The following is a 47,177-nucleotide window of genomic DNA, read 5'->3' on the forward strand; positions in this document are numbered from 1 at the left end:
TTGCTCGTTCAATCATTGATATGAGATCAGATCGCAACTACCTAGAAAGGTTCAATTCGATTTGAGCAACAACGCCATTGGAAAGGCTACATGGTTAGAGTATGAAAGCGGCTAAAGGCCGTATAAAAAGTGTTATAACACAGAATCAACTTCTTGCTAAAAATGGTTAGTCGAACTATTACTTTTACGTTGTTTTGTACCAACTGTAGTTCAATATGAGTCGTCTTCATTTCGATCAAGATATTCAGCCATTATATGAATTTCGTGAAGGTGTGGCTTCCTTACATCAAAAAAATAAATAAGACTCGATGTCCATTGGGCATCACACAACGTGGTAAAGGTGTAGCTGGAGTTCTCGATGTTGCAGAGTATGAAGCGATGCAAGAGAAAATCGAATTACTAGAAGAAATGCGCACAGCTGAAGCTCAATTAGCTCCAGGGTGTGGTGTTTCCAATGATGATGCTCGTGCTCAAGTTCTGGGGCGCATTAAGAAATGAAAGTAGTTTGGTCTCCATTACTGCTTTAGAAGCTAGGCGATGCAGAGGAATTTATTTCTTTGGGTAATCTATCTGCCGCAGAAAAGTGGGTAAACGAAGTTTTTGATAAAACTGAACTACTTGGAAGTATACCTGAAATGGGGGCGCTTTGTTCCCGAAATGCCCCATATGGATTATCGCGAAACCATTTTTTGATCACTATCGTATTATCTATAGCTTAAGTCATGAGACTCGCGTACTGACAGTTTGTAATTGTCGTCAAATGTTGTCGCAAGATGATGTATAAAACTGTGTTATAACAAAGTCTTCAAGATGGATTCACAACGCTTGGCATTTTTAGTTTGAATCAATTTTAGTGTTAACGGCACAATGGGTTAGGTTGGTGGTCGCGTTGTTCACCAAGTAACGCGGCGTTAGTTTACCAACCAAGATCTTAACCATAAATTCAACTATAGGGCGAAGAATTAATCATAAGTGGTTTTGTGGTAGCTGTGACTGACCGAGTACAGCTACAACGAAAATGAAGCCGTCTTCTTTTGTAAAGTAAGCAGTGTGCTTACCTAGGGGTCTGAAGCCCAAAACGTACGCTAAGCAAAATCATTCTGATCTGACGGCCGTTTAAGCGGCCTTAACTCACCATTTGACACTTGTTCAGCCAATGTAAATGAGCAATGCCCCAACATATTCACATGCTTATGCCTGAGTGGTGATAGCCTTGCAATATCTTCACCTTTTAGCGTTTCACCTTGTCGTTCTACGTGCTCTAGTGCAGCCTGCATATAGATGGTATTCCACAGTACAACGGCATTAGTGACTAAGCTAAGCGAACCCAATTGATCTTCTTGCCCGTCTCGGTAACGTTTGCGGATTTCACCGCGTTGACCGTGACAAATAGCTCTAGCGACCGCTTGACGACTTTCGCCTCAGTTTAATTGGGTTAGTATTCTGCGTCGATAGTCTTCATCATCGATGTAGTTCAGTAAATATAATGTCTTATTGATACGACCAGCTTCGATAATGGCCTGAGCAAGACTCGATGATCGGTCACTTTTGATCAACGACCTAATCAGCTCTGAAGCCTGCACTTTTCCCAGTTTGAGAGAGCCTGCTATACGTATCATATCATCCCAGTGAAGCTCAATTTTTTGTGGATTTACGCAGTTTCGTGCAAGCTCATCGAGTACGCCGTAATCTGCTTCTTTATCTATGCGCCAAAATACCGATTCGCCTGCATCTGCTAACCTTGGCGAGAGCTGATACCCCAATAACCAGAATAAGCCGAAGACCATGTCACTGGCTCCTGCTGTATCTGTCATGATTTCAGTGGGGTTGCTGTTCCAATAACCCTTCGAGTACGAATATGGAATCTCGTAGTGTTCCTAGTATTTAGCGACTATCGCCGAAGAGACCGATGGCATAGCCATTCCTGCGCCGCCCGTATTAATGTTGACTCCATTACCCATATTTACTCTACCGCCCATGCAATAGCTTTCCCATTAATCTTGACACTGCCACGTCCTGAAATCACTTTACCCCAGTAGTCGTCGGACTATCTAGAGCTATGGTGATTTCTGGTGTATGGAAGAGAAAGGAAGTTGCGGTGTAATCTGTTGATACAGTTCTCCCCAGAACGATTAACAGATAGGTACACCGCATGACTGATAATACTGTTGTTTCACTGAATACACCACAAGACCCGCTTACAGAGCTGATACGTCTAAGGGGCTAGGGATTTGATTGCAAAAGCTGTTGAAGCCGAGCTTCAACAGTTACTTGCTCAACATCAGAATGTGATGGTTGACGGCAAACAAGCTATTGGCCGAAACGGTTTCTTTCCTGAGCGAACATTGCAAACTGGTGTAGGCGATGTCGAAGTTCAGCTCCCCAAGGTTCGTCATCGCTCAGGTAATGGCGTCAAATTTAATAGCAACTTGATACCACTGTATCTCAAACGCACGAAGAGCGTTGCAACACTGCTCCCACTGCTCTATCTCTAGGGAATATCTACGGGCGATGTGCTGCCCGTTCTTGAGTCGCTGCTCGATAAGGATGTAAAAGGACTTTCAGCCAACAGCATCTGTCACTTCAAAGAGCGCTGGTATGCTTAGTACGAGCAGTAGCGTAGGCGTGACCTTAGTAAGTTTATGTTTGGGCTGATGGTGTTTACTGTCACGTTAGGATGGACGATGAGCTCTGCTTACTCGTCATCATTGGTGTGGATGACACTGGACGCAAAGAAGTCCTTGGCGCGCTTGGTTTCTAGAAAGCGGTTGCTAAGTGCTGGCCTCAAACGGCCCAGCAATGGTGCTGGGTACATAAGACAAGGTGCCCAAAAGCGTACAACCACGAATGAAGGAAGCACTGCAAGGTATCTGGATGGCAGAAACTAGAGATGATGCTTATCACGCCTTCTTGACCTTCCAAAAACGCTTTGAAGCCAAGTATCCAAAGGTAACCGACTGCTTAGTGAAAGATAAAGCTGAAATGTTGGCGTTCTACGATTACCCAGCAGAGCACTGGGTTCATATCAGGACAACCAACCCAATAGAATCGATGTTCGCCACAGTACGTTTACGCATGAACAAGACAAAGAACTGTGGAAACAGAAAGACTACGTTGATGATGGCCTACAAGTTAATGCACAGTGCAGAGACGAAGTGGCGTCGTCTACGAGGTTTTGCACTCCTAGCAGATGTTGTGAAAGATGTCCGCTTCATCAATGGAGTGAAAGAAATGGAGGCTCATCAACAGGCTACTGCATGATCTCCATACACCACATTTGACAATAGCTCGACTATCTATGGTTATAACCTCATTCATCATGTTAAGAGCCTGCCTAGTTTATCGACGTTGTTCTCACTTTATCTAATGATTTGTAGTTTTAATAAATATATGGATGGAAATGCCGTAATGGTTCCATTTGCTGATGAAGAATACGGATTATATAAACACCATGAGGATGTGGGCGATAAAAAATAGCATGTTTATGGTGATCGTGGCGGCGAAGCCCTTCGGCAATTTCCGGGTACTCGTAACCCATCAAAGGTTGTTCTGCAAGCGTTAGAAAAACGTCATGCATATTATCTGTATAAGCATCTGCTTGCTCTATGCCAAAGTTCAATAGGGTGTATTCAAAGATATGCTCAAAGTCTTCTGCGGCGAGGTTGGAAAGTTTATACATTGTGTTTCTGTTTTACTTTAGCCGCAATGTCATGAAGTGATAATGAGCATTGACCACTCTGCTCTCCGGCTTCAATCGCCATTTTTAGAGCCGTGGTTTGTTTCTCTTGCCTTTCGAGTAGCCGCAATGCAGAACGAACAACTTCGCTTGTTGAGCCATAGCGACCAGTCGCTATAAGTTCACCGACAAACTCATCTAGCTGAGACCCAATAGTAACACTAGTTGTGCGTGACATATTTCCACCTACGTGTGTGAATAGTTAACACACCAATAATAGGTTAACTAAGATTCAAAATCAAATCACGATCTTAGAATGACAATGAAGTATAGTTGGATGGTACATCGAAAATGAGTCAGGGGCTTCACTGCAAAGACCTGAACTTCTTCGTTTGCTTGATGATGCCGCGAAAGGCGATGCAATTTGAACAGATAGACAGGCTTTCTCGACTGGATGAGAAAAGCTGGTTCACATAAAAAGAAACGCTGCACGAAAAAGAACTCAAAGTGATTAGCTTAGATTTGACAACCAGTCATATCGCATTCTCTCCCCAAATCACCGAAGAATTTACCGGTTCGATGAGCAAAGCTATGAATAGCATGATGATGGATATGCTAGCTGCTATCGCGAGAAAAGATTACCAAGATCGCCGCCGCCGTCAGGCTGAAGGAATAAAGAAAGCCAAAGAGGAAGGAAAATACAGAGAGCGGCAAGCTGACTCAGATCTACACGAAAAAATCTATCAGCGACGAGTTATCAACAAGCTGAGTATTAGTGATACCGCCAAACTTACCAACGTTTCGGATCGTACAGTAATTCGCGTTGCTAAGAAGTTGGCAGGTGAGCTTCAGCGGAGTAAGAAGCTTAGCGTACTATAGCACGATGGTTTAGGTTCAGTGGTGGTATTGCTCACTCCTTAACAAGGCATTATGTGCTAGTAATTAGAAAGTCGATAGCGGAGATGATCTCGTCTATAAAATCGCTTAGATCATTGTAGATGCTCTCGTCTATAAAATCGCTTAGATCATTGTAGATGCTCTCCCAGAATTTTGGTTGGTACACTTGCCATTTGATGAGTCAGAATTACGAAGTCACCTTCATCGGTATGGATTACGGTGCATAGATGACTGAGCACCTTTTTCTCTAACAACTCAGTAGGCGTTAGCTGAATAACTAATCGAGTGTTCAATGTATCGAGCAATTCACTTTGAACGTCAACAAAGTATGGGCATGCGGTTGAAGTGCTTGTACCGTTGTTTTTGTATAGCGAAAATTGTGACATTAGAATACTCGGTAAGAATCAGAAAATAGTCCGTGGTTTTCTGTTAGCGCGTTGCATGCATTAATGACATCAGAAGTTTGCTCTAACCATTCAGCTTTCAGGCGTTGACTCACTTCTCTCTCAAGTGCCTTTTACATTGTTGCCGAAAGGTTTATATTTAAGCGTTAGCCTTAGCAAGTAACTCACTGTTTAAACTCAAGTTTGTAGCTTTCTTTGGTGCTCGCGTATTATATGCGTTTCTCATGATAGCAATCTATGCGTATTGTATGTGCGCATAAATTTTACTTGCAATACAAGGCCTTTAAGAAGGAGTTTAAGAGAGATTCATGCTACGTGGCACTTTTGGTCTGCAGTCAGTTTTGGTGGTGAAAGTGATCTGCGGAAAGCGGGTGTAGGCGACATTCATCCCTTAACACGGAGTTATAAGCTATCCCTAGTTGTAGGTTTGGAGAATTAGATGTACAAAACCCGTAAAGCTGAACATAGTGATTATGAGTTCCTGTTCGAACTTAAGAAATCAGCAGAATTTGAACCGATCCAAGCCGTCTTTGGTTGGGACGAAAATGTTCAAAGAGAAATTCATCGCAATGAGTGGGATGAGGAAAAACCAACCATAATAGAAGTTGACGGAGTCGCTGTGGGTAGCTATTTAGTACAGCTCCATTCTGGATATTTGTACTTTGGTCGCTTTTTCTTGCTACCAAATTATCAGGCTAAAGGCATTGGTAGCCTAGTATTGAAAGCTGTTATTGAACTTGCAAACCAAAAGTCATTACCTATTAAGCTTTGCTACTTGCAAGCAAACCGAGTGGGGCAACTGTATAAAAGGTTAGGCTTTGAGATCACAGGACAAGACGAACAGTTTGTGCACATGATCAAACCATGCTCTTAGTATCAAGTGTGAAGTGCGACACTTGCTACAATTCGCATGGATACACTCCGTTGGTGTTCTATACTCAAGCCTTTTGCATGGACGCGTATTTAATTTATGTGCAATTTCATTGCAGAACTTCTGTGTCACGAGTTACATTTGTCCAATAAAAGTGTAGCCAGTCATTCTGTCGACTAAAGTCACGATACAGTGCTTTTTCCGTGGCCAGCGACGATTTCAATTTCTCAGTGACCTGGCTCTTTTCGATGCTCAGCTTTTGCAGGTCTTTCGGTAATAGATTTGCTGCCATAGTGTTCCACCGAGAGTTTTGTTGTTCTAAATGTAGTGATAAATGACTTCATGGCTCAATGTTGGATAGCCTCTTACCTTTTAGATCTCCGACAAATTGAACAGGGCTCTGCACTAGTCTTAGGAAGGCATCAGACAACCTAAAGTCGATTTCGCTATAACGCTTATTTCTGCGCAACTGGCTCAGCCAGTTGCGAGCCATTTGTTGTGCTCTCCACGCCGGATAGGAGTACCTTTTAAATCCAGGGTTGCGTTCAATTTCTCGATAGATGGTGGCTTTTTGACGACCCAGTTGTTTGGCTATGTTGGCGGAACTAATTCCTAGCTTTCTGAATGCAGAAGTCATATAACTTTAAACCTCAGTGAGGTGTGTGTATTTCATGTTATCTACTTCTTTGTGTGATTAAAACTTATGAATGCACATCTCACTGTTTTAATTTTCAGGGGTGTCGCACTTCCTACTTGAACCCAAGGATTATAACAATCTGTTCAACTGTGATGCGCAACGCATGGCATTTTTACTACGCGTTGTTTTAAGTCATTAAGTCATTAGGTCATTAAAGAGGTATGCGGTGGCTTCGGTATTGCGTTACTAACCTTTTAATAGGTACTTTGGTCAATCTTTAATAAGTTAGGTATATAAATGAAAGCACTAAGTAATAGAGAAAAGAGTCATATTAGCGGTGAGTTGTATAATCCAGATTCAGAGGGGTTGCCTGAAGATAGGCTCAAAGCTGCCAAACTGTGCCATCAAATTAGCTCGTGCTTTGATGCCAATGAGAAAAACGCTTTAATCAAAGGCCTCTTTGGCCGCTCCGATCAAACGACTCAATTAAATGGAAACTTCTTTTGTGACTATGGCTACAACATCGAAGTTGGTAAAAATTTCTATATGAACACTAACGGTGTCATTTTAGACTGTGGCAAGGTTATTATCGGTGACTACGTAATGATAGGTCCGAACGTAACATTGTGTACAGCTGGTCACCCACTTGATGCTGCAACACGGTATACCTACGAAGAGTTTGCAAAACCAATTTATATAGCAGACAGGGTTTGGATTGGAGCTAATGTGGTTGTTTTACCTGGTGTGAACATTGGTTTGGGTGCTGTTGTAGGTGCGGGAAGCGTTGTAACTAAAGACGTTCCTGAAAATGCAGTCGTAGCAGGTAATCCGGCAAGAGTCGTGAAAGAAAACATCAATGCGCTACCGTCTGAAACACGCTCCTAACAAGAGGCTATGAATTGTTCATAAGTCGCCTTAAAAGCACGCGTAGATTTTCGTGAACATCCGACCAGTCAACGAGCACCAGAGGAAAGGGAGTAGCGCGAGTAATCAATGACGCAGTCATTTGTATATGGACTCTTTTTCTCGGTGTAGGCTACGGTTGCCAAGCAATCAGTTCATTTCTCTAAGTTAGATAGTACGGAAGGTACTCACATCTAATTCTTTAGCAATTCTTCGATGAGAACAATTATACGGTGGTAACAACCAAGTTTGACCTTTCGTTTTTACATCAATTGGAACTGGATTAGCAGGCACAGTTATCTCCTTAAAAATTAGGCGACAACTATGCTGACACAGAGAGATAACATCGATGGAGATCAGTTTTCTCCGGCGTCATAGAGCCCTCTTTTAACTTAGATTTACTGATCTCCTTCCGTCAACTGACTACAGACTTTTCTCATTGATTCTCCCGCTAAGTTCACTTTGATGCTTCCGTGAACGAGACGGTCTAAGATCGCATCTGCCTGAGTTGCATCTCCGATCATCCTATGCCATTCCTCTATTGGGAGTTGGCTGACGAGTGGAAAGATAACGAACGAGATATCTACTTACAAAGTTATGACATGACAATGTATAAAATACTGGCTTTTATCAAGCATAATGAAGCCAACAATGAGTCTTATCTTAAACCATAGCAGGAAAACAATGAAAAAACGTTGGATAGGAGTACTAATCTTCTTCACCTTTCTCACAGGCTGTCAAAGCCTGGAGCAAAGGCAGAAGTTAAACCATAGCGAGATTGGGTCAAAGGCATCGCTTAGCTGGCCTGGAATTTATAAGGGCATGATCCCTTGTGAGGATTGTGAAGGCACAGTCTTGTTGGTCGAGCTAAACGAAAATGGTCACTACAGTTTAAGTCGTAACCACATTGGCAAAATCAGTTTAACCGTGATGGAAGAAGGGACACTTTCTTGGGAGCAGAGCGGCAACATTGTCACGATCAAGGATATGCAGTTTTTGGTCAAAGAGCAGCAACTCTTATTGCTGGGGGCTAATGGGCAACCCGTTCTATTCCCTTCAGGTAAAGTTGCTTTGTTGACCAAGAACTGACATCACCTAACGAAACGCCTCCACTGAGAGGCGTTGTTGATGATAAAAACGTAGGGCAGCTTAGCTTGTCTGCTCTAGCTTTTCCTTATCGATGTGCGCTTCATCAATGTCCGCGTATTTCTCAATAAACTTGATCTTTGACTCGGTTTTCAAAAGCTTGAAGTTGCGATTTTTTCTGCAATAGTTAAACGGCTCTCGATATCTTCTGCTTTGAGTTTGTCGCTGACTTTGTTGAAAAGTGACATAGTGTTTCCGTTATTATCATTAACGTGATAGGGAATATGAGGGATTCAACCCGACGTGTATCAGCCAGCCGCTTGAATACGGCTTACTTCAACTTTGACTTCTGACCAATCCTTTTCGACTTCACCCATAATCGTAACTTTATCTTTAGGGGCCACATTGAGGCTCATCCATTGATCGTCATCAATTTCGACCACAATTTGGTGTTTGCCATCACTGAACTGATACTCTTCTTCCCCCACTATATGGGTAATATGTCCCGTCAATTGCACCATAGATTCATCGCGCGCTTCCAACGCTTGAGCGACAGTGGTGCTGGCTTGAGCCAGTGGACCGTTGAAGCCACCTGAAACGTTTTGAGGGTTAGCCATAGCTAGGCTAGAAATAAGAAGTAGTACTGAAGTCATCCAACTTTGTGTTACGGCCTCATAAACTCAAAGGGTTACCTAGCCTCGTTTGGCTAATGCCTTATGGTATTGTTACCAGTTGTTGATTTTGTACTTAGTGATCAAATAAATGATGATATTCGTTCTCAATAAGTCTAGCTATCGTCTCACTACTGTTACATCTATATTTATCTTCTATTTTCAATAACTTTTCAGATGTTTCCTTATTTAGAGAGATTTGCTTTTTGATAATGTTTTTCTCCTTCATTTTTTCTCTATGTTTTTTATCTGACCATTTTCTACTTAATCTGTAAATTAAATTTTCTCTTAAAAAGTTATCGTGTATTAGATCAAATATAGCTATGCATACATAATAGCTATTATTTATTTCGTTTGAGAATACTTGTAATATGCCGGATATTTGTCCTAATTCCATTTTGAATAGTTCATTTAGAACAAAGTCACTCTTTAACTCTAATAATTCATTATTTTTTCTTTCTTTGTTTAAAAATTTTATTGCCTCAGTTTTTTCATTTAAATTATTTTTATACATTAAATAGATTTCATCTACTTTCTTTATTGCAAAACCTGGAGAGTGATCTATTACTGATAAGTAACCTATTATGTCATTATATTTGTCTAATAATGTTGGGGAAGTATGAATGAATTCTTGTTTTTCTTTTTTAATGTAACCCCAAAGCCAATAGATAAGCCTAGATTCATCTTCTAAATGAGATTTATTTATTGAAAACTTATGGATAAACTTTGAAGATAATTTTTGATTTTCATAGAATGCGTTAAAATCATCAATGATTTTACGAAAGTTTGAACTTTCAAACAATGCATCGAAAATTTTTGATTTGTAATGATTTATATTTCCCTCATCATATAAGTTGTCAAGCTTGCTTCCATCTGTGTCTAGTAGAAGAGATTGCTCCTCTCCTAATATCTCCCTTATAGTATTATAGACTCCTCCATTTATATTCAGACAATTATTTTCTTTTGAATGAAAAATAAAATATCGTATTTTACTAATATTTAAGGTTTCGATGAATGAACGTATGTGTTCGGCTTTTATTTTTTCTGTACCTCGTAGCATAACTTATCCTCTATTTTTAATTGTTAAAAATATCGCATGCGACATTTTGGTGAGTTTTTGCTGTGTTATGGCAATGTTTGCCTATGTTTTTACCACATTTTTTATCAATATACTACCGATCTAAATAGCTTACTTTCTTTGATTTACAGGTTTTCTGTTATGTTTAGAGCTCAATTTTTCCAGAATGGATGATCTCTAACTTCGGAGTAAACTTCTACGGGAGAATCATTCGGCATTGCTACGCATAGGGACGTTGTCGAATGGAAATAGAGATAAGAGGATGTTGGTATGGTTAATATACATACTTAACGAAGATACATACATACTTAACGAAGTACTCATATCCTACACACCACTACCTAGTAGAATTAGTATGCTCTCCTTAAATACCATGTATTAAATAACACAGTAATTCATATCTTTGGATTAATACCAAAGAGAATGAATGATGACTTATACTTACAAAGGTTTAGAGGTTCTTTATCCGGTCAATGAACTCAATACACACTATCTAGATCGGATTATATTAACCATGTCTAAAGCATTAAAAGACTATAAGAGAGTTCATGCGTTAAGACTGGATCTGAGACTTCCTGTTTCTGATAGTGAAAAAGATATACTTCGCAGAGATGAGATTTTGAACAACACATTTAATCAAAAAAATATCATTAAACGATTCTTTGAATCCTTGAAGGCAAAAATAAAAGCGCAAGAAAAAAGAATGATAGCGAGTGAGAAAAGGGTATATCCATGTCACCTACGATATGTTTGGTGTAGGGAAAGGAATAAATCTGACAATGACCACTATCACCTTGTCCTGTTTTTTAATAAAGATAGATATTTTAGTAGCGGTTATAGAGATAATGAAGAGAGTTTAGTAAGACTCATTATGGATGCATGGAGTAGTGCACTAGGAGAGTATATTGATAATGCAGATAGGTTGGTTCAACTTGTTTATAAAGGTACACATTACTTAGACCAAAATAAATATGACTTCGAGAATAAATACCAGGCCCTCTTTACGAGACTCAGTTACTTTGCCAAAAATAGAACGAAGCATTACGGTGAAGGAAAACGTTGCTTTGGAACGAGTCAAGGATGATGGTAAACCCTGATCGTTTTAAGCATGGTTTCCCTGTTAGTTGATGCCAATGCCTAATTGTTTCTTTGTAGAAATAGGATGAACTAAACCAGAACCTTCCTATCAAAGGTGCTTACCTATTGTGGGCGTTACTTTTACGTAGCTACAACAGCTAAGTCTGAGAAGATTACATCAACAGGCTAGGTTATGCCTTAAACTAATATTTCCTATGTAATACAACCGCGCTTTAGGTGGGCGATACCATCCTTATATCGAACTCAGCGATAGAGTATATCGGCATTATATTTTGGTGTGATAACTATTTTGCAAGCTTGCACTTCATATGTTGTTTGTTGCTTCGGCGTGTTGTTCGTGTCGAATGACCGGATCTCAGGCCTAGAAATAGGGGCGAACGTATTCTTTGACCTGGTGACTGTCTTTTATCTGCCTCTCTGATTTGGTGAGATTCATCGACTTAGACCTTTACTTCTACACCTAATACGCAGTGTAGTTCAGGTGAGTGAGGAGGAGGACTACATTTGTAGATAATTCAATTTCTGCGTTCAGGGGGTTTGCTGAAACAGAAAAAGTGACTTTTGTTCAAGACAATATAGAGTTAAGTGGTTTACAAGGAGGGATGCTTATTCTAGATGACGGCACCCCGGAGACGGTTTACTATGCGGCTGCGACCAACCTTGCAACACTTACAGTTGGCGGGGTGGTGTATCCGATACCATCGCCAATTCCAGTGAATCATCATATCGTCATTGGTGAGCTTAATGTTGATGTCAGCGTCGCTGGGTACGGGCTATTGAAAGTGCCAGTTAGCGGCGGGTTGACCCTTAATAGGCTAGCGATCACTGATGGTGCTGCCGCGAAACGAATAGAACATAGCCCAGCACACTTAGAGCTAAAAGGTGAGGCTCATGTATTGGGGCAAAGTATTGCAGAAATCAATATTACAATTGATGATTATAGTGACTTTAATGAAAGTCAAACCCAAGTGGGAAGCTTTGTTTTTACTAGTCTTGAGACGTTGCGGAATGGAAATATCCCGCTTGCTAGTGAACTTAGAGGGATGGATGAATTATCTCAATAGACGTTAGTAACTCATCAATGTTGTGCTCCACAATGACATTGGGAGTCAGACAAAAAAATAGGAAGCTAGGCTTCCTATTTTTACGAACTGCTGAAGATTACTGTTTGGTTAGAGTAACACATGCATCGTATGTGAAGTTAGCAGGTGCAGGTTCTACCGTGTTGATGGTAACGCAGTCATCAACTGTTTCAGTGATGTTCACGTCGGTTAGGCGGTACGTAATGCCAACACCATTATCAGTGTATTCAATTGATGCGATTTCACCGTGTTTGAAGTCACCAATGACTTCAAACGTCATAGGACGACCTTGGTAGTCGATAGCGCTAACGCCTGCTGGTACTTCTTCGCCGATGGATTCTTCAGTTGCAGCTAGTGATAGACCTGAGGTGTAGCGGAACACAGGTAAGTCTTTGTTAGGTAGCACACCGTCACCATCGATATCGATGAAGTAATCAACGTGTGGAATATCAAAGTCTAGACCGTTGTCAGCATAGTACTTCTGAGTATTTTCATAAGCGGCAGTTTTGTATAGTGCGAGGCTGTACTGGGTTAATGCTTGTTTCATCTCTTCAAACTGAGCGGACTTAGGCTCTAACAAGACCTGACCAATTTTCTCGATTTGTTGCTCTAACGTGAGTCCGTTTTCGGTCGCCATGGTTAAAGTACTTGCAGAGATAACGAGCAGCACAGTGCTGGTATCGCCAGCGTTAGAAAGGTTGACGTTATAGAAGTTAATATCGTCTGCCCATTGCGCAGGGTCATAACTGTAAAGACTTAGCAGCTCAGAGGTGGTTTCATGTACCGCCTCATCAAAGGACTGCCCGGCTTGTACCTTTGCCATGATACTGGCTTTCATGGCCGCTGTAGCAACATTGAAGTTCACTTGTGTCGTCGCGTTCATATCGACAAAAGCGCTCATTCGCATCTGCTCATCACTTTTTCCTGTGAGCTCATTAAAGTAATCCCCCTGTGCAACGAGCTCGACATAAGGCGTATTGAACCGCTCATTCATGTTGTAATTACCTTCATAATCCTCGATTTGAGTGGTGTACGAGGTATCGGTTTTTTCTAAGTCTTGGTTAAGTTCATAGGCGGTGACGACGGAGCCAGGTTGTAGAGGACCTTTCTGTACAGCCCCCCCAAATTGATACGGCTGTCCTAAGTCGTTATGGTCGCTCCCGCCAGAAGAACCGCCACACCCGATTAAGGCGAAAGGAGCGGTAAAGAGAGCTGTGGTAAGTAGGGTTTTAGATAGGTTCATTCTATTTCTCCATAGTAAGTTTTAGAGGGGACTATTGTGTTGAATTCAAGATGAGAGCCAGAGATATCAAACAGCTCTTGAACTTCAGAGGTGAGAAGAGTTGCATCCGTTTGAAGTTCAAAGCGAAAGCTCGACATGGTGGCCTCCTGGATGTTGCTAAGAGGTAAGGTGTTCAACTTGGTATGCGAGTGTGTCCGCCAAACGAGATAAGGGCTTCCGTGATGGAGTACGAGACTTATTGGTTGAACGTTAGTTAGGCGCAGAGTGTCGTCACCTTCGTTTACCTTTAATGAGACAAGGCGTTGCTGCAGAGCAGCCAAACAAACAATTTGGAATACACCAACGTTGGTGTGTAGGGAACCTTCTCTCATCACAGTGCCAATAACATGTACTTTGGATGACCAGTGGCTCTGAATATCTTTCATGTTCTCAGGTGCAATGCCTGAGAGAAAGTTTTCCAATAGATGAACAAGGCTATTAGGCAGGTGATGCTTGGTTGATTCGACTAGCCAGTAGAGCAATACCGCTTCGTGAGCCGTCGTACTTAAAGCAAGCGCTTCAGCCTTTTGATAACCAAAAGGCTTATCGCGGTCATCCACCATGACATTGGGAAACATGGCACAGATAGCGGACAGATTACGTTGGATAGTGCGTAGAGAACGCTCTAAACCAAGCGGGGACAGTTGAGCTTGAATTTGCTTGGCGGTGATTTTCTTATTGTAAGGAATAAGGTTGTAAATCGCCAAGATAAGCTCAAGGTGATACTGAGTTTGGTTAGGTTGCGTCATGGTCAGTTCAACAAGGTTCGTTCTGTTGGGCATGACAATATCAAAAAGGTGCGACAAAGCTTGTCGTATCAATGCCTTAAGCGAAAATGATACGACGTAATTTGTCACACCTACGTCATGAAGTGTCGTGATTAGGAGGCAGAGGCTTACTTTCCTACGATGGATAAATTGATCTCGTCAAACCCCATGCTTGAAAGATGTCGAGCGAACGTTTTCATCCATACCTGAAGAAGGTCGAGTACTTCTGGATGTTCAAGGTTTACCGCCCCTGTGTCGGGTTGATAACACCATCCCTGGGCAAGGTGAAAATACAGTTCAGGCTGAACGTTGAGCGCACTTTCAAATGGATAAGAAAAGCTGGCAAAGAAGACAATCTGCCAGAGCTCGGAGTTTGCAGTGCGTTTGAACTGCACTTCAACAGGATGAATCCCCCGGCCTTGGCGGTAGTAGCTTAATTGACGGCAAGTCAGGAGCAACTGTTTGGTATTGTCAGGTAAAGAGTATGCCTTCAATAGCTTCTCCAATTGTTGATGTAATTGTGGCGCTAAAGAAACGCCACCATAAATCGTGCTGATCATAACCACCCCTTTTCTGCAAATGAGACACTGCTTTCTCCGACAACGATATGGTCAAGCACCCTGACATCCACTAACGCTAAAGCGTCGATGAGCTTGCGTGTGATACGCCTATCCGCTTGAGATGGAGAAGGATCACCAGAAGGGTGGTTATGCGCCAGAATGACCGCCGCCGCATTCACTTCCAAGACGCTTTTGACGACCTCGCGCGGATAAACGCTGGCGGAGTCAATGGAGCCTTTAAAGAGTGATTTAAACTCGATGACACGGTGTTGGTTATCAAGCAGTAGCAGAGCGAAAACCTCGTGCTCCGCGCTGGCTAGTTTGAATCGAACATACTCTTTGGTTGCTTCCGGGTTACAAAGGGCATTACCTCGCACGTAGCGGTTAGCGAGGATTTCAGCGGCATGCTCTAGGATTTCATTTTCTTGATGTTTCTTGTGTTTTTGGTAGTGAAGGTGGTTGGTCGACATAGGTCCTCCAAGTGTTAAACGGTAAGTTCTTCACTAAGAGGACATATATCTGAAAGTATTTAGATTCAGAGAGAAGAAGAGTCCTGAACGTTTTTTCTAACTCACAGAGCTATTCCATGGGTAAAAGAACGAGGAGTTAATTCCCATGAGATTTTTAAAGCTGAAAGAAGTGATGGAAAAGACCGCATTGAGCCGCTCGGCTATCTACCGAAAAATGAACGAGGACGCCTTCCCGAAGTCGGTCAACTTAGGTGACCGTGCGGTGGCATGGGTAGAGAGTGAAGTAGATGATTGGATGGAGAGTATTCTATTGGCACGTTAACGCTTGGGGGAAGTCTGTCAACTAACTTAATTTGAGTTACCTATGAATACATTGTTCTGATGCGTGGATTTCTCTTACGACAAAAGGGAATTTCAACATCATGTGATTTCACAAAAAAGGTTGCGTTTAGCAACCTTTTTGTGCTCAATGATAAAGAACTTCTTTATGTTTTGGTATCTGCCCATTGGCAAAGCTGTCGCTTTAACAGCAAGTTCGGCATGCGTGATCACCGCCGCTTCGGTTTTTGATGAGACCGGAACAATTATAACTGGTGGTATTGTTGTGTATTCTTTAGCAGGTACTTCAACTGCATTACTTGATAAAGGAGTGCAATCTGCTTACCAAATTCCATAGTGACATCTAAAGAATGTTCTGGCGAACCTCTAATATAGAGGGCCCATATATTTCCAGCACAGTAAAACCAGGCGAATTACTTTGTCCTTTCTTTGTTCAGAGGCAGCATGGTCGTTGTGTATTAGAGTGATTAGCTCCGAGTGTATATGAAGAATACTGCTATGTCGGTGGATACTTTTAGTATTACGGGCGAACTGGATTTTTGAAAACTTGACTTTATTTACATCTATTTCTTAATCATTTCTTACATAATAAGTGGTAAAAAAACTAGACAGTGATGACAAAATCCTTACATTTTATTATTATTTTTTCACCACTTTTTTACTGCTTTTTAACCACTGTAATTGCTCACAGGAAGGTGTGATTTCCAACCCAAAATCTTTAGATTTGAAAACTTCATTACACCTTTAGCATAAACGTTTTTCGTAAGCGTATAGAACTGTCATTTTTTGTATGTGCAATGCTGGGTAATTATTTTCCTAATTAGTTTGTTCTGGATATACATCCGTTAGTCATCATTAAGCCATTCTAGAAGCTTTTAATAAGGAATCTTCAAGGCTTGTAGGTAGAAGAGAGAACAATTCATGAGACGTAAAACTACGCTATCTCTGCTGATTGCGTCGAGCCTTTTTGTGGTTGGATGTCAACCTAGCGAAGAAGGATCGAGCCAAGGTAGTGATACCGCGCCCGCAACCGAAGTTGAAGTGTTAACGGTGGAGCCAACTCGCCAAGCGTTAACTGTTGAGTTGCCAGGTCGTAGCCGTGCATTCAAAGAAGCGGAAGTTCGTCCGCAAGTTACAGGCATTATTTCAGAGCGAAATTTTGTTGAAGGGGGACTTGTTGAACAAGGACAGTCCCTATATCAAATTGATGATTCATCATTTCAAGCGGATTTGCTGAGCGCTGAAGCGGAATTAATCCGAGCTCAAGCAGCGGCAGAATCGACCCATGCCACAGTGAAGCGTTACCGAACGTTGATCATCAAAAAGTCCATCAGCCAACAAGATTTGGATGAAGCCGAAGCAGCATACAAGGAAGCGCAAGCACAGGTCCTAGTCGCAAAAGCTAAGATCAATACGGCAAAAATCAATTTAGATTACACGCAAGTGAAAGCTCCGATTAGCGGTGTGATCGGTAAATCGAGTGTGACGGCGGGTGCGTTGGTTACGGCTAACCAAGCAGCCAAATTAGCGACCATTCAGCAGCTTGATCCTATCAACGTTGATATTGTGCAATCATCCGCGCAACTGCTGCGTTTAAAAGCGGCTCTTTCACAAGGTCATATGCAAGAAGATGACTCTGCGCAAGTTACATTGATGCTTGAAGATGGCAGCACGTACGAACATAAAGGCACGATGAAATTTACCGAGGTCAATGTGAACGAAAGTACGGGTAGCGTGACGCTTCGTGCTGAATTCCCAAACCCTGACGGTTTGTTACTACCAGGAATGTTTGTTCGTGCGACGGTTATTACTGGTGTTGACCCTGACGCGATTCTGATACCACAAAATACCGTTTCTCGCGATGCGACAGGCAAAGCGACAGTGATGATGGTGAATGGTGAGAACAAAGTGGAAGCGAGACCAGTGAAGACAGCCGAAGCGATCAATAATCAATGGCGTATTATTGATGGTTTGAAAGCGGGCGATAAAGTCATTACTGCTGGGTTACAAAAGGTAGGTCCAGGCAGTCCTGTAACTATCCAAAACGGTGAACAGGAGTAATCATGGCACGATTTTTTATCGATCGTCCGGTATTTGCTTGGGTTCTCGCGATTCTAACGATGTTGGCGGGGGTAATGTCATTATTCAATTTACCCGTCTCGCAATACCCAACAATTTCACCGACAACGATCACCATCAGTGCACGTTATCCAGGTGCATCAGCGAAAACCGTTGAAGACTCGGTAACGCAGGTTATCGAGCAAAATATGACGGGATTAGATTATCTTCGCTACCTATCATCGAGCAGTGATGCATTCGGTAATGCGACAATTACCCTGACGTTTGATAGCGAAGCTGATCCTGATATCGCGCAAGTACAGGTGCAGAACAAGCTGCAATTGGCCTTGACGTCATTGCCGATGGAAGTGCAAAACCAAGGTATCGTCGTGAATAAATCCAACACGTCTTTTCTTATGGTGGTGGCGGTTTATTCTGAAGATCCCGATTTTACAATAAACGATATCAGTGACTTTGTTGTAACGAATATTCAAGACCCTGTTAGTCGTGTAACTGGCGTAGGGCAAGTGCAGGCGTTTGGTGCGCAGTATGCGATGCGAGTCTGGCTGGACCCATTTAAGCTTACGCAGTTCAACTTGACCGCAATCGACGTAGCAAATGCTATCAGTGAACAGAACGCGCAAGTTTCTTCAGGTCAACTTGGTGCAGCACCTGCGCAGGAAGGTCAGCTGTTGAATGCAACGATTTCGTCTGCAAGTCGTTTGAGCAGTGTGGAAGAGTTCCAAAACATCATTCTTAAGTCTGACGCCAGCGGTTCGAATGTTTATTTGAAAGATGTAGCTCGTGTTGAACGTGGCGCAGAAAGTTACGATATTCGAGGTCAATATAATGGCTTCCCAGCATCGGGTTTAGGTATTTCATTAGGTACTGGTGCAAACGCGCTTGAGACCGCCAATGCAGTAAAAGAGCGCTTAGACCAACTGAGTGCAACGTTCCCAGAAGGGTTGCAGATTGCTTACCCATTTGAAACGACGCCATTCGTCAAAGCCTCGATTCAAGAAGTGGTTAAAACGCTATTAGAAGCCATTCTTCTTGTGTTCTTAATCATGTACCTGTTCTTGCAGAACTTCCGTGCGACGATCATTCCAACGATCGCAGTACCTGTCGTACTGCTCGGCACCTTCGCTATTTTGTACGCGACTGGATTTAGCGTAAACACGTTAACCATGTTCGCGATGGTTCTGGCTATCGGTTTGCTGGTGGACGATGCCATCGTTGTGGTGGAAAACGTCGAGCGTGTGATGCATGAGGATGGGTTAGAGCCCAAAGAAGCGACCAAAAAATCGATGGGGCAGATCACTGGTGCCCTGATTGGTGTGGGTCTGACGCTTTCAGCGGTATTCGTCCCTATGGCGTTTATGTCTGGTTCTACAGGGGTTATTTACCGTCAGTTCTCGATAACGATTGTGGCGGCGATGACACTTTCAGTTTTGGTAGCGATAATTCTGACTCCAGCATTATGTGCAACATTACTGAAAAAAGGCGATGCTGAGCTTCTAGAAAAGAAAGGCTTCTTTGGCTGGTTTAACCGCAAGTTTGATGCGATGACAGCTGGCTATGAAACCGGCGTTGCTAAACTCCTCAAGCGCACAGGTCGTATGTTGGTTGTATTCTTGGCAATGAGTGCAGGTGCGGGCTGGCTGTTTATGAACCTTCCGACGTCATTCTTGCCGGATGAAGACCAAGGCACGGTATACTCAATGGCCATTTTACCGCCGAACTCAACGCAAGAGCAGACGGAAAAAACACTTGATAAAATGCGCGACTTTTTCCTTGTGGATGAGAAAGACAATGTGAAATCCGTCTTCTCCGTTGCGGGCTTTAGTTTTGCAGGTCAAGGCCAAAACATGGGGATGGCCTTTATCGGTCTGAAAGATTGGTCAGTGCGTGAAGCGCCGGGTGCTGATGCAGCTTCCATTACTGGTCGAGCGATGGGTTACTTCTCAACCATCAAAGAAGCACTGGTGTTTGCATTTGCACCACCTGCGATTCAAGAATTGGGTAACTCGACAGGCTTTGATTTCTATCTTCAAGATTCGTTGAACAAAGGTCACGACGCATTAGTCGCTGCGCAAGGTCAACTGCTTGGCATGGCTGCACAAAACCCGAAACTTGTCGGTGTTCGTCCGAATGGCCAAGCAGATGCGCCAATGTACAAAGTGAACATTGACCACGTTAAACTGCGTGCTCTGGATGTTAGCATTAATGACGTCAACCAAATCCTGTCAGCGGCATGGGGCGGGGCGTACATTAACGACTATATTGATCGCGGTCGAGTGAAAAAAGTCATGATGCAAAGTGATGCGGAATACCGTATGCAGCCAAAAGACTTCGATTCGTGGTACGTGCGCAACTCAAAAGGTGAGATGGTGCCTTTCTCTGCCTTTGCGAGCGGAGAGTGGACGTATGGTTCACCTCTTTTGCAGCGTTTTGATGGTTTGCCAGCGATGAATATCCAAGGCGGTGCAGCTCCTGGCGTCAGTAGTGGTGAAGCCATGGCAGAAATTGAAGAAATGGTAGAAAAGCTACCAGAAGGCTTTACGGTGAACTGGAATGGTATTTCGTATGAAGAGCGCCTTTCCGGAAACCAAGCGCCAATGTTATATGCACTGTCTATCCTTGTCGTATTCTTAGTTCTCGCCGCTTTGTATGAAAGTTGGTCAGTACCTTTCGCCGTGGTGTTAGTTGTGCCTCTTGGTGTGCTTGGTGCTGTGCTCGCGGTAATGACGCGAAGTATGGACAACGATGTGTTCTTCCAGGTGAGTTTATTAACGACGGTCGGCTTGGCAACTAAAAACGCCATTCTGATTGTTGAGTTTGCGAAAGATTACTACGAGAAAGGCGCTGGCCTTATCGAAGCAACCCTGCATGCCGTTCGTGTTCGTCTGCGCCCAATTATTATGACATCGCTTGCCTTTGGTCTGGGTGTAGTACCGCTTGCTATCAGCTCTGGCGTGGGCTCAGCAGGTCAAAATGCGGTAGGTACTGGTGTACTTGGTGGCATGATCAGTGCGACGATCTTAGGTATATTCTTTGTGCCAATCTTCTTTGTGGTGGTTGAGCGATTGTTTGATCGACGTGCGAGAAAAGAATCAGAGGCAGAGTTGTCTGAGACTAATCCTAAACCAGCTCAGCAAAGCGAGTAAGACTTGGTTGCTGTAACTGAGTTATACTGGTGATAATAAACACGATAAAAGGGCGCTTCGGCGCTCTTTATTTTATGTTTTCACTTGGTGGTTACCGTCTTTGACGCAAACTTGAAGGGGGAGCGTTTTGCCTTATGCAGAATCTGTTTATTCCTTCCGACCGAATGAAAGCCTAAAGAAGAACAAACGACGATGAAAGATCAGAAAACCTCGCCAATTGATGCCGCTGTAACAATCACGATAGCTGGTATGTTGTGTCTGCTTTGGTTAGCACATCTACAGCATTAATAGATAAAGCTGTGCAATCGACCCGCACACCACATCCCATGGTGAAATCTAATGAATATTCCGGCGAATAGTGAGATTGTATAAACCGCTACGCTGTTAACTATTTTTAAATAGATGTTTTTCAATCCTTTCGGTAATTTCAATTCACTATTGTTTTTATTTTACTATCAACTGGGAAGAGTCCTTATGTCCGCACAATCTTCAATCAGAAACCAAATCGGGCCCCTCATTCATGATATTTGAGGCGCAGCGTTTGCAGCGTTAGGGCAGTTAACGACATGCTTTGTAGAGACACTTAATTTTCAAGTCATGTTTAAGAGAGAGCTTACAAGAGGTGGTGTATAGCTTTCATAACAAAAGCTACAGTGCCGAACAACGCGGCTTTCACCCAGTTGAACTTTACCTAGCTCAAAGTTCTGATGATGATTGGCAAAACCAATATGTGACCGATTTACCTATATAGGACTGGAGTAAGAAAGCACTAGATTTTTGTCGCCCAGAGTGTAGGGGCCGTACTTGAGTCGTGTCTATTTGTGAGATGTACAAGAAGTAAATGAATATTATCGGTTATAGGAGGACAATTTTTCTGCATATTTTGATATGGGGACTTATGATGTCATTGTAGTTTCTGTTTAGGTACGAACGCTTTCACATCTAACTAACGGTGACATTGTGTCGCGGTTTTCCTTTCTGACACAAGTCTTCAGGCCTTTTGATGCTATTCATTATGTGCATTTAAGTGGCTTAAATATTGTCCTTTGGAATTATATTTCTCATATTTATAATCTTTTAAATTTTATTTTTAAGTTTTGCTTTAAATTAAGAGTATTATCATGTAACTGAAGCAATTTTGTCACTTTTTATACTTAAACTATTCCGATTCTCGTAATTGATATATCCGTAATAGTATGAATTTAAGTACGACTTCTTTGCTGTCAGCTATGATCGCCACTACATTAGTTGGCTGCGACTCAGATCATTCTAGCGGTGAAACGCCAGAACTCGAGGCTCCAGTCCAAGTGGCCTTTATGCCAGACATCCACTTCCACGATGTGTATGGTGATTTCCAAGACGGCTCTTTCCAAGGCTTATATACCAACTCAAGCGGTAAGTACGCGACGATTCGTACCATGCAATCGCAGATGGAATCGACGCGCCTGTTCAATGAAAACTACTTCGCGATGATCGCGGCTTTAGATGACGTGGTAGAGCGTGGAATTAAGTATGTGGCGCTACCAGGGGATTTTAGTGATGACGGCCAGCCTGTGCACATGCGTGGTTTGGTTAAAATATTCGACCACTACCGTGAGACGTACGGACTGGAATTCTTCGCAGCGCCAGGTAACCACGATCCGGGCAAGCCATTTACTGTAGCCGCAGGCAAATCGGATTACCTTGGTGAAGACGGCAAGAAACAACGTATTTTCAGCCGTGGTAAAGATGAGTGTGTTGATTACGAAGGCGAATGGGGTACGATTCCGGGTGAAGATGGCAACTTAGACACCATCTGTACAGAAGAAGTAAAAGAGTGGGGCTACAAGGAGATCATGGATATCCTTGGCACGCACGGTTTCTACCCGCAAGAAGAGTACTTGTACTTCGAAACGCCTTACAGCAGCGACAAAGCCCGCAACAACTATTCGTACGAACTTGCTTCAGAAGAATCGACTTACGACAAGCGTATGTTCGAGATTTGCCACCAAGGGACAGGCGGCGAGTACAAGCAAGATGGTTATACGAATTGTGCGGTGGTTCCTGATACCAGTTACTTAGTAGAGCCAGTAAAAGGGTTATGGTTATTAGCCATCGACGCAAACGTCTACAAGCCAAAAGACACTTTGCCAGATGGTTCGGTCAATGGCGATGATTTTGATGGCTCCAGTAGTGCGGGCTATAACATGATGCTGACTCACAAACAGCACGTTATTGAGTGGATCAGCGATGTAGTTAATGCAGCAAAAGAGCAGAACAAAACCTTGGTGTCATTTAGCCATTTCCCGATGACTGATTTCTACAACGGTGCGTCAGAAGATATTGAGGATTTGTTTGGTGAGGGCAGTCATCAGCTTTCTCGTGAACCAAACGACGACACTAGTAAAGCACTGGCAGCAACTGGTTTAAGCATTCACGTTGGTGGCCACATGCACTTCAATGATACTGGCAAGAAAAGTTACGTGATTGACGGTGTACATCACACGCTATTCAATATTCAAGCGCCTTCTTTGGCTGGTTACATTCCGGCTTACAAACTGCTGAACATCTTCCCTGATCACCAAGTTGAAGTGGAAACCGTGGTTATCGACAAAGTGGCAGGTTATAACGAATTGTTTGAACATTACGCGCGCGAGCATGAGTACCTGAGTGAACAAGCTGGAGATGATGAAACCGCAAAAGCGAGCATTTGGAATAAAGAGATTCTAGAAGCTGACAGCTACTACGCACTGACGGATTGGCACATCCGAGAGTTGACACGCCTAAGGTTCTTACCGAGTGATTGGCCGATAGAAATGCGTGAAATGCTCATGCATATGGATGGCGATGACATGCTGACAATGTCTCAGCTATCGACAGAATTTACTGTGTGTCAGTTAGCGAAAGAGCTTGGCTATGACATCGTAAAATGCAACGAGAATACAGTTGTGGATTACGAGCAATTCGAGAAAGACTGGCACGCTGCATCGCAGCAAGCAGAAATCATTGCTCAGGGAGCTGGTTTTACACTGACAGACTTTGCCAATTGGGATGCTGAAGAGCTAGCAACGGACTTCTACCGCCTGCGCAATGCAGATGAGTTAGCGTTCCGTGATATAGAAGAAGCACAGTTGTTGCAATATGAGTTGTTAAGTAAAGAGTTATCGGACTTCGCAGGAACGGTAGATTTTGAGCCTGGTGATTTAGGTCAGTACGCCGTTGGTGAAGTCTTTCGTTCACGCTTTGGTAGCCTGTTTGCGATTCTTGAAAAGTTTACAACCGGGCAAGCGAGCGATCACTTCCTAATTGATACAGAGCAAAAAACACTGATTGATTTAAAAGGTCAAATTAAGCGTCATATTCTTACAGGTCGGTTATAGATATGCGTCAGGGTGTAACTCACCGCTCACTGTCTTTTCAAAGCATTTGGGTTAACTTACTGCTTTCGTTCAAATGCCTTTAAAGCCCGGTTGATGTTGTATCCACGATGTTTCGCCAAGGCTCATAGTCTGCTTGTTACTCATGTGCGGTTTTGTTTGGAAACCAGTTCACGCCATGTTTAATGGTCGGTTCTAAAATAAGGTGATAGTGAGAAGTACGAGTTTCATTGGGCGAATTTACGTCTTTGGGTCGGTAGACGGGTTAGCGGGTTTCTCGCGTATTAATTAAGAAAGGCTCGGATTAGCTTAGCAATAAGTGATGGAATTATGCTCAAAACGCATAAGAAAATCATAGAGTGAGGACGGAGGCTGCTGTGGCCATATTAAAAATATTTGGAAAGAAACATTCCAGCAGTCCGGTCGACTCTGGTATGGACAAACAAAGAAAATATGAAGCACTTGTCCGAGGCTATCACCGCGATTTGTACCGCTATGCATACTGGTTGTCTAGGGACAAATCAATCGCAGAAGATTTAGTGCAAGAGACCTGCTTACGTGCATGGAAATCACTCGATAGTCTGCAAGATGAAAAAGCAGCGAAATCTTGGCTTAATACGATAGTAAGGCGAGAAAACGCGCGTCGCTTCGAACGTAAACAACTTGATTTAGTTGATATCGAGGAGTTTGGCAATGATGTTAAAGTCAGTGATGAACCTCGGCGTCAACAAGAATGGATTCAAGCACAGATCATGAAGTTGGATGTGGAATATCGCGAGCCTCTATTTCTTCAGGTTGTGGGAGGTTTTAGTGGAGAAGAAATTGGCGATATTCTTGATTTAAATAAAAACACTGTCATGACTCGACTCTTCCGAGCTCGTAATCAATTTAAAGAGATACTGGATTCTCAAGATACTAAAATAGGGTATAAAAATGGATGATTTAGAACTTCGTCGTTGTATTTTGTTGGACCCAAAACTGAAGTATGACGAGATTCTGCAAGCTTTGGCCGCTAGTGATGCTAACACTAAATATATCGATGACGTTTTGTATCTCGACGCGAAAATTAAGCAAGCCATGAATGTGGATGTGCCAAAGGATCTTACTAATAAGCTTTTATTTAGCCAAACCTTTAGAGCTTGACTCGAACGTTCATGAGTAGCAAAGAATAGGGGCTAGGGCAGCTTTAGCCATTTGTCGTGATGTGATGGAAATGCATGGTGATGAGTTTCTCAGTCAATGGCGCACTCTTGAGAGCCGATTACCTCATCTTCGCACTCAGCAAGTCCATCAAATTCTAAATCAAGTCAATAGTTCCTTGACCGTTATTTTTATCTAACCGGGTATAGCGATGTCCCAATGGTGGTCGATGCATTGCAATATGCACGGTTGAAATACACCGCGCCAATCTATTGAAAAAGCTCTTAGCGACAACCGTCGCCCGAGCTGTCGTATAATATGGTACGCAAGATTAGAGCCTAGTGAATGAAATTTCTTAAGGCTATTTGGCAAATGTAACTTGAGCTTTATGACGACTCGCGTATTATCTTCTTCGTTCCTACTTTATCTGAATTCTTATGAGTTTATTGACTAAACGACATCACACACCACATAAACGAGCGAAATGGCTACTAGCTGTTATTGGCTGGGTGGTTGTCGTGTGTCTGATGCAAAATTCAGGTTTTGCATTGTCGTGCTCGATAGAATACGAGACGGTATCGCCTGCGGTTTCACTTACTGATGAGGGTTCGAGCGTCAAGTCGATTGATGCTAAAGAAACCAGCAAATGCGAATTGTCTGAAAAGTTAATTCAATTTTCTCAACATCAACTCGATGCATTTATTGTTGTTCTGTTTGTCGGCCTTTTAGCATCGGCTATTTGGATGTGCTGCTCTTATATTCGCGCAACACATTGGACGGAGCCGATAGGTCGTAAGTATCGAGTCCATCTGACTTTCTGTGTATTCCAAGAATAAAAACGTGCTTTCTGACCAATAACGTCAGCGATTTAGCACATTTGTTTTTATCATTAGGAATTACTATGAATCAAATTACCAAACTGACTCAGTTCGCGTCTATGTTCTTCATGGCGCTGGCTTTGAGCCTGTTCTCTCTGAATATTTCAGCACAAACTACCGATACCGGTTGGATGACCAATCCGGAACATCCTCCAGTGCAAACGCGCTTTGTACTAACGGGTCAACAAGATCCGCAAGCCAAAACACTTACAGGTTATTTGGATGTCAAGTTAACCGGAGACTGGAAAACTTACTGGCGATCGCCGGGCGAGGGTGGTGTCGCGCCATCGATAGATTGGCAAAACTCGCAAAACCTGAGCAAGGTTGATTGGCAATGGCCATATCCGCAAAAGTTCGAGTTATTGGGCATTGAGACTCTCGGTTACAAAGGCGACACTTTGTTCCCAATGACGCTGCATATCGACGATATGTCGAAACCCGTCACGATTGATGCAGTGCTCACGCTTTCTTCCTGTACGACGATTTGTGTGCTGACGGACTACCAAATTCAATTGACGTTCTTACCCTCTGAGCTGAAAGTGGACGAAGACGTGATGTTCAGTTATGCCCAAGCGGTGAGCGATGTTCCCCAATCTTCGCCTTTTGTTGAGGTCACGCAAACAAATTGGGATGCGACGCAATCCAAACTACAAATCAAAATAAAGAACACGCAAGGTTGGCAAAACCCTCAAGTGTTGGTGGACGGTGTTGGTGATGAGACTCGTGACTACAGCTTCAAGTTGGATGAACTTCAGCAAGAAGGGGATGTCGTCACAGCAAATTACTCGGTTGATACCTGGCTGGGTGAGGTAGAGCTTAATGAACAATCGTTATATGTTTCTATCAAAGATGATAACTTGCTGGTCGAAGAGGTAACACAAGCGCAAGTAGGAACAATTGCATCGTCACTACCAACTACCTCGTTAGCGAGTATTTTCTTATTTGCATTGTTAGGCGGTTTGATTTTGAACATCATGCCGTGTGTGCTGCCTGTATTGGGGATGAAGCTCAGCAGTATTGTGGCTGCGCATGGTGTAGAGCGCCGTCAAATTCGTACCCAGTTTATCGCTTCTTCTCTGGGGATTCTCACTTCGTTCTGGCTGATAGCTGGATTCATTTTGGTGTTGAAGCTTACGGGTAACGCGATCGGTTGGGGCGTACAGTTCCAAAGCCCTTGGTTCCTAGGATTGATGGTACTAGTCACTGCTTTGTTCGGCGCCAATATGTTGGGGTTATTTGAAATCCGTCTGTCATCGGGTACTAATACATGGCTCGCATCGAAAGGTGATAACTCTCTAGTGGGTCATTACGTTCAAGGTATGTTCGCCACTTTGCTTGCGACACCTTGTTCCGCACCGTTTTTAGGTACTGCCGTTGCTTTTGCTTTGGGCGCGGACGTATTAACGTTATTTGCAACCTTTACAGCATTAGCATTGGGTATGGCACTGCCTTGGCTCTTAGTCGCTGTGTTTCCAAGTATCGCGCTGAAACTACCTAAGCCCGGTCCATGGATGAATGTCGTTAAGATCGTGTTTGGCATAATGATGCTGGTAACCAGCGTTTGGCTACTTTCATTAATGGCAAATCATGTACCGATGTTATGGATTGCACTCATCGCTGTGGTTGCTTTTGTCGTCATGATGGCAAGAGTTAAACGTGTGTATGGTGTGAAAGCACTTGCTGTATCGGGGACCGCATCGTTAGTGTTGATAGCTGGAGGCTTACTACTTGGCAGTGTCACTGCTGACCAATGGGCAACGCCACTTCCGGATGATCTGGCTTGGCAAAAGCTTTCTAATTCAGCGATTGAAGAGCACGTCAACAATGGACAAGTAGTGTTTGTGGATGTGACTGCGGATTGGTGTGTCACGTGTAAAGCGAACAAGATCGGCGTTCTATGGCAAGATCCGGTTTATTCTTTGCTTCAAAGTCCGAATGTCACACCATTACAAGGTGACTGGACGCATCCAGACGCCTCGGTAACTGACTTTTTACGAGCTCATGGACGCTACGGTGTGCCGTTTAATATCGTTTATGGCCCGGCGGCGCCAGAGGGGATCCCTTTGCCAGTTATACTAACAGATAGTGTTGTGACAGAAGCGATTGAGAAGGCGAGTGGAGGCGCCACTCAATGAATACTGTTAAAAAGCGAAAATCTCTGAAGTATTGGCTTGGTCAGATACTACAAGTGGTTCTAATTGTGACAGTGATTTCTCTCGCGATGGACTGGTATCGAGCACAAGATATGCCGAGCGAGCAGGCACCGCCACTGAGTGCAATCATGGGTGATGGAGAATATGTAGATGTAGTCGCGAAAAGTCATGAAGAACCTGTCGTTGTTTACTTTTGGGCGACTTGGTGTCCGGTTTGTAAATTTGTTAGCCCGAGCATGAGTTGGCTGAGTCAACATTACTCAGTTGTTGGCGTGTCAGGTGCTTCTGGCCCTCAAGAGCGGGTGACGCAATTTATGCAGGCAAAAGACTATCGTTTTGACAATATAAACGATCCTAAAGGCGAAGTGATGCAAGAATGGGAAATTAGTGTTACACCAACCATTTATATCTTAAGAGATGGCGAAGTTTCCTCTGTCACAACTGGTGTTACTACGCCGATAGGAATATTAGCGAGAATTTGGTTAGCTCGATAACGAAATAAAAATCCGATATTCAAAATACTGAATATCGGATTTTTTCTTTTTATTTTTTGGCTCCAGCTGGAACCAGAACTTAGGTCGGTTAGTAGAGAATCCAACAAAGTTTGCGCTAGGGGAGTTATTGTGGAGTTGAGAGAGATGAGTGATACCCTTGTAAGAATTAATTCACATTTTTGGTCTATGAATGAGGTGACAGGTTACGGTGTAAGCTTGTTGGGAATCTGAACCTCAGTAAATAATTATTCAGTACTAGGGCGTGGCGGTAAGCAGGCTATCGCCTGCAATGGCTTCTTGCCTGAGCGAACCTAGTAAGCAGGGGCCTGCATCAGAATAATAATGACAGTAACATGGCTTTTTATAAGGATAAGTAGGCAATATATAATTTTAAGCATGCCCCTGTCGTAGATTAATGACCTTCTATCGGCTTTATGAATGGAAAATGACTGCCGAGTTCACCTTTCATTCAATCAAACCTTGTCATAGTCACCCTGTACTTACTTATTACCTATCGGGATGACAATAATGAAAAAAACACTTATGACTTCAGCTCTACTTCTTGTTTCTGGCTTGGCTATGGCTAACCCTCAAAACTTTTCAGGTGGCTTCAACGGTCCAATGGCACAAGCCAGCACTACAGTGGCTCAAGCATTGGAAGCGCGTGATGAATCTATGGTGCAATTGACGGGTAACATTACTCACATTGTGGGGGAGGAAGAGTATCTGTTCAGTGATGGCACGCATAATATTGTGATCGAACTTGATGACGATCAATGGATGGGCCTTACTGTTACGCCTAAAGATAAAGTGACGATTGTGGGTGAAGTCGAAAAAGATTGGTCAGAAGTCAAAGTTGAAGTGAGCCGTATTCAAGCGGCTGGCTAATACCCGTCGGGTCGAATCCCAGACATTCCCTCTCACGTTAATGATAATAAAGGAAAACCTATGTCACTTTTCAACAAAGTCAGCGATAAACTAAAGGCGGAAGACATCGAGAGCCGTTTAACTATTGCCGAAAAAATCGCGACTTCAAGCTTTTTAAAAGCTGAGTCAAAGATCAAGTTTATCGAGAAATACGCAGACATTGATGAAGCACACATCGATAAAGAAAAGCTAGAGAAGACGAACTAATTTTTCCGATGCTTTTGTATAAAAAGACTCCTCCCATTGGGAGGAGTTTGGTTAGGTGGTGCCAGTCCTAAGTCCTTGGGCAGCGAAATTTTGATGTGACATGTCAGAAGTTGTATGGTTCAGACTTGTCGTGTTGATTAAAAAGCATGCTAAATAGGTTCGGTTTTCTTTTTAGGCTAAATTAAGCAACATATATGGCCGCCCCTCAGGATGAAATTGCTAATCGAATGGTACGGTCGCTAACATATATCTGAAGCCCTTCTGGTCGATAATTGATCCGCACCATAGTGTAAGTCGCTTAATGTTATCTATTCAAAATATTAATTACATCGACTTAAAGTCACGATTGATATTGTATTCACTGTCTGTTGATAAAACTCGACAAACCACTCGACCGTGCTGCTTTGCTAAAGCCATTATAGTTTCTACTTTCCCATGTTGTTCAACCAGGACTTTGAGCCAAGCAGTCCATGCCACTTGCTCTACATAGTATAACTACGTACGATCTGAGAGTAAGCAAGGTTATCAAGTCACGGCTGCTATTCTTTGACAATACCCCGAGGTCAGTTTGTCGCTTGTGCAATCTTGTTTAGGAACCCTCCACACTAAGCAGGTAATTGCGTACCGTTTTGAAACTGTTCACCAGAGCTTATATGACTCCGGCCAGTCTACTCAATGACAGCTCGTGTGGCGTATAGTGTTTGGCCTTTGGATAACTACTTTCTTGAAGAGGAAAGTAAAACTAAATTTTTAGGCAGCGACGTTATTAACTACCAGCGTACAATAGAAACTTATATATCTACCTTGATATCTGAGGGGTTTGAAATTCGCTCGGTACTAGAACCAAAACCATCGGAGGAAATAGTGGACAAGATGGGTTGGCAGACAAGTTGCGAAGGCCCATGATGATAACCATAACAGCTGTTAAAGGTAAAAACTGACAAAGCATTTAAGTCTGATTCCCAACTACCCAACGTTTGACATTTTTAATTAAAAGTTGGGTTTCATGCCTACACCTAGCAGGTGAACATGGGCTAATCAAAATGTAGAGCTATTAGTCTCAGTCATATAGTCGTAACAACACCTTATTAATTGATTAAACCACCTTTAATATACAAGAAACTAACTTGCTGTGATTTTTACTTAGTGATTATCACGTAAGGTATTACCTCATTAATAATGATTAAATAAGATTATTCTTATTTCCATGTCTGGTTGTAAATTATTGGATTGGTAACATAAATTTGAGATTTATTTAATATAAAATTAGTTTAGGTATTAAATGTTTAAATAAAAACACTATTCTTTAAGTGAAAATATTTTTTCCAAAATTAGGAGTTACAAATGATGAAGAAAATGAGTGATCTGGTATTAATTTTAGCCGTTTTAGGTTTAACAAGTACATCTCAAGCAGAGTCGCTCGAAGGGTTTGTTGTGACCGCAACCGCCGAAGTTCCTTACAATGTTCCTGTTACCAATGACTTGGGAATTCCCTACAACTTTACAATAGTTAACCAAACCCACACATCGCATCTTTTGGATTCATTAATATTAGAGATTCCTATGGACTACGAGTATAACTGTCCTCAAAATTTAGCATTAGAAAATGTCCCAAGTTTTGTTTCAGGAAGTAGCACTTTCCCTGCAAACCATACTTATGCAAAGCACGAATATAACGGTGACCCAAACTTACTAACTTTTAAATTTGGTTTTGGAAAAAACATACCTAATGAGCTGAAAATACTGCACCCTGATCAGCAAGTGACTGTACGTTATCTTTCTCCTCAAAGCCTAGGAGATCAAGTATCGTTGTGCCTAAGAAGCATTGAATCAGCTGCTAAAGTTTATAGCATAGGTAACAGTATGGTCCAATAGCCTATATATGTTGATAGGTTTGCATTACATAACCGAATGAACAGGGAGTACTGTTTAGGTTGTTTACACTCAGTTATCGCCTCTTTGTCAATCCAAAACGTGAATGAACCTCGGTGGACTAAGGAGTTATTTACTTGCGCTAGTTAGTGGTTTTGTAGTGAGGCTTTGGCATCAAATCAAAATCAGTGAATACGCGTCTCTGATCGTAAGATTCTGATTTAGTCCATTCGATTTCTGCAACAAAGCCTTCCACTTTTCTAAATGCTTGCAACAATATAGCTCTTGACCGATAAAGGAGAGTCTTTGTTGAGTGACGTTTTAATAAATATCACTCATGCTTCAGTAGGTGCTTTAACTATCCATTCCCTCAACTAACTACCGAATGGTATGGCTTTCAGACTATTCCTATATGTTTTCATGCTTACTTATAACAATGTCTACTCAATTTTACTTTCCTTTTAATCTAGTCCGTTTTAGGTGGGAAGAATATCTTCGGTGATTTGAGAGTGTAAAGCTCCTCATTTTTGGTGTTGATGGTTCCCATCTATTATCTCCTAACCTTGAACAGGCATATTGAGACACCAAAATGAATAAAGAGAAAGAACATATAGATAATATATTGAAGACACATGCGTCATTTGACACTCGATATCTAGGTGGTGAATTATCAAACGACGATTTTATGGCAATTCAAAAATCATTCTTTGACCGAGAGTCGCAGTGGTATGCATCAAAAAAGTCTAGACCGGATTTTACAGCATCCAGGTTACAAACGATTGTGCAGAGTGCTAAGAAGTATCTGAGTAAACATCAATGCGAAACACACAACATCTTAGACGTAGGGACGGGCACAGGTGTTCTTATTAAATATATTAATGAGTCATTCATGAATGTTAGGGTACATGCGCTCGACGTATCTGCTAATCAGTTAGCTATTGCAAAGTCGCGATATCCTGACATTGAGACTTATCAAAGTGATGTGACACTTTTCATCAATCCGATAGGGTATGATGTAATATACTGTAATGCGTGTTTTGGTAACTTACTTAATCAACAGGCCGCATTAAGAGTAATGTCAGCGATGTTGAATGACAATGGCATAGTTGTGCTTAGTCACCCGCTCGGTTCGGCCTTTGTTCAGGAGTTACACCGGAGTAACAGTCTGATTGTGCCCAACACGTTACCTACTAATGTTCAACAAGTGAATGACCTAATAAGTGGCACACCATTAACCGTTGTTGAGCTTGTCGATCATAAAGGTCTTTATCTTTGTGTGTTAAAGCAAACAGGTTATTCTTTCACATAGGTTTATCATTTAGTCGTAAAACCCCCGTCATTCATCACGGGGATGCCAGCCATTGCTGCAAAGTAGAAAATTAGGTAGGGCGACTCTGGCTCTCTATATATTTGGTTTGTAATTCAAGACTTGCACCACCGCAAGAACCTGCAAAGTAACTCGGACTCCATAGCGCATCTTTCAATGAGTTGATTAATGTCGATAGCTGCACCTTTTGAGGGTGCTCAAATCCAAGACAGGCAAATTGGTATGGTTGCTAGCTATCCGAGAATGGCGATTCGATCGTGGTTCTATAAATGAGCGTGATTTGAATGCTGCTAACAATAGATATCCATATTTAGGGGCTATTACCAGCATAAGTCTTTATGGTGGCAGGGACTACTAACATGTTAGATACCTATAAGAGATAATGTAAGCCGACTCTATTTTTAATAGTAGAGCGCGAATGTCGCGTGACAATAGCAATCTACATTCCTTAAGGGGGAGGTAGTTCAAGTCGTTTCTATCATTAAGAACTAGCCATGTCATTGAACTTCCGTATGTACTATCATCCAGACAATCGAAACTGTCGGTATTGATCTAGACAAGTTCACTTTACGGCCGTTGGACATGATCATTTGGTAAATCAACTTTTAGTGTTATGCACAATATCATCTAACAATTGGCTCTAGCCGTTATTCTATACTTTTACTATTTTTAATAGGGATAAAACATGCTCTTAGCGACACTCGCAATTATCGCTGGCTTTGCACTGCTTGTCTGGAGTGCAGATAAATTTGTTGAAGGTGCAGCCGCTAGTGCGAACTACGCAGGAATGCCACCTCTATTGATTGGTATGCTCGTCGTCGGATTTGGTACATCTGCACCTGAAATGGTGGTTTCGGCGATGGCTGCCATAGAGGGTAACTCTGCTCTCGCGCTCGGAAATGCAGTTGGTTCAAACATTGTCAATATAACTTTGATACTTGGTGTAACAGCGATCATTGCTCCGATTGCTGTGCATTCAAGCATCATCCGTAAAGAGCTTCCTATTCTTCTTCTCGTCACGCTTGTCATTGGCGCAATGTTGTGGAATCAACATATCAGCATGTTAGAAGCGTGGGCGCTGATTGGTGGGTTCATGCTTTTGATTGGCTGGTCAATCTGGAGAGCATTGCGCACAAAGGGAGACAATTTAGAAAAAGAGGTGGGCGACGAACTGTCTCGCCAAAACATGTCATTAAAGTCATCCATTTTCTGGCTTATTTCAGGGCTAGTGTTACTGATAATCAGTTCGCGTATCTTGGTGTGGGGAGCAGTAGAAATCGCACAACAACTCGGTGTCAGCGATTTATTGATTGGTCTAACTATTGTGGCTTTAGGAACATCGTTACCAGAATTAGCGGCATCCATTGTGGCGGCTCGTAAAGGGGAACATGACATCGCTGTGGGTAATGTTGTCGGCTCAAATATGTTTAACTCTTTAGCTGTCATCGGTATTGCTGGCACCATTGAGCCTATAGTCAACATTGGCGCTGAAGTCTTCTGGCGTGACTGGACTTCAATGCTTTTTGTAACAGGGTTATTGCTATTAACTGCTGCCCGCTTTGACAAATCGCAGACGCTCTCTCGGATAGAAGGTGCTGTGCTGTTGGTCTGTTATTTGGGATACAACGGCTATCTCATCTATGGAGTACTGTAATACTCAACATTGAGCGGTGTACTTACTTAGTTACAAGGACGCAAATACCTACCTGTAAAAGGAGCGTATCGAATGTAAGGTCAAAAGCAGGGGGGCGTAACTTGTAGTTTACTTTGTTGTTACCGCTTTTTTGATTTTTAATATGACAAAGCTTTACTTTGATTTGAGCTAATTATGAATATATATCATTGGGTACACGGGCTCTCTATTAAAAGAATGAGCCGCTTTTAAATCGTGTGATTTCAAAAAAAAGGGTTGCCGTAGGCAACCCTTTTTTATGCTCAATGATAAAGGAGTTTTTATGTCTTGGTATCAAACGGTTGGCAAAGCCATTGCAGGAACAACGAGCGTTGCGGGGGTGATTACCGCGGCGCCGGTCTTTGGAGAAAAAGGAACCATTACAGTCGGTGGTATCGTTGTGTCAGCCATTATAGGAACCTCGGCAGCATTGATTGACAACGCTGTGCAGTCCACATGCTCGATGGATTTTGTTCTGACGCCCAACAAATGCCCTGACGAACAGTAGGATATGCTGTATGAATATTCACTAATCTAAGCGACTGACATTGGTCCGAATGATAATGAAGAGCCATTACTGTCACTACATCAAAGTGCCCAGCTCCCTTCAAGACACCGCGGAAACCTATCCTTGATAAAATCAAACCTTTCGTAGTTAGCAGCAAGAGCTGTGTAATGGTGACTCGTGCTATCTGGGCTGTCGTCAGAGTTAATTCTCATATTGTGATGAAAGTGTTTCTAGGGCCAGTGCCCCAAGGCTGTAATTGAAAAGGGTGGTTTTACAACCCTCTTTTTTTATCTCAAATACGTGGTGTTTTATTTTTTCGAAAAAACAGGACTAATCCTATCCCATACTCCTATAACCCTCCCTAATATGATGAATGATATCAAGGTTTATAACTTGTTGGGTATATAGCACTCAATGTAGAAAACCAAGCTTGCTATAGCTTCAATAGAATAATGTCGCAGAGCGACCTCCTGCGATTAGATTTAAACAGACAGAGATTTATAAAAGTGAATGTTCTTATCATTAGTGAATTTCCACTAGTCTACACTGCTCTTAAAAATGTTATTTATTCTCTTTACAAGCAACCTAAGGTATTAACTTGTACTCACAAGCAAGCGTATAAACTCCATCGACAATATCAAGTTAAGCAGATTTGGCAGGGTGTTAATCCAGACATTATTTTGATTGATACCGACAGTAGGCTCATGAAAGAGTCTGACATCTATGACTTTTGCGAGAAAATTGGCTCCGGGAAAGTGATACAAGCAAGTCGACAAATCGCATTAATGGGTAACGACCGAGAGTTTGTATCGGCTCTTAACCTACCTTGGTTGGAAAAGCCATTTACTGGCAATCATATAAAAAGCTTTATGAAAGCGCTTATTGGCTCAACGATCGAGATCAAACACAGTTATCGTTTTTAGGCTGGAATTACGTACATCGGAATGGGACAGGTCATCGTCTCAGAATAGGAAAGCAAACATTGATTAAGGAAGATATATGAAACACTACTTTATTATTGGCGGATTATCTGCCTTGGTGACTAGCTCGATAGTGACGGCGTCACCACTGATTAATCCTAGTATTCAACATCAACCTCGTGACGGCGTTATTAACGTTTATGGTCCTGGAGGGCCTGATACATCGTTACGTCAAGCGGCCGAAGCTTTTAGTCAGAAAAGTGGTATCAAAGTTAATGTTGTAGCAGGGCCTGAGTCTAAATGGACGAGAGACGCTCAAAAAAATGCGGACTTGATATTTGGGTCTTCAGAGCAATCAATGAGTGCCTTCGTCGAAACCTATCCGTTTATTTCTAGTGACGATGTTAAGCCTATATATCTTCGCCGAGCTGTTATTGTAGTCCCTAAAGGAAACCCAAACAACATTTCGGGGGTAGAAGACTTACTTACGAACCCTGTTCGTATTGTGGTTACAGAAGGGCTTGGTGTATATAACACGTCAGGTACTGGCGTATGGGAAGATATTGCGGGTCGAACTGGTTCACTGGATGATGTGAAGAACTTCCGTAGTAAAATTATTGCTTACTCCAAAGGTAGCGGGGCAAGTTTCAAAGCGTTTGAAGAAAAAAATGCTGATGCTTGGATAACTTGGATTCATTGGCCGTTGAATCACCCAGATAAAGTGAGTTATGTCGAAATTGAACCTGAACGACGAATCTACCGAGATCTAAACGTGGCTCAAGCCAAAGGAGCTGATCCACAGACTCAGGCATTTGTCGATTTTATCATCAGTAAAGAAGCGGAACCCTTCTTCACTCGTGAAGGTTGGATTCGATAACAGAGCGCTGCGCAATGAAAGCACGACTCATTACTTTATTGTTGCTTTTTATTAACAGTTAAGTGTGTTCTCTAACACCATGTTGGATGCTGAATTGCTTCGGTAAAAATTCCGATAAGTGGCTCAACTTTAAACAGGCATCGTAAAGGGATGCCTGAAACTTGCTTTCTGGTAAGTATTTAAAAAAACAGTTAGGGAGAAATTGATGGGGCGCTGAATACCCGTTCAAAGGGCCTAAAGAATCATATCAAACAAGCTTATTTCACGATGACGAGTTATGACCTGTTTCAATTTGCTGCTTGTTATCAAAAGCAGTCAATTACCTGAAGCAATGTCCGATAGCTATGTTATAAATCCTTCAACAAATTGAGATAGAGTGCATATGCCAATAGACTCATTTTCAATTATTCCTGTGATGGGTAGTAACATATGACAAACATCAAAGCACCGCGTTTTAATCCTTCTTCTCCTGACTTTCAGGAAAACCTTTACACTATTTATAAAAAATGCGCCAGCACCAGTGTGCCACACGAATTGGAAAAACCTGGGTGTTAACCCGCTACCAAGACGTCTCTCGAGCTTTAAAAGACAATGCACTAGTGTCTTCAGGTATACCTGATGATTTACGTGACGAAATGGATAAACTAGGTTTCAATGTAAACCCGTCTTTAAGGGACTTTATTTACGGTATCATCCTCTTTGAAGATGGTCATAGTCATAAGCAGCACCGTAGAGCGCTTCAGGCAGCCTTTTCGGGAGAGTCTTGGACCGCCTTAAGTGACATGATCTATCAGGAGTCACAATCACTAGTTGCAGCAACAATGACCACCTGTCAATTTGACGGTATCACGGATCTTGCTGCACCTCTCTGGAAAAAGCTATTTTATACATGGTTAAACCTACCACACGAACTACAGCAAATCGTGGAGCAAGAGCAAAATACTATCAGGCTAATGTTAGATCCCAGCTCTATTGACAAATTTGGTCTTCAGCGACTGATAAATGCTATTTCAAGTTTAGAACAGGATTTTAACCAGCTAGCACGTTCACATAGAGAGGGTTACGACTCTATTTTTTATCGAAGCCTGCTTAAAGGGTACGGCGGAGATGAAAATATGCTTTTGAAGCGATTTAGCACGGATTGTATAACTATATTGCTAGGCGGGAGTGAAACCAGTGAAGCGCTTACGGGTAATCTACTATACATACTCACACAGCATCCTAAATTGCAAGAAGACATTAGAAGTAATCGTTTGAAAGTAAGCGATATGGTTAATGAAGTGATGCGTTTTGAGTCCCCGTTACAGATGACGAGGAGAAAGGTTATCGCTCCTGCAAACTATATGGGGCGAGAATTTAAAGTTGGAGATAATGTTCTGCTTTGTCTGGGGGCTGCCAATCGAGATGAAGCCGTATTCAAAGACGCGTGGAAGTTTAATCCTAATAGAAAAAATTCGCAGCGTCACCTGGGATTTGGTGTAGGTACGCATCGATGTATAGGACAAATGCTGGCGCAATCGCAAGCGGAGAGCCTGACGATAGCGTTATGTGAAAGAGGAGTTATATCAGCAGATGGAGTGGCCAATTGGTCAAACCGTTCCTTGATACTTCGGACATTAGAGTCACTCCCCCTAAAAACAGTGCTGCTCGAAACTGACCTATCACCTACAAAAAATAACATCTAATGCGCATGAGCTTATTTAATAATTACTGATACCTTGAAAGTCAAACTGTCAGTCGTTGGCTCTAAGTGCAACAAAATGAAAAATCAGAGCTATCTTATTTAGAATACTTTCAGTGGCCTTCAAAATTCTGCTTGTTTACATTTTAAAAGTAGGAATGGAGATGAGTATTAAACGTAATGCTTCTTTTATGGCACTGCCGTTTATTCTGGCTGCCTGTGGGGGAGAAGAGCAAGGGAAGGCCCCGGAAAGTACACCAGAGCCAGGTGTTACCCTAAGCTTAAAAGATGCGAGTTTGGCGTACTCGCCTTCGGTAGAGCGTCACGAAGTGAATTTAAGCCATTACGTGACCACGTCAGATAACAGCCCGTTTAAGCTGACACGGGTAGAGGCGCTGTCTTCGGATGCAGCCTGTCAGGTGGTGGGGCAGACGGATACCCAGTTCTATGTGGCAGGGGACACCAAAAAGGCGTGTGACTATCGTTATTTCGCCGAAAGTGCCAACGGCAAGTCGGTGTTCTCCCAAAGCTTGAGCAATACGTCAAACTCCGCACTGGTGCGTCTGGCCACGACCGAGACGTCAGACGATGCACAGTTGCCACCCCTGACCCTCGCGGCCTTAAAAAACACGCCGGTCAGCGTGGATTTACACGCGCAGTTTGATGCCATCGGTTTGGATGTCTCCGACTGGATATTATCAGAAGCGGTGACGCTGCCGTATAACCACGACGCCTCGGTAGATGTGGATGTAGCCAACCAGACTCTGACTTATACCCCAGAAAGTGACTTTACCGGGATAGACCGCATTCTATTCAGTTTTACCGACGCAGAGCAAAACCCACGCCTGGGACAGGTGGATATTGCCGTGTCCGTTGAGGCGAATCAGGGCTTGATTGTCGAAGAAGACATTATTTACCCGACCTCGGTCACCTATGATGAGGCTGTGGACATTGACATCTCACCGTACGTCACCAGTCCAGACGGGGATGACTATCAACTCGTCTATTTGCAATCCTTTCATGCTGATGTCACCCCGAGTGACCCTAACGATATTTACAATAAGTCTTTTACCTTCTCATCGACAACCTTTGGACCGAACATTGTCACGTTTGCCGTCAGCGACCATAAAGGGTCTTATACCGTGGGTGGGATGCAGATTGAAGTGGACGGTAACATGCCGTGGGGTGACATTATCTACGATGGCATGCGCTTTCTTGCCCCTCTGACCACCAAGCAGGCTGATGCACAGGGGATAGTGTATGAGCAAGGTCAATCCGACAGCGATTACCCATCACTAGAAATGGCGATAATGACACCACCGCAGTTTGAAGCTTACTGTGCGTCAAGGGGGGCGAGTGTCCCTACCTTGGAGCAATGGCAGGCGTTAACGAACAATGTCAATATAGGAGATGAACACCAATGGCCAGTTCAATATGCGTTTTCGGTAGATAATAACGGGACCTATGAACAAGCGATGGATAATGGTGAGTCGTCGCCGTTAAATGGGGCTGCGGTGAAGCCGATGTGTGTCCAGTCTTCTTACCTGCTGGTTGTGCCTAGCGAGTCGGATTTGGAGGCGGTGGCCAACAGTCAGGACCAAGCCGAAGTGGCGGTTAAGGTGACCTTTGGTGGTGAGCTGGTTAAAGGTGAAAACGTCTCGGCGTCATTAAGTGAGGGCAGCAGTGCGCAGTTAGTGTCGAGTGATGTCCTCACTGATGAGCATGGCGTGGCCCGATTTGAACTCACTAACATGAAGGTGGAGTCCCTCACGCTGACCGCAGAATACGGCGGGAGCCAGGTCGATGAGCAGGTGAGCTTTATCGCCGATGTGAATACAGCGGAATTAACCCTGAGCACCACGGTCAATAATCAGCCTTACAATGGCACCAACCAAGTGACGGCTAAGCTAGAGGATGCGTTTGATAACCCATTAGTGGGGTATGAAGTCGACTTCTCTGCTGACACGCATGCAAGGTCGGTGGATGTGCGGCCGCAAGGAAGAACCGATGCAAACGGTAAGCAAGTCGCCAAAGTGACTTGGAAGGATAGGCCGAACGATTTCAATGTTACGGTAAGGATACTGGCAGAGTTTGATGAGAGTGGTGTGCCATTGGCGGCGCGCAGTAACGTAACCTTTGAAGCGCCCTTTGGGATATGCGGTGGCCGGGTGAATGATACGGACCGGTATAATGCCAGAGGCAAGTGTTTGAAAGTGACGGAAGCGAACGGTAAATGGTTCACCAGTACTCCATCGGACATAGTGATGGAGGCGCTCGGATACATGCGTCAAAATTTATCCTCCAACAGTGGCCGAACGTACTCTTCTTTGCTCAGTGATAGTTATTCTAATGGGTACTTTGCCATGTTTCGACAAGATGGTCTTGGCGGCACGCAGCATCAGCGTTATTGCCAGCATTTAGCGGATATGGGTTTTGCAGGGCGCCGTAATTGGCATCGTCCGAGCAGAGATGAGCTGAGGGGTTTACATAAAGCGCGTGGCAATCTGTGGACAAATTATGGCTGGCCGGTCCATAAACAATATTGGTCGGAGACGCGGTATGGTGCGGAATACTTCATCGTGAACCTTGGAACTGGCTCATACTTCAATAGCCCCGGGTTATCCGAATTTAATGCTTCATGTGTTTCAGATTATTAGGGTTTGAAGTTGAGAGTTTTATTTTTTAGGCCCTTCGGGGCCTTTTGTTTTTGAGAAATTGAGCGGAGATAGGTTGAAACTAACGAACAGTAGAAAGTAAATTATTGACTTGAAAGAGGGGATGTTTTCTTGTGCTCCATCCATTGAAGCTGAAGCGCACTTAACGCAATTCATTTTTGTTCATGCTGGCTGTTACAGCGTTTCTTTTTGTATCGTTATTGAATGAAACACTAGTAATAAAAGGAAATATACTGTGAAGTCAGACATGTACTCGACGTTTGCTACTGAGTATGACGAAGCTGTCCAAGATAATATTTACAACGAAAACTTGGAGCGCTCCACTCTCAGTCAATGTTACCGGCATTAAGAAACTTAAATGTAGTAGAGCTTGGCTGTGGTTCAGGGATTTACGCTCAATACCTTCTTGCTCAGGGCGCTGCAAAAGTGACTTGTATTGATTATTCAGAAGAAATGATACAGCTGGTAGCTCGGAAAGCAGAACTAGCAGGTGTGAAACATAAGGTTGTCGCTTATCCAACAATCCTAACTTTATCTTCATGAAGTGCCAGAAGATATAGATGGGGTGCCTAATTTAGTTTCTGTAGATGAGCTAGCTTATCCAGCGGTAAGAGCATACATTTTATTGGCTAGCCCAGTTACTTGTGATGTAATAACAGCGTTATGACGTCTATTAATTTGTGTAGAGAGTTGATTGGTTTCAGTTTACAGATTCGGTTTAAACCGGAATATTGTTTATGCGTTCACCACTAAGTCAAGAAGAGAGCTCAAGGATAGCGTCTTAGCTTGGCGAATTAGCCTTGCTTTCCTAACTTAAACAATACATTGGCTCTAGCCCGTGTGATCAAGGATTTCAAACAAGTTCGTAGTTTGGTTTTAACACCTTTGTTAACCTTGAATTCTGGGCAAACTATACGTGATATCTATAGCCAAAGCATGGTTTAGGTAAGTGACTTCGATATCACGTAATTGTTAAGGATAGATCTTATACGCTTTTTCGCCAATGTTGTTTGTAACTCTAAATTGGCTGGACTTTCGTTACGTTTTCCGTTTGCGACAAAGCAATATGTTTGTTGGTGGTAGGCATTACACGCATCAAGATGTCTGCCAGGGTAACAATGCCAATCATCTCGTCACCTTTACGCACAACCGCAAGCTGCACACTCGCTTCACGCATGCGTGCTAGCGCTTCGTATACTGGTGTGTCAGCCTCAAGCACGTGTGCTTTACGTGCGACTTCACGTGCAGGTCGGTCAGCAGGTTCCAGCAGCGTATCACGTACGTGAACGACTAGCGGTTTGAGACCGTGGTTTCCGAACAGCAAAATGCGCATATGTCCGGATTCCATCGAAACCTTGCGAACGTCTGCGACTGTTGCGTGCTTGTTGACATGAGCCATCACTTGGCCTTCTGTCACTAACGTTTGAGCTTTGATAGAACTAAGGTCAATCAGGCCGGAGAGCTGTTTCTGGATACTCGGTTGTAGCGTGCCTACTTTGCCTGAGTGCTCTACGAGCTGGCGAATGGTATTGATGTCCTGACCACCTACGGCAGCACTTTCTACTGGTTCTACACCTGAGGCTTTCACTAGTCGGTTTGCGATATTGTTGATCCAGTTTAGCAACGGACGCAGAGGCCACACATACGCGCGTGCAAGAAGGGCAGTTGCCAGCGCGGATTTTTCTGGGTGTGCTATTGACCAAGACTTGGGCGCCATTTCTCCGACTACCAGGTGAAGGAAGGTCACAAAAAACAGTGCAAAACCAAAAGAGGCACCATCTACCGCCCATTCTGGTATACCCATTGAAGCAAAGACTGGCCCAACCCAATAGTCAACTGCTGGCTTAGTGACAGCGCCCAAAGCAAAAGTACAGAACGTAATACCCAATTGGGCTCCTGCTAGCATCAGCGTTAGATTATTCATTCCACGCAGAGCTGCACGTGCAGAAGCACTTTCTACGGCCATTTCCTCTAAGCGGTGGCGACGTGCACCCATCAACGAAAACTCGATTATAACGAAGAAGCCACTCAATACGATGAGGGCTGTGGTTACTAGGATAACCATCAACGGATCAGTCATTATTTTTCACCTTCTTCAATAGGATTCTCTACAAGCTTGACTCTCACCTCGGTTGGAACGTGTCTCTCAATACGTAGCACTTCCACCTCAAGATGACGCTTGAATAGCTCGCCAGAAGCGAATTCAGACGGCGCAGTAGGCAATGCAATGTGCACTGTCTCGCCTTCAGTCGGGAGCGCGCCACGTTCGGCAATTAACATACCTGCGATGGTTTCCACGTCGTCTTTTGGCAGTTCATAATTAATTGCACGTTCCACCTCGTCAATATGAACATCACCGTCCATCAACCATACATTTTCAGTTTGAGGTACTACCGCTTCAGCGATATCAGCATCGTGTTCGTCGGTGATGTCTCCTACAATCTCCATAGCGAGGTCTTCGATGGTCAATACACCGGCAAAGCCGCCATATTCATCAATTACACAGGCTAGGTGATTGGTTGATTTTTCCAACTGCTCTAGAGCGTCTGGCAGTGTCATCAGCGTTGGTAGCACGGTAGCAGGGCGCATCACCGACTCTACAGTGTCATCAGCATAGCCCGCATCGATACGGCCCAATACGTCAGGTAGATGAACCACACCTACTGGTGCATCATCGTCGTTAACCACTGGATAACGGGTATGAGCTTGGGCCATCAACGATACAAGCTCAGTTAGTGTCGTTTCAAGTGTTACCCAATCCACTTGAGAGCGTGGCACCATAGCATGTTCTACGTCTCGATCTGGGAAGTCTAGAATACGGTCCATCATCAGCGAGAGTTCTACGGGAATATCACCGGTTTCACGAGAGTTGGCGATGATGTGGTGTAGATCTTCTTCAGAAGCACTTACGTCAAGATCATGTACGGGCTCTATGCGTACAGCGCGTAGAAGTAGATTGGAGGACTTATCGAAGAAGCTAATGAAGAAGCCGAAGACAGACATGTAGAGTAAGGTCGATCTGGACATCATCAGAGACATGCGTTCTGCATTCGCAATAGCGAGGTTTTTCGGGTATAGCTCTCCCATGATCATTTGTACAACCATGGCTATGCACAAAGTGATTACTGTACCGATAGCAATGCCAGTCTCAAGAGAGATTCCAAAACTTTGTAGTAGTACGCCTAGGGATTTGCCGACTAATGGCTCGGCGACAAAACCCAGAACTAGTCCTGTCACGGTTATACCCAGTTGAGCACCGGATAGCATAAAGCTGGTCCTTTTGGTAACAGCAAGGGCTTTGTTGCCGAATTCAGCAAAAGAGCGACGCTAGCTAAATAGTTCGTATTTTAAACAACATACTGAGTTTCGGGCATACCTATCCCAGTTAGCTTGTTGAGTGCTTTGATCATGGCGTAAGTCTCACCAACTTGTGCGTTGTAATTTCTTAGGCTTAATTTCCCACCTAACAACTGTTTCACCCGATACATAGCAGTCTCCGATAATGAGCGCTTATGGTAACCATACTTCTGTTTCCACTTTTTGTTTGAGCCATAGAGCTTTTGGCAGCCAACTGCCAAATTACGTGGATGCCCTTTTTCCCAGAAAGCGGCACCTTCACGCGGAGGGATTAAAGGTATCGCTTTCTTAACCCTAATCGCTCTGTGACACTCTCTTGTATCGTATGCACCGTCTCCTGAGATTTCCTTGATGGTACGGCGTGTTTGCTTTAGTAGATTAGGGAGTACTTCTGCATCGGTCACACCAGATAGTGTCAGCTCTGCAGCGATAATTTCATGTGTTTCTGTATCAACCGCAAGATGGAGTTTACGCCAGACTCGACGCTTGCCATCAGTTCCATGCTTTTTCACTTTCCATTCTCCCTCACCGTATACCTTGAGTCCCGTTGCATCAATGGCTAGGTGTTGGATGGCGCCTCGTGTTGAGGCTTTGAAATTAACTTCTACATCCTTGGCTCGGCGGCTTATACAGGTATAGTGAGGACAAACCAATGGGACATTCGCTAATTTAAATATTGAGTCTATAAAACCTTGTAGCGCCCTTAAGGGCAGGGAAAAGATGCGCTTCACCATGAGAGCGGTCGTGATAGCTAAGTCACTAAACAATCGCGGTCTACCACGCCTATGCTGTTTAGATTGTTTCCACTCTGTTATTGCTTCTTCGTCAATCCAGAAAGTGAGTGAACCTCGGTTGACTAGGGAGTTGTTGTACTTGCGCCAGTTGGTGGTTTTATAGCGAGGCTTCGGCATGAAATCAAAGTCAGTAAATGAATGTCCCTGATCTGATCGTAAGATTTTGATTTAGTTCATTCGATTTCGGCAACAAAGCCCAACAACGCCTTTTTAATCTTAATATATCGAGCGTTTAGTTTTTATTGAGTTCTTTTATAATGTTATCTATGCCAACTTGACCTTGATTAGTAGATACAACTAAAGATGGGGTTTGCCTAAAGTTGTTATTGACCACCTTTGTCACGATCGACTCAGTATAAGCTCCATAAACATGAGTCCAGATCGCTCCCTCACGTATCAACAAAGCATAGAAAGTTTTACTATCAACATTTTTCGTCATATGGTTCTGGAGTAGTGTTATACGTTCATCATACTTCAGTATGGCATTAAGTTTTCCTATTTCGTTTTTTACCACAACATATCGATGATGTTCATAAAGTACTCTATATATCTTATTACTAATAAGAGCGCCGCACCTTCTATTAAAAGCAAAGTTGTGGTTGACTTTAATGGCTTTAACCTTTGACATTGATTTCATGTGTTATTTATACAAAATAGATTAATTTAAATTATGATAATTGTATTTAATATTGATTAGAAATAGGAATGTTCTTATTTTTAACCAATTTTATTTGTAAGTGGCTTATTTTGGATAAATTTTCATCTGAAGCAGGAGCGCTTAGATGACAACCATTGTTTAATCAATATGAACCTTTAGTGTAGTTTTACATATATACGGTTTCGTGTGCTCTACTACAACACCAATCGAGTAAACTCACTTTGTGGGGGTAAACCTTTATCGTTAGAAAGACATTTATAATGTTGCTGAGATACCGTACCTCAATTCAACTGTTCGATAGGTATAACGATTTTGCCAAAGATAAAGCCTCATCGTATTACCCATGTTGCTATTCAGTTTCAAAATAAGAATCATCCGATTCGGACTGTATTGCTTGAAATTAAAATGACCGTTATTTTCTAACATGAGATAGATATTAAAATGAGATACAAACGCAATTATGTTGGAGTGGCGATCTTGGCCAGCCTTATGGCAGGTTGTGGAGGAGAAGAGCAGAGTTCTTCAAGCGAGGTGACACCTCCAGAACAGCCCGTTAGCTTAAGCTTAAAAGATGCCAACTTAGTGTATACGCCTTCGGCTGAACATCACGAAGTGAATCTAAGCCAATATGTGAC

40 protein-coding genes and 13 pseudogenes are annotated in these 47,177 nt (G+C 43.0%); 33 read left to right on the plus strand and 20 right to left on the minus strand.

Features of this window, described 5'->3' with window-relative positions; translation table 11 throughout:
* The first annotated feature begins 215 nt into the window (after positions 1–215).
* Positions 216–498, plus strand: a pseudogene (locus tag R7Q09_RS22425) (type II toxin-antitoxin system Phd/YefM family antitoxin).
* A gap of 53 nt (positions 499–551) precedes the next feature.
* Positions 552–784, plus strand: a pseudogene (locus R7Q09_RS22430) (type II toxin-antitoxin system RelE/ParE family toxin).
* A gap of 182 nt (positions 785–966) precedes the next feature.
* On the opposite strand, the pseudogene R7Q09_RS22435 reads toward R7Q09_RS22430, so the two are convergent.
* A pseudogene (locus tag R7Q09_RS22435) lies at positions 967–1,065 on the minus strand (type II toxin-antitoxin system RelE/ParE family toxin); the annotation flags it as partial.
* A gap of 20 nt (positions 1,066–1,085) precedes the next feature.
* Positions 1,086–1,878, minus strand: a pseudogene (locus tag R7Q09_RS22440) (Tn3 family transposase); the annotation flags it as partial.
* A 274-nt stretch (positions 1,879–2,152) separates the two neighbouring features.
* Between R7Q09_RS22440 and R7Q09_RS22445 the strand changes: the two are divergent.
* Positions 2,153–3,261, plus strand: a pseudogene (locus tag R7Q09_RS22445) (transposase).
* A gap of 118 nt (positions 3,262–3,379) precedes the next feature.
* Here R7Q09_RS22445 and R7Q09_RS22450 read toward each other — a convergent pair.
* Positions 3,380–3,679, minus strand: coding sequence for a type II toxin-antitoxin system RelE/ParE family toxin (locus R7Q09_RS22450; protein WP_276455532.1), 300 nt, complete (start codon positions 3,677–3,679; stop codon positions 3,380–3,382).
* On the minus strand, positions 3,672–3,914 hold the full coding sequence (locus tag R7Q09_RS22455) for a type II toxin-antitoxin system ParD family antitoxin (protein WP_276455531.1): 243 nt from the start codon (positions 3,912–3,914) through the stop codon (positions 3,672–3,674). Before R7Q09_RS22455 ends, R7Q09_RS22450 begins: the two co-directional genes overlap by 8 nt.
* A gap of 91 nt (positions 3,915–4,005) precedes the next feature.
* On the opposite strand from R7Q09_RS22455, the pseudogene R7Q09_RS22460 reads away from it, so the two are divergent.
* A pseudogene (locus tag R7Q09_RS22460) lies at positions 4,006–4,555 on the plus strand (recombinase family protein); the annotation flags it as partial.
* A gap of 49 nt (positions 4,556–4,604) precedes the next feature.
* Here the strand turns inward: R7Q09_RS22460 and R7Q09_RS22465 are convergent.
* Both R7Q09_RS22465 and R7Q09_RS22470 read right to left on the minus strand, forming a co-directional pair.
* A pseudogene (locus R7Q09_RS22465) lies at positions 4,605–4,959 on the minus strand (CcdB family protein).
* A pseudogene (locus R7Q09_RS22470) lies at positions 4,959–5,203 on the minus strand (type II toxin-antitoxin system CcdA family antitoxin). The pseudogenes R7Q09_RS22465 and R7Q09_RS22470 overlap by 1 nt, the downstream one beginning before the upstream one ends.
* A gap of 213 nt (positions 5,204–5,416) precedes the next feature.
* Between R7Q09_RS22470 and R7Q09_RS22480 the strand changes: the two are divergent.
* A complete protein-coding gene (locus R7Q09_RS22480; RefSeq protein ID WP_318071212.1) occupies positions 5,417–5,851 on the plus strand; it encodes a GNAT family N-acetyltransferase in 435 nt (144 codons plus the stop codon).
* A 30-nt stretch (positions 5,852–5,881) separates the two neighbouring features.
* Here the strand turns inward: R7Q09_RS22480 and R7Q09_RS22485 are convergent.
* A pseudogene (locus R7Q09_RS22485) lies at positions 5,882–6,485 on the minus strand (transposase); the annotation flags it as partial.
* Positions 6,486–6,782: 297 nt separating this feature from the next.
* On the opposite strand from R7Q09_RS22485, the gene R7Q09_RS22490 reads away from it, so the two are divergent.
* Positions 6,783–7,370, plus strand: coding sequence for a sugar O-acetyltransferase (locus R7Q09_RS22490; RefSeq protein WP_276455529.1), 588 nt, complete (start codon positions 6,783–6,785; stop codon positions 7,368–7,370).
* Positions 7,371–7,786: 416 nt separating this feature from the next.
* On the opposite strand, the gene R7Q09_RS22495 is transcribed toward R7Q09_RS22490, so the two are convergent.
* The gene (locus R7Q09_RS22495) at positions 7,787–7,969 is read right to left on the minus strand and encodes an ATP-binding protein (protein WP_411913113.1); all 183 of its coding nucleotides are present in this window, start codon (positions 7,967–7,969) and stop codon (positions 7,787–7,789) included.
* Between the two features lie 103 nt (positions 7,970–8,072).
* Here R7Q09_RS22495 and R7Q09_RS22500 point away from each other — a divergent pair, with 103 nt between their 5' ends.
* Positions 8,073–8,477 carry a copper resistance protein NlpE gene (locus R7Q09_RS22500; protein WP_169609598.1) on the plus strand — a complete coding sequence of 135 codons (405 nt, stop codon included), beginning with the start codon at positions 8,073–8,075 and terminating at the stop codon, positions 8,475–8,477.
* 305 nt (positions 8,478–8,782) lie between these two features.
* Here the strand turns inward: R7Q09_RS22500 and R7Q09_RS22505 are convergent, their stop codons facing one another.
* Together R7Q09_RS22505 and R7Q09_RS22510 are read right to left on the minus strand one after the other, a co-directional pair.
* Positions 8,783–9,127, minus strand: a complete 345-nt coding sequence (locus R7Q09_RS22505) for a NirD/YgiW/YdeI family stress tolerance protein (protein ID WP_318071213.1) — start codon at positions 9,125–9,127, stop codon at positions 8,783–8,785.
* A gap of 94 nt (positions 9,128–9,221) precedes the next feature.
* A complete protein-coding gene (locus R7Q09_RS22510) occupies positions 9,222–10,205 on the minus strand; it encodes a hypothetical protein (protein WP_318071214.1) in 984 nt (327 codons plus the stop codon).
* Positions 10,206–10,650: 445 nt separating this feature from the next.
* Between R7Q09_RS22510 and R7Q09_RS22515 the strand changes: the two genes are divergently transcribed.
* Entirely contained in the window at positions 10,651–11,307 is a 657-nt protein-coding gene (locus R7Q09_RS22515) for an inovirus Gp2 family protein (protein ID WP_318071215.1), read from the plus strand.
* A gap of 568 nt (positions 11,308–11,875) precedes the next feature.
* Positions 11,876–12,385: a hypothetical protein gene (locus R7Q09_RS22520; protein WP_318071216.1), complete on the plus strand. Its 510-nt coding sequence runs from the start codon at positions 11,876–11,878 to the stop codon at positions 12,383–12,385.
* A 97-nt stretch (positions 12,386–12,482) separates the two neighbouring features.
* Here the strand turns inward: R7Q09_RS22520 and R7Q09_RS22525 are convergent, their stop codons facing one another.
* The 4 genes from R7Q09_RS22525 to radC form a co-directional block, all read right to left on the minus strand.
* Positions 12,483–13,646 carry a hypothetical protein gene (locus R7Q09_RS22525; RefSeq protein WP_318071217.1) on the minus strand — a complete coding sequence of 388 codons (1,164 nt, stop codon included), beginning with the start codon at positions 13,644–13,646 and terminating at the stop codon, positions 12,483–12,485.
* The gene (locus R7Q09_RS22530; RefSeq protein WP_273977939.1) at positions 13,643–14,467 is read right to left on the minus strand and encodes a helix-turn-helix transcriptional regulator; all 825 of its coding nucleotides are present in this window, start codon (positions 14,465–14,467) and stop codon (positions 13,643–13,645) included. The genes R7Q09_RS22525 and R7Q09_RS22530 overlap by 4 nt, the downstream gene beginning before the upstream one ends.
* Before the next feature lie 113 nt (positions 14,468–14,580).
* Positions 14,581–15,012, minus strand: a complete 432-nt coding sequence (locus tag R7Q09_RS22535; RefSeq protein WP_318071218.1) for a DUF2787 family protein — start codon at positions 15,010–15,012, stop codon at positions 14,581–14,583.
* Complete coding sequence (gene radC, locus R7Q09_RS22540; RefSeq protein WP_318071219.1) at positions 15,009–15,482, minus strand: RadC family protein; 474 nt, start codon at positions 15,480–15,482, stop codon at positions 15,009–15,011. Before radC ends, R7Q09_RS22535 begins: the two co-directional genes overlap by 4 nt.
* Positions 15,483–15,627: 145 nt before the next feature.
* Here radC and R7Q09_RS22545 point away from each other — a divergent pair, with 145 nt between their 5' ends.
* From R7Q09_RS22545 to R7Q09_RS22605, 15 genes and pseudogenes are all read left to right on the plus strand, one after another.
* Positions 15,628–15,804, plus strand: coding sequence for an AlpA family transcriptional regulator (locus R7Q09_RS22545; protein WP_086376461.1), 177 nt, complete (start codon positions 15,628–15,630; stop codon positions 15,802–15,804).
* Between the two features lie 165 nt (positions 15,805–15,969).
* Positions 15,970–16,158 (plus strand): hypothetical protein, encoded by a 189-nt coding sequence (locus R7Q09_RS22550; RefSeq protein WP_276455515.1) that lies wholly within the window; start codon positions 15,970–15,972, stop codon positions 16,156–16,158.
* Positions 16,159–16,742: 584 nt separating this feature from the next.
* Positions 16,743–17,882, plus strand: a complete 1,140-nt coding sequence (locus R7Q09_RS22555) for an efflux RND transporter periplasmic adaptor subunit (RefSeq protein ID WP_273977936.1) — start codon at positions 16,743–16,745, stop codon at positions 17,880–17,882.
* Positions 17,883–17,884: 2 nt separating this feature from the next.
* Positions 17,885–21,046 carry an efflux RND transporter permease subunit gene (locus tag R7Q09_RS22560; RefSeq protein WP_318071221.1) on the plus strand — a complete coding sequence of 1,054 codons (3,162 nt, stop codon included), beginning with the start codon at positions 17,885–17,887 and terminating at the stop codon, positions 21,044–21,046.
* A gap of 625 nt (positions 21,047–21,671) precedes the next feature.
* Positions 21,672–21,797 carry a DUF2787 family protein gene (locus tag R7Q09_RS28820; RefSeq protein ID WP_411913110.1) on the plus strand — a complete coding sequence of 42 codons (126 nt, stop codon included), beginning with the start codon at positions 21,672–21,674 and terminating at the stop codon, positions 21,795–21,797.
* Between the two features lie 445 nt (positions 21,798–22,242).
* A complete protein-coding gene (locus R7Q09_RS22565; RefSeq protein WP_318071222.1) occupies positions 22,243–24,405 on the plus strand; it encodes a metallophosphoesterase in 2,163 nt (720 codons plus the stop codon).
* Positions 24,406–24,836: 431 nt separating this feature from the next.
* Complete coding sequence (locus R7Q09_RS22570; protein WP_318071237.1) at positions 24,837–25,343, plus strand: sigma-70 family RNA polymerase sigma factor; 507 nt, start codon at positions 24,837–24,839, stop codon at positions 25,341–25,343.
* Positions 25,336–25,542 (plus strand): annotated as a pseudogene (locus R7Q09_RS22575) (DUF3379 family protein); the annotation flags it as partial. The gene R7Q09_RS22570 and the pseudogene R7Q09_RS22575, both read left to right, overlap by 8 nt.
* 109 nt (positions 25,543–25,651) lie before the next feature.
* Positions 25,652–25,800: pseudogene (locus tag R7Q09_RS28825) on the plus strand (DNA-binding response regulator); the annotation flags it as partial.
* 179 nt (positions 25,801–25,979) lie between these two features.
* Entirely contained in the window at positions 25,980–26,378 is a 399-nt protein-coding gene (locus tag R7Q09_RS22580; RefSeq protein ID WP_318071224.1) for a hypothetical protein, read from the plus strand.
* 65 nt (positions 26,379–26,443) lie between these two features.
* The gene (locus tag R7Q09_RS22585; protein ID WP_318071225.1) at positions 26,444–28,555 is read left to right on the plus strand and encodes a protein-disulfide reductase DsbD family protein; all 2,112 of its coding nucleotides are present in this window, start codon (positions 26,444–26,446) and stop codon (positions 28,553–28,555) included.
* Complete coding sequence (locus R7Q09_RS22590; RefSeq protein WP_318071227.1) at positions 28,552–29,067, plus strand: protein disulfide oxidoreductase; 516 nt, start codon at positions 28,552–28,554, stop codon at positions 29,065–29,067. The genes R7Q09_RS22585 and R7Q09_RS22590 overlap by 4 nt, the downstream gene beginning before the upstream one ends.
* Before the next feature lie 528 nt (positions 29,068–29,595).
* Complete coding sequence (locus R7Q09_RS22595) at positions 29,596–29,955, plus strand: YgiW/YdeI family stress tolerance OB fold protein (RefSeq protein WP_042763827.1); 360 nt, start codon at positions 29,596–29,598, stop codon at positions 29,953–29,955.
* A gap of 60 nt (positions 29,956–30,015) precedes the next feature.
* Positions 30,016–30,201 (plus strand): hypothetical protein, encoded by a 186-nt coding sequence (locus R7Q09_RS22600; protein ID WP_042763828.1) that lies wholly within the window; start codon positions 30,016–30,018, stop codon positions 30,199–30,201.
* Between the two features lie 1,344 nt (positions 30,202–31,545).
* Complete coding sequence (locus R7Q09_RS22605) at positions 31,546–32,076, plus strand: hypothetical protein (protein WP_318071228.1); 531 nt, start codon at positions 31,546–31,548, stop codon at positions 32,074–32,076.
* Positions 32,077–32,215: 139 nt separating this feature from the next.
* Here the strand turns inward: R7Q09_RS22605 and R7Q09_RS28830 are convergent, their stop codons facing one another.
* On the minus strand, positions 32,216–32,347 hold the full coding sequence (locus tag R7Q09_RS28830) for a hypothetical protein (protein WP_411913111.1): 132 nt from the start codon (positions 32,345–32,347) through the stop codon (positions 32,216–32,218).
* A 315-nt stretch (positions 32,348–32,662) separates the two neighbouring features.
* Between R7Q09_RS28830 and R7Q09_RS22615 the strand changes: the two genes are divergently transcribed.
* Positions 32,663–33,382, plus strand: a complete 720-nt coding sequence (locus R7Q09_RS22615) for a class I SAM-dependent methyltransferase (RefSeq protein ID WP_273977925.1) — start codon at positions 32,663–32,665, stop codon at positions 33,380–33,382.
* 70 nt (positions 33,383–33,452) lie between these two features.
* Here R7Q09_RS22615 and R7Q09_RS22620 read toward each other — a convergent pair.
* Positions 33,453–33,599: pseudogene (locus tag R7Q09_RS22620) on the minus strand (transposase); the annotation flags it as partial.
* A 486-nt stretch (positions 33,600–34,085) separates the two neighbouring features.
* Between R7Q09_RS22620 and R7Q09_RS22625 the strand changes: the two are divergent.
* The 7 genes from R7Q09_RS22625 to R7Q09_RS28835 all read left to right on the plus strand — a co-directional run bounded on the left by R7Q09_RS22625 (position 34,086) and on the right by R7Q09_RS28835 (position 42,276).
* Positions 34,086–35,054, plus strand: a complete 969-nt coding sequence (locus tag R7Q09_RS22625) for a calcium/sodium antiporter (protein WP_318071229.1) — start codon at positions 34,086–34,088, stop codon at positions 35,052–35,054.
* A 301-nt stretch (positions 35,055–35,355) separates the two neighbouring features.
* On the plus strand, positions 35,356–35,580 hold the full coding sequence (locus R7Q09_RS22630) for a hypothetical protein (protein ID WP_318071230.1): 225 nt from the start codon (positions 35,356–35,358) through the stop codon (positions 35,578–35,580).
* A 704-nt stretch (positions 35,581–36,284) separates the two neighbouring features.
* Entirely contained in the window at positions 36,285–36,503 is a 219-nt protein-coding gene (locus R7Q09_RS22635) for a hypothetical protein (protein WP_258478973.1), read from the plus strand.
* A 76-nt stretch (positions 36,504–36,579) separates the two neighbouring features.
* Complete coding sequence (locus R7Q09_RS22640; RefSeq protein ID WP_318071231.1) at positions 36,580–37,377, plus strand: substrate-binding domain-containing protein; 798 nt, start codon at positions 36,580–36,582, stop codon at positions 37,375–37,377.
* Positions 37,378–37,925: 548 nt separating this feature from the next.
* Complete coding sequence (locus tag R7Q09_RS22645) at positions 37,926–39,062, plus strand: cytochrome P450 (protein WP_318071232.1); 1,137 nt, start codon at positions 37,926–37,928, stop codon at positions 39,060–39,062.
* Between the two features lie 160 nt (positions 39,063–39,222).
* Complete coding sequence (locus R7Q09_RS22650; RefSeq protein WP_318071233.1) at positions 39,223–41,715, plus strand: Ig-like domain-containing protein; 2,493 nt, start codon at positions 39,223–39,225, stop codon at positions 41,713–41,715.
* A 351-nt stretch (positions 41,716–42,066) separates the two neighbouring features.
* On the plus strand, positions 42,067–42,276 hold the full coding sequence (locus R7Q09_RS28835; RefSeq protein WP_411913112.1) for a class I SAM-dependent methyltransferase: 210 nt from the start codon (positions 42,067–42,069) through the stop codon (positions 42,274–42,276).
* Positions 42,277–42,751: 475 nt separating this feature from the next.
* Here R7Q09_RS28835 and R7Q09_RS22655 read toward each other — a convergent pair whose 3' ends face one another.
* The 4 genes and pseudogenes from R7Q09_RS22655 to R7Q09_RS22670 form a co-directional block, all read right to left on the minus strand.
* A complete protein-coding gene (locus R7Q09_RS22655; protein ID WP_318071234.1) occupies positions 42,752–43,813 on the minus strand; it encodes a CNNM domain-containing protein in 1,062 nt (353 codons plus the stop codon).
* Complete coding sequence (locus R7Q09_RS22660) at positions 43,813–44,562, minus strand: transporter associated domain-containing protein (RefSeq protein ID WP_318071238.1); 750 nt, start codon at positions 44,560–44,562, stop codon at positions 43,813–43,815. The genes R7Q09_RS22655 and R7Q09_RS22660 overlap by 1 nt, the downstream gene beginning before the upstream one ends.
* A 24-nt stretch (positions 44,563–44,586) precedes the next feature.
* A pseudogene (locus tag R7Q09_RS22665) lies at positions 44,587–45,021 on the minus strand (CNNM domain-containing protein); the annotation flags it as partial.
* A gap of 59 nt (positions 45,022–45,080) precedes the next feature.
* A complete protein-coding gene (locus tag R7Q09_RS22670; protein ID WP_238814875.1) occupies positions 45,081–46,001 on the minus strand; it encodes an IS5 family transposase in 921 nt (306 codons plus the stop codon).
* Between the two features lie 982 nt (positions 46,002–46,983).
* On the opposite strand from R7Q09_RS22670, the gene R7Q09_RS22675 reads away from it, so the two are divergent.
* Positions 46,984–47,177, plus strand: a 194-nt coding sequence (locus tag R7Q09_RS22675) for a hypothetical protein (RefSeq protein WP_318071235.1), incomplete at its 3' end; no start/stop codon positions are given.

The sequence above is a fragment of the Vibrio sp. 2130-1 genome, from assembly GCF_033339515.1.

Excerpts from the sequence above, each read along its gene's own strand:
- R7Q09_RS22450 (WP_276455532.1), bottom strand. The coding sequence starts at position 3,679 with ATGTATAAACTTTCCAACCTCGCCGCAGAAGACTTTGAGCATATCTTT.
- R7Q09_RS22455 (WP_276455531.1), bottom strand. The coding sequence starts at position 3,914 with ATGTCACGCACAACTAGTGTTACTATTGGGTCTCAGCTAGATGAGTTT.
- R7Q09_RS22480 (WP_318071212.1), top strand. The coding sequence starts at position 5,417 with ATGTACAAAACCCGTAAAGCTGAACATAGTGATTATGAGTTCCTGTTC.
- R7Q09_RS22490 (WP_276455529.1), top strand. The coding sequence starts at position 6,783 with ATGAAAGCACTAAGTAATAGAGAAAAGAGTCATATTAGCGGTGAGTTG.
- R7Q09_RS22500 (WP_169609598.1), top strand. The coding sequence starts at position 8,073 with ATGAAAAAACGTTGGATAGGAGTACTAATCTTCTTCACCTTTCTCACA.
- R7Q09_RS22505 (WP_318071213.1), bottom strand. The coding sequence starts at position 9,127 with ATGACTTCAGTACTACTTCTTATTTCTAGCCTAGCTATGGCTAACCCT.
- R7Q09_RS22510 (WP_318071214.1), bottom strand. The coding sequence starts at position 10,205 with ATGCTACGAGGTACAGAAAAAATAAAAGCCGAACACATACGTTCATTC.
- R7Q09_RS22515 (WP_318071215.1), top strand. The coding sequence starts at position 10,651 with ATGATGACTTATACTTACAAAGGTTTAGAGGTTCTTTATCCGGTCAAT.
- R7Q09_RS22525 (WP_318071217.1), bottom strand. The coding sequence starts at position 13,646 with ATGAACCTATCTAAAACCCTACTTACCACAGCTCTCTTTACCGCTCCT.
- R7Q09_RS22530 (WP_273977939.1), bottom strand. The coding sequence starts at position 14,467 with ATGCCCAACAGAACGAACCTTGTTGAACTGACCATGACGCAACCTAAC.
- R7Q09_RS22535 (WP_318071218.1), bottom strand. The coding sequence starts at position 15,012 with ATGATCAGCACGATTTATGGTGGCGTTTCTTTAGCGCCACAATTACAT.
- radC (WP_318071219.1), bottom strand. The coding sequence starts at position 15,482 with ATGTCGACCAACCACCTTCACTACCAAAAACACAAGAAACATCAAGAA.
- R7Q09_RS22545 (WP_086376461.1), top strand. The coding sequence starts at position 15,628 with ATGAGATTTTTAAAGCTGAAAGAAGTGATGGAAAAGACCGCATTGAGC.
- R7Q09_RS22550 (WP_276455515.1), top strand. The coding sequence starts at position 15,970 with ATGTTTTGGTATCTGCCCATTGGCAAAGCTGTCGCTTTAACAGCAAGT.
- R7Q09_RS22555 (WP_273977936.1), top strand. The coding sequence starts at position 16,743 with ATGAGACGTAAAACTACGCTATCTCTGCTGATTGCGTCGAGCCTTTTT.
- R7Q09_RS22560 (WP_318071221.1), top strand. The coding sequence starts at position 17,885 with ATGGCACGATTTTTTATCGATCGTCCGGTATTTGCTTGGGTTCTCGCG.
- R7Q09_RS22565 (WP_318071222.1), top strand. The coding sequence starts at position 22,243 with ATGAATTTAAGTACGACTTCTTTGCTGTCAGCTATGATCGCCACTACA.
- R7Q09_RS22570 (WP_318071237.1), top strand. The coding sequence starts at position 24,837 with ATGGACAAACAAAGAAAATATGAAGCACTTGTCCGAGGCTATCACCGC.
- R7Q09_RS22580 (WP_318071224.1), top strand. The coding sequence starts at position 25,980 with ATGAGTTTATTGACTAAACGACATCACACACCACATAAACGAGCGAAA.
- R7Q09_RS22585 (WP_318071225.1), top strand. The coding sequence starts at position 26,444 with ATGAATCAAATTACCAAACTGACTCAGTTCGCGTCTATGTTCTTCATG.
- R7Q09_RS22590 (WP_318071227.1), top strand. The coding sequence starts at position 28,552 with ATGAATACTGTTAAAAAGCGAAAATCTCTGAAGTATTGGCTTGGTCAG.
- R7Q09_RS22595 (WP_042763827.1), top strand. The coding sequence starts at position 29,596 with ATGAAAAAAACACTTATGACTTCAGCTCTACTTCTTGTTTCTGGCTTG.
- R7Q09_RS22600 (WP_042763828.1), top strand. The coding sequence starts at position 30,016 with ATGTCACTTTTCAACAAAGTCAGCGATAAACTAAAGGCGGAAGACATC.
- R7Q09_RS22605 (WP_318071228.1), top strand. The coding sequence starts at position 31,546 with ATGATGAAGAAAATGAGTGATCTGGTATTAATTTTAGCCGTTTTAGGT.
- R7Q09_RS22615 (WP_273977925.1), top strand. The coding sequence starts at position 32,663 with ATGAATAAAGAGAAAGAACATATAGATAATATATTGAAGACACATGCG.
- R7Q09_RS22625 (WP_318071229.1), top strand. The coding sequence starts at position 34,086 with ATGCTCTTAGCGACACTCGCAATTATCGCTGGCTTTGCACTGCTTGTC.
- R7Q09_RS22630 (WP_318071230.1), top strand. The coding sequence starts at position 35,356 with ATGTCTTGGTATCAAACGGTTGGCAAAGCCATTGCAGGAACAACGAGC.
- R7Q09_RS22635 (WP_258478973.1), top strand. The coding sequence starts at position 36,285 with ATGAAAGAGTCTGACATCTATGACTTTTGCGAGAAAATTGGCTCCGGG.
- R7Q09_RS22640 (WP_318071231.1), top strand. The coding sequence starts at position 36,580 with ATGAAACACTACTTTATTATTGGCGGATTATCTGCCTTGGTGACTAGC.
- R7Q09_RS22650 (WP_318071233.1), top strand. The coding sequence starts at position 39,223 with ATGAGTATTAAACGTAATGCTTCTTTTATGGCACTGCCGTTTATTCTG.
- R7Q09_RS28835 (WP_411913112.1), top strand. The coding sequence starts at position 42,067 with ATGTTACCGGCATTAAGAAACTTAAATGTAGTAGAGCTTGGCTGTGGT.
- R7Q09_RS22655 (WP_318071234.1), bottom strand. The coding sequence starts at position 43,813 with ATGACTGATCCGTTGATGGTTATCCTAGTAACCACAGCCCTCATCGTA.
- R7Q09_RS22660 (WP_318071238.1), bottom strand. The coding sequence starts at position 44,562 with ATGATGGACCGTATTCTAGACTTCCCAGATCGAGACGTAGAACATGCT.
- R7Q09_RS22670 (WP_238814875.1), bottom strand. The coding sequence starts at position 46,001 with ATGCCGAAGCCTCGCTATAAAACCACCAACTGGCGCAAGTACAACAAC.